This window comes from Microbacterium sp. 2FI (assembly GCF_005502885.1).
GTDB lineage: Bacteria > Actinomycetota > Actinomycetes > Actinomycetales > Microbacteriaceae > Microbacterium.
Genome location: NZ_SCMR01000017.1, coordinates 1 through 56,664, shown reverse-complemented (window position 1 = coordinate 56,664; position 56,664 = coordinate 1). Strand labels below are relative to the sequence as shown.

Below are 56,664 nucleotides of genomic sequence, written 5' to 3'. Positions count from 1 at the left end.
CAGGAACACGGGCGTGAGGAAAAGCGTGAATGCCAGAGAGATCGCTGCCGCCGTCAGAAGTGATCTCACGAGAAGGATTCTCCCAGACGATCGCCCAGGAACCGCAGACCCGCCGAGTTCGAGGACTTGACGAGCACGCGGTCGCCGTCGCGCAGCTCGCCGAGAAGGTAGTCGTAGGCCTCGTCGGCGGTCGCGAAGAACACCGCCTCGGCATCCCACGATCCCTGCGCGACGGCTTCGAGGAACATGCGCCGCGCTTCGGGCCCCACGACCACGATGCGCTGGATGCCGAGCCGCACGGCCAGCAGGCCCACGCGGTCGTGCTCCTCCTCGGCGTACTCGCCGAGCTCGCTCATCGCGCCGAGGACTGCGACGGTGCGCTCGCCCGGCCCGGTGATCTGCGCGAGCGTTCGGAGGGCCGCGGCCATCGAATCGGGGCTGGCGTTGTAGGCGTCGTTGATGATGCGCACACGCTCCGAGCCCAGCGGCTGCATGCGCCAGCGCTCCGCGATCTCCACCGTCTCGAGTCGGGCGACCGCGGCGGCCAGGCTCACGCCGAGGGCAGTGGCCGCGGCGATCGCGGCGAGGGCGTTCATGACGTGGTGCTCGCCGAGCACCTGGAGGCGGAGCGGCAGCGACTCGCCGTCGGCGGTGACGACGAAGGAGGTTCCGGATGCCGTCACGACGACGTCGTCGGCACGCACGTCGATCGCCGCTGAGCCGCGGCCGAACCAGCGCACGCGCGCGCCCCGCTCGGCGGCGATGGGCGCCATGGCGGCAACGCGGGCGTCGTCGGCGTTGAGCACCGCGAGCCCGCCGGCGCCGAGCGCGCGGACGAGCTCGGACTTCGCCTGAAAGGTCGACTCGATCCCGCCGAAGCCGCCGGCGTGGGCCATGCCCACCATGAGCACGATGCCGACGTCGGGGTCGACGAGACCGGCGAGTCGTGCGATCTCGCCCGGCGCGCTCGCGCCGAACTCACTCACGAGGAACCGTGTCGAAGGCGTCACCCGCAGCATCGTGAGGGGCGCACCGACCTCGTTGTTGAACGACGCCTTCGGCGACACCGTCTCGCCCTCGCCCTCGAGGACGCGGGCGAGCAGATTCTTCGTCGTCGTCTTGCCGTTGGATCCCGTGATGCCGACGACCCGCAGATCGCCCTCCGCGCGCACCTGCGCGACGACATGGCGTGCGAGGTCGGCGAGGGCTGCGATCGCGTCGCCGACGACGATCTGGGTGACCTCGGCGCCGGCATCGCTCTTTACGAGGTGTTCGACGATCGCGACCGCGGCGCCGTTCGCGACTGCGGCGCCGACGAAGTTGTGCCCGTCGGTGACCTCGCCAGGCTTCGCGACGAAGATGCCGCCGGAGACGATGAGCCGCGAATCGGTGTCGACGGCGCCCGAGACGACCGTCTCGGGCGTGTCGCCGGCGGCGAGGTGCGCCTCACCCCCGAGGGCGTGGGCGAGCTGGGCGATGGTGAGCGCGATCATGGGTTCTCCGGCCGGATCGAAGCGTCACCCGAACTTGGGCAGAAGCTCCGGCGCCGTCGTCGCGGGCATGACGCGGTAGGTCTTGAGCACCTGAGTCATGGCCCGCTGGAACGCGGTCGCGTTGGCCGCTGACGATGTTACCTTCGTCGGCTCGTCGAGGGTGACGACGACGGTGTACTCCGGGTCGTCGGCGGGAGCGAAGCCGATCATCGTCGTGTAGTAGGCGCCTGCCTTGTAGCCGCCGTTGACGAGGTCGGCCTTCTCACCGGTTCCGGTCTTGCCGCCGATGCGGTATCCGGGGATCGCGACCTGCTTGGCGAGTCCGCCCTGCACGAAGACGTTCTCGAGCATCTCGCTCACCTGCGCCGCGGTGCTCTCCTTGAGCACCCGCGTCGGCTCGGGCAGCTCGGGCTCGACGACGGTGCCGTCGGGCATGGTGCACGCTTCGATGAGCGAGAGCGGCATCCGCACGCCGTCGTTCGCGATCGCCCCATAGGCGCCCGCGAGCTCGGGCATGGTGGTCGTGAGGCCCTGGCCGAACGACGTGTTGTAGGTGGTCTGCGCTCCCCACTGGTCGACGGGCCAGATGACGCCGGTCTCTTCGCCGAGGAAGTCGACGGCGCTGCCCGAGCCGATGCCGAACTTCTCGAAGTACTCCGCGCGGATCGCCGCGGGCACCCGCTCGCTGAACTTCGCGATGCCGGCGTTCGACGAGTCGATGAGGACGCCCGTGAGCGTGTACTCGTAGGCCGGGTGCGCGAAGGCATCCTGCACGCGCGCGCCGTTCGCGAACGTCTCACGGCTCGAGGCGATCACGGTCGAGCGGGGCGTCTGGCCGCCGGCGTCGATGACGGTCGCCGCGGTGAGCGCCTTGAAGGTCGAGCCCGGCTCGAAGGTGTCCTCGAAGATGCGGCTGCCGCGCACGTCCTCGAGGGCGGTCGGATCGTTCGGGTCGATCGTCGGGGCCTCCGCGGCGGCGCGGATCTTTCCGGTCTTGGTCTCGACGACGAGGATCGAGCCGTGGTTGGCGCCCATGTTCTGCACCTGCTCGCCGATCAGCTGCTGCAGGTACCACTGCAGGTCGCGGTTGATCGTCAGCTGCAGCGTGCCGCCGTCCAGGGCGTCCTGCTGGCGCTCGGTGCCGGGGATCACCACGCCGTCCTTGCCCTTCTGGAAGGTGCGCCACCCGTCGGTCGCGTCGAGGCAGTCGCTCTGGGCCTTCTCGAGGCCCTCGAGCGGCGTGCCGTCCGAGCCGACGAAGCCCACGAGGTTGCCGGCGACGGCCCCGTCGGGGTAGGCACGGGCGGGATGCTGCAGGCACACGATGTAGGGGGCATCGAGGTCGGCGAGTTCGCGGTACTGCTCGGTCGTGACGCGCTTCTTGAGGTACGCGAAGCGGGATGACGGATCTTCCGCGAGCGCATCGGCGACGATCGCCTGCACCTCTTCGGTCGTCTGCCCGGTGATCTTCGCAGCGTCCTCAGAGACCTCCGACCACGGGTCGTCGTCGGACTCCCCGGCGAGGATGTCGGTGTCGATCTGCGTGATCAGCAGCGGATCGACCTGGCAGTCGTACAGCAGGATGCTGCCGGCCAGCGTCTGTCCGTTCTCGTCGACGATGCCACCCCGAGTGCCGTAGAGGATCTGCTCGGCCCCGAGCGCGCGATCCATCGAGTCGGAGATGTGCTCGCGGGCGTTGACGACCTGGATGTCAACGAGACGCACGATGAACCCCGCCAGAACGGCGAGGACGACGGCCAGCGCGACGACGGTTCTGCGGCGGGGGCTGCGGGTTGCTCGGGTCGTCATACCATCAGTGTGTGCTCGGGGTGGGCAGTCCGTCGGTGATCGGCTGCGGAGTGTTCGCGACTCCGTCGGGGCCGACGTCGGGTGTGGTCACCAGCGGCACACCTTCGATGGTCGCCCCGGGGGCGGTCACCAGCGGGGTGTCGGTGATGAGCGCGTTCGGCACGCCGCCGCGGCCGATCGCGTCGATCGACGACGAGCCGAGCGCAACCTCCTGGGCGCCGAGGACGGCGCCGTCGCTCAGGCGCAGGTAGCTCGGCGACTCGTCGATGACCATGCCGAGCGCGGCCGCGTTGGCGGCGAGGTACTGGGGCGAGCCGAGGCCGGCGACCTCGTCGTAGAGGATCTGCTTGTCGTACGTGAGGTCTCGCTGCTCGCGCTGGAGCGACGACATCTCGTACGAGCCCTGGGTCGTCATGATCGACAGCGCCATCTGCGCGCCGCCGATGAGGAACACGCCGAGCACCGCGACGACGCCGTAGAGCACCCGCGGGCGACGACGGCGTGCCGGGGCCTCGACGGCGCGCAGACGCCGCTGCGGCGCATTCTGCCGCCGCGGCGCGGGGGCGGTGGACAGTGCGGTGACGCTCATCTCGCCTCCCTCAGTCGTTCGGCCGCACGCAGGCGCACGGGGGTGGCGCGCGGATTGGTCGCGCGCTCTTCGTCGGAAGCGAGTTCGGCGCCCTTCACCAGCAGGCGGAAGCGGGGCGCGTGCTCGGGAAGCTCGACCGGGAGACCCGCAGGCGCGGTCGACGCCGTCGCGTCGGCGAACTCCCGCTTGACGAGGCGGTCCTCCAGCGACTGGTAGGCGAGCACGACGATGCGGCCGCCCACGGGAAGGATGCCGAGGGCCGCAGGAACCGCTCGCTCGAGCACCGAAAGCTCGCGATTGACTTCGATGCGGAGTGCCTGGAACACCCGCTTGGCGGGGTGGCCGGTGCGCTGGGCGGCGTAGGGGGTCGCGGCGATCAGGATCTCGACGAGGCGGCCGGAGCGATCGATCGGCGCCTCGGCGCGGGCGGCGATGATCGCGCGGGCATAGCGCCCGGCGAGCTTCTCCTCGCCGTAGCGCTCGAAGATGCGTCGCAGGTCACCCTCGCCGTAGGTGGCGACGATGTCGGCGGCGGTCGTTCCCGACGACTGGTCCATGCGCATGTCGAGGGGCGCGTCCTGCGAGTACGCGAAGCCTCGATCGGCGACGTCGAGCTGCAGTGACGAGACGCCGAGATCGAAGAGGATCCCGTCGGCGGCGGCGAACCCCGCCGAGGTGACGGCCTCGGCGATGCCGTCGTAGACGGTGTGCACGAGGGTCACGCGGTCGCCGAAGCGGGCGAGCCGCTCCCCCGCGATCCGCAGCGCATCGCGGTCGCGATCGAGCCCGACCAGGTGGACGCCCGGAAAGCGCTCGAGGAACGCCTCGGAGTGACCGCCCATGCCGAGAGTCGCGTCGACGAAGACCGCCCCATCGCGCTGAAGCGCAGGGGCGAGCAGCTCGATGCAGCGCTCGAGCAGAACCGGGGTGTGGATGTCGCGGAGGCTCATGATGTGCGGGGCCCTGCCGTTTCCGTATCCCCAGACCCTGATCCCCATCCGCTCTGACCTGGCGCCGGGGAAGTGGCGTCAGGGCGGGAGCGGCTGGGAGTCAGAATCGGGGGCCGGTGGCTCAGAACAGGCCCGGGATCACCTCCTGCTCCAGTTCGGCGTATGTGTCTTCGTTGGCCTCGGCGTAGGCGTTCCACGCGTCGGCGTTCCAGATCTCGGCGTGCGCTCCGACGCCGGTGACGACGAGTTCGCGGTCGAGGCCGGCGTAGGCCCGCAGAGGTTGCGGGATCGTGATGCGGTTCTGGCTGTCGGGCTTCTCGGCACTCGCGCCCGACAGGAACATCCGCAGGAAGTCGCGGGCCTGCTTGTTGGCCAGCGGCGCCTCGCGGATGCGCTCATGGACGCGCTCGAACTCCTGCGCACTGAAGACGTACAGGCAGCGGTCCTGCCCACGCGTCACGACGACGCCGGCGCCGAGATCGTCCCGGAACTTCGAGGGGAGGATGACGCGGCCCTTGTCGTCGAGCTTGGGAGTGTGCGTGCCCAACAGCATCGGTACACCACCCCCTTCGTCCGGCCCCCCGGGTTGTCCGCCACTTTACTCCACTTCCCTCCACTTTGTCACCCATACGCCCCCCAGGGCATGAAAAAAGCACCGACCCGAAGGTCGGTGCTTGATTCGCGGATCAGGCGGCGGAGGCGCTCAGCGGTCCTCCTGCCTCCGGTCCCATCGATCGTTCATGCGGTCCATGAAAGAGGAAGAGGTCGCTCTCGGCTTCGCGGGGCGATCTGTCTCGATGGTGGGAGCGGCTGCGCCTTTCGCCGGGGTGACCGCCAGGATCACGCCGGCGAGCATCACGACGAACCCGATGACGCCGACGGCGATCGCCTGCAGGGACACACCCACGATGAGACCGCCGAGGCCGAGCAGCACCAGGATCGTCCCGTAGACGATGTTGCGATAGCTCAGCCCGCGTCCGTCGCGGGGCGCGGTGACGACGTCTGCGTCGTTGCGCATGAGATGGCGTTCCATCTCGTCGAGCAGGCGCTGCTCCTGTTCGGAGAGTGGCATGCGTCCCCCTCTGGTGGCTCGGTTGGATCGATTCTACGCGTGCCGTAGATCACTAGGCTAGGCCCGTGACAGCCTCCCTCGCCCCGGTCGAAGCGATTTCCCAGCGACTGGACACCTTCGTCACGGCCCAGCGCGATGCGACACGCGATTTCGGCGCCGAGGCGCGCCTGCTGGTCGACGCCGCCGAGACCGCCGTCTCGGGGGGCAAGCGCCTGCGCGGGCGCTTCTGCATCGCCGGCTGGCGCGCCGTGGCAGAGGCTTCGAGCACATCGGCATCCGCCCCTCAAGACGTCGTCGCCGCAGCCGCGGCGCTCGAGGCCTTCCACGCCGCCGCGCTCGTGCACGATGATCTGATCGACAACTCCGACACCCGTCGCGGCCGGCCCGCCGCCCACCGTGCGCTCGAGGCGGAGCATCGCGCTGCGGGATGGGTCGGGGATGCCGCGGCCTTCGGCCGTTCGAGCGCGATCCTGCTCGGCGACCTGCTCGTGGCCTGGAGCGACGACCTGTTCGAGGAGGGACTCCAGGGCGCAACCGCCGAGCGCGCCGCGGCCGCCCGCCTCGAGTACGCCATGATGCGCCGCGAGGTCACGATCGGGCAGTTCCTCGACATCGCCGAGGAATCGGCGTTTCGCACCGAGCCCGACGAGCGCCACGCCGAGCGCGCGCTGCGTGTGGCGTCGCTGAAGTCGGCCCGCTACAGCGTGCAGCAGCCGCTCGCGGTCGGCGCGGCCCTGGCGGGAGCGGATGCCGCGCAGGCGTCCGCTCTGCGCGCGTTCGGGCACCCGCTCGGTATGGCGTTCCAGCTGCGCGACGACGTGCTCGGCGTCTTCGGCGATCAGCGCGAGACGGGCAAGCCCTCGGGCGACGACCTGCGTGAAGGCAAGCGCACGGTACTTGTCGCCTACACGCGCGAGGCGCTGCCGGCGCCGGCGCGCCGCACCGTCGACGAGCTGATCGGCGACCCGGAGCTCGATGAGGGCCAGATCGCGTCGCTGCAGCAGACGATCGTCGACACCGGCGCGCTCGACCGCGTCGAGGCGCTCATCGCGGGTTACGCGCGTGAAGCCGAGCGCGCCCTGTCGGGCGTGCGACTCGGCAACACCGCCGTCGGCGACCTGCGCGATCTCGCGCGCGCCGCGACGGTGCGCGTCACCTGATCGCTACGCGAGCGCCTGCGCCACGCGGCGCACTTCGCTCTTGCGTCCGGCACGCAGCGCCTCGATCGGGGGGATGCCGATCGACTCCTCGTCCGACAGCAGCCAGTCGATGGCCTCATCGTCGGTGAAGCCGGCATCGTGCAGCACGAAGATCGTGCCGCGCAGCGACCCGATCGGCTCGCCGTCCTTGAGGAAGAGAGCAGGCACTTTGAACACGCCGTCGCGGCGCGATCCGATGAGCTGCTTCTCGTCGAGCAGATTGCGGACGCGATTGAGCGGTTCGCCGGTCAGCTCCACGATGTCGGGAAGGGTGAGCCATTCGGTCTCGGTGCGCGAGGTTTCGTCAGCGGTCACCCAGCAACTATCGCACTCCGACGCGGGGCGTCGCACTCCCCGCGTTCGTCCCATCAGCAACATCAGTCACACAGTCCCCTCCTATAACAGCTGTTGACACCTGTTCACTTCCGTGACACGGTTTTCGAAGTCACAGAGGGGGGATCTCTTGCGACCTGATCACCGCACCCATTCCGCGCACGCCGGGCGGTCCATCGCCGTGGGAGTTCCCATGGCCGTCGTCGGCTCGATCGCCCTCGCGCTGTCAGCCGCGCCGGCGCACGCCGAGCCGCGCGTCGCCGAAGAGCGACCGCAGCGTGCGATGCCGTTGCGTGCCCTGCCCGCGCACGTGCTCGGCACGAGCACACCGGCGGCCGCGCAGTTGATCGCGGCCCCGCGCACGGCCGCGGCGACGCCGGCGACCTACGCCGTGCGCCGCGGCGACACCGTGAGCGGCATCGCATCGAAGTTCGGGCTCCGCACCGCCGACGTGCTGGCGCTCAACGGCCTGTCGTGGCGGTCGATCATCCACCCCGGCCAGGTGCTCAAGCTCTCCGGCGGCACCGCTGCCGCGGCACCCAGCACCCCGGCCGCGACGCCGGTCGCGGCATCCGTCACCTACGCCGTGAAGGCCGGCGACACCGTGAGTGCCATCGCCAAGCGCCACGGCACATCGACGCAGGCGGTGCTGGCGGCCAACAAGCTCGGCTGGTCCTCGATCATCTACCCCGGCCAGAAGCTCGCGATCCCGGGCAAGATGGTGCCCGCTTCGGCCACGACGCCCGCGGCATCCGCTCCCGCCCCGGCTCCCGCTCCGACGCCGGCGCCGACTGCCGGGGCGTACACCGTGAAGGCCGGCGACACCGTGAGCGCCATCGCCAAGCGCCACGGCGTCAGCGCGCAGGCGATGCTGGCGGCCAACAGACTCGGCTGGAACTCGATCATCTACCCCGGCCAGAAGCTCACGATCCCCGCGAAGGGCGCGCTCGCCGGGCTCGACGCCGAGCAGATCGCCAACGCGAAGCTCATCGTCTCGGTCGGGCGCGAACTCGGGGTCCCCGACCGCGGCATCGCGATCGCCCTCGGCACGGCGATGCAGGAGTCGTGGATCCGCAACCTCGACTGGGGCGACCGCGATTCGCTGGGGCTCTTCCAACAGCGCCCGAGCACCGGGTGGGGCACCGAGGCCGAAGTGCGAGACGCCGTGCGCTCGATCAAGGCGTTCTACGGCGGCGCATCCGACCCCAACGGCTCACGCACGCGCGGACTCCTCGACATCGCCGGGTGGCAGTCGATGACCTTCGCCCAGGCAGCCCAAGCGGTGCAGATATCGGCCTACCCCGACCGGTATGCCCAGTGGGAGAAGCCGGCACATGCCTGGCTCGCCGCCCTCGGGTGAGCCCGCGGCGTCCCATTCCGATCGCGTCACGGTCACCGGTGCGGGTGAGGCGCTCCCCCGGGTCACAGGCAACCGTCCCTAGACTTTCAGCGTGAGCACGAGTCAGCAGACGGATCCGCTGATCGGCCGTCTGGTCGACGGTCGATACCGCGTCCGTGCTCGCATCGCCCGTGGCGGTATGGCGACCGTCTACGTCGCCACCGATCTGCGTCTCGAGCGCCGCGTCGCGCTGAAGATCATGCACGGGCATCTGAGCGACGACACCGTGTTCCAGAGCCGATTCGTGCAAGAGGCCCGAGCGGCGGCGCGCCTAGCCGATCCGCATGTCGTGAACGTGTTCGACCAGGGCCAGGACGGCGACATGGCCTACCTCGTCATGGAGTACCTGCCCGGCATCACGCTGCGCGAGCTCCTGCGCGAGCAGCGGCGCCTGACCGTACCGCAGGCGGTGTCGATCATGGACGCGATCCTCTCGGGTCTGGCCGCCGCGCACCGCGCGGGCATCGTGCACCGCGACGTCAAGCCCGAGAACGTGCTGCTGGCCGAAGACGGCCGCATCAAGATCGGCGACTTCGGGCTGGCTCGGGCCACGACCGCGAACACCGCCACCGGCTCGCAGCTGCTCGGCACGATCGCCTACCTCGCACCCGAGCTCGTCACGCGCGGCACCGCCGACGCCCGCAGCGACATCTACTCGCTCGGCATCCTCCTCTATGAGATGCTCACCGGCGAGCAGCCCTACAAGGGCGAACAGCCGATGCAGATCGCCTTCCAGCACGCGACCGATTCGGTGCCGCGCCCGAGCGTGAAGAACCCGGGCGTTCCCGAGCCGCTCGACGAGCTCGTGCTGTGGTCGACCGAGCGCTCCCCCGACGACCGCCCGTCCGACGCGCGCGAGATGCTCGAGCGCCTGCGCGAGATCGAGCGCGACCTGGGCATCACGCCCGTCGTGACCCGCACCGCGCCGAGCGGGGCCGTGCCCGACGACGGCATCCCCTCGGGCGAGCTCACCGCGGTGCTTCCCACCACCGGCGCGGTGGCTACGGCATCCGTCGACGAGGTCGACAACGCGACCCGCCTGCGTACCGCCACCAAGCGCCGCCGCGCAAAGGGCGGCTGGCTCATCGCGCTCGTGCTGCTGCTCGCGGCGCTTGCGGCCGGCGTCGGCTGGTGGTTCGGGTCGGGGCCGGGGTCGATGGTCTTGGTGGCCGATGTCACCGGCGGCACGTTCGCCGCGGCGAAGGACCGCCTCGCCGTCGACGCGCTGGTGGCCGTCGAGAAGAGCGAGACGAGTCTCGAGGTGCCGGCGGGCGAGGTGATCCGCACGGATCCGGGGTCGGGAACACCGGTCGAGCAGGACTCCACCGTTGACGTGTACGTGTCGCTCGGGCCGGCGGAGGTGCAGCTCGAATCGATGCTCGGCGGCACGCGCGACGACGTGGCGTCGTACCTCGACTCGGTGCTGATCGACGTGGGCGACGAGGACCGGGAGTTCTACACCGAGCGCCCCGACGGCGCGATCGTCGGCGTCATGGTGTTCCCCGCCGACGGCAGCGCCGAGATCCCCTGCGGGGAGGGCTGCGCCGCGCACGAGGGCGATGCCGCGACGCTGTGGGTGTCGCTCGGGGCCCTTCCCGACGTCACCGGCCAGCCCGCCGACCAGGCACGTGCGACCCTGACGGATGCCGGGCTCGTCGTGGCCGAAGGTGTGGATGAGCAGGCGAGCGAAGACGTCGCCGCGGGCTCGGTCATCGCGATCACACCGCGCGCCGACGGCGGGTGGTGGCGCGCCGGCGACGCCACGACGCTCGTCGTCTCGACAGGGCCGCCGACCTATCCGGTGCCGAATGTCGTCGGCTTCACGCGCGACTCTGCGGCACAGACCCTCCGCGACGCGGGCTTCGAGGTCAACTACTCGGTGCTGTGGAACGTATGGCCCGACGGCCTCACCGAGGTCACCGACCAGGACCCGGACGCCGACAGCTACCACACCCGCGGCACGGTGGTCACGCTGCAGATCACCGCGACCGGCTGAGCCGCGCGCAGTCCGCGCTGCCGAAACCGGCATCCGCGGTCGATGTTCTCGGGCGCGAATGGCGGTTTCGACAGCGCGAGCCAGCGCAGGGCAGAAGCTCAGCGCTTCTCGAGCTCCTCGGCCACCAGGAACGCGAGCTCGAGGCTCTGCATGTGGTTCAGGCGCGGGTCGCACAGGCTCTCGTAGCGGGTCGCGAGGGCGGCCTCGTCGATCTCCTCCGAGCCGCCGAGGCACTCGGTGACGTCGTCGCCGGTGAGTTCGACGTGGATGCCGCCCGGGAACGTTCCGACGGCGCGGTGCGCCTCGAAGAAGCCACGCACCTCGTCGACGACGTCGTCGAAGCGACGCGTCTTGTAGCCGGTCGGCGTCGTGATGCCGTTGCCGTGCATCGGGTCGGTGATCCACAGCGGGGTGGCCCCCGAGTCGCGCACCGCCTCGAGCAGCGGCGGCAGCGCGTCGCGGATCTTGCCCGCGCCCATGCGCGTGATGAACGTCAGGCGCCCGGGCTCGCGCTCGGGATCGAGCTTGTCGATGAGCTGCAGCGCCATCTCGGGCGAGGTCGTCGGCCCGAGCTTCACGCCGATCGGGTTCCGGATCTTCGAGAAGTAGTCGATGTGCGCGCCGTCGAGGTCGCGCGTGCGCTCGCCGATCCAGACGAAGTGAGCCGAGGTGTTGTACGGCGTGCCGGTGCGCGAGTCGATGCGCGTCATGGGCCGCTCGTAGTCCATCAGCAGGCCCTCGTGGCTGGTGTAGAACTCCACGCGGCGGAGCTCGTCGAAGTCTGCGCCGGCGGCCTCCATGAACTTGATCGCACGGTCGATCTCGGTCGCCAGGCGCTCGTACTTCTGGTTCGCGGGGTTCTCGGCGAAGCCCTTGTTCCACGAGTGGACCTCGCGCAGGTCGGCGAAGCCACCCTGCGTGAACGCGCGGATGAGGTTGATGGTGGACGCGGCCGTGTGGTACCCCTTCAGCAGCCGCTGCGGGTCGGCCTGGCGCGAACCCTCCGTGAAGTCGTACCCGTTGACGATGTCGCCGCGGTAGGCCGGCAGCGTCACATCGCCCCGTGTCTCGGTGTCGCTCGAGCGAGGCTTGGCGAACTGGCCCGCCATGCGCCCCATCTTCACGATCGGCATCGACGCGCCGTAGGTGAGCACGACCGCCATCTGCAGGACCGTCTTGATGCGGTTGCGGATCTGCTCGGCGGTGGCGCCGGCGAACGTCTCGGCGCAATCGCCGCCCTGAAGGAGGAAGGCACGACCGGATGCCGCGCGAGCGAGCCGATCGCGGAGGTTGTCGACCTCGCCGGCGAACACGAGCGGAGGCAGCGTCGCGATCTCGGCGGACACGGCGGCGACCGCGTCGGCATCGGGCCACGCGGGTTGCTGCTTGATCGGCAGAGTCCGCCAGTGATCGAGGGAATCGGGCTGCTGAGGCATCCGCTCATTCTAGCCGGGGGCGCAGCCCGCCCGGACGCGCATGACGGCACCGCGACGGCGCCGCGGACCAGGCTCAAGCCTTCGTCGGCAGCCGGTCCTTCACCGTCGACGCGTAGACGTCGTCGTACTCCTGCTCGCCCAGCCGCTGCAGCGCGACCATGATCTCGTCGGTGATCGAGCGCAGGATGTAGCGGTCGCCCTCCATGCCCTCGAATCGCGAGAAGTCCAGCGGCTCGCCGATGACGACCCCGACCCGCACCACGTTCGGCAGCCGCTGACCGATCGGCATCATCGTGTCGGTGTCGACCATCACGACCGGCACGACCGGCACGCGGGCCTCGAGCGCCATGCGGGCGATGCCGGTGCGGCCGCGGTACAGCTTGCCGTCGGGGCTGCGGGTGCCCTCCGGGTAGATGCCGAGCAGCTCGCCGCCGCCGAGCACCTGCAGACCGGTGTTGAGCGACGCCTCGGACGCCTTGCCGCCGGTGCGGTCGATCGGCAGCTGGCCGGTCGCCTTCATGAACATTCCGGTCGCCCAGCCCTTGAGGCCTTTGCCGGTGAAGTAGTCGCTCTTGGCGAGGAACGCCACCGGCCGGTCGATCATGAGCGGCAGGATGACGGAGTCGACGAACGAGAGGTGGTTGCTCGCGAGGATCGCACCGCCCTCTGCGGGGACGTTGCGGCGGCCGACGATCCACGGACGGAAGATCGCCTTGACGATCGGTCCGATGACCACGTATTTCATCAGCCAGTAGAACATCGGCTACGCCTCGCGTCCTGCCAGGTCGGCGACGCCGATGAGGCCGGCGTCGTTGCCGAGCCGGGCTATCGCGAAGGCGGCGACGGGGCGGTCGCCGTAGCCGGGGAGCGAGGTCTCATAGGCGATGCGGACGGGCTCGAGCAGATCGTCGCCCAGTTGCGCCACTCCCCCGCCGATCACGAACAGCTCGGGGTCGAGCACGGCCTGGAAGCCGCCGCATGCCTCGCCGAGCGCCGTCGCGACGCGGCGGAGGGCCTCGATCGCGCCGGGGTCGCCGGCGAGCACGAGCCGCGACACTGCCGGCCCGCTGATGGTGCCCTTCTCGGCGCGGAGCGACGCGAGAACGTCGCCGATGCCGCCGGCGTCGGCGATGGCGTTCGCCTCGCGCTGGAGGGCTCGGCCCGATGAATACTGCTCGAGACAGCCGTTCTGCCCGCACCCGCACGGCAGCCCGTCACGTGTGAAGCGGATGTGGCCGAGCTCGGCTCCGATGCCGTGGCCGCCGCGGAAGAGCTCGCCGTCGAGCACGACCGCACCGCCGACGCCGGTGCCCATCGTGAGCATGACCATGTGATCGACGTCCCGGCCGGCGCCGAAGCGGAACTCCGCCCATCCGGCGGCGTTCGCGTCGTTCTCGATCGTGACGGGGAGGCCGATGCCGGCCTCGAGCGTCGCCTTGAGGGGCTCGTTGCGCCACGCGATGTTCGGCGCGTGGATGACGGTCGCGCGGTCGCGGTCGATGAAGCCCGCCGCAGCGACCCCGACGGCGCCGACGTCGTGGGCGGCGCGGAGGTGCCGCACCATGTCGATGACCGCCTGAGCGAGCTCGCGGGTGTCTTCGGGAGTGTCGACGCGCAGCTTCTCGACGATGGTTCCGTTCTCGTCGACCACACCGCCTGCGATCTTCGTCCCGCCGATGTCGATCCCGACCTTGAGCACCGCACTCCCTCTCCTGCCGTCGCGCGCGCGACGGCGTCTTGAAGTCTAGTGGGGCGCCTTCGTCCACAGCCGGGGTGGTCGCGGCATCCCACCCGATTAGACTCCAATGAGATCTACCCCGAAACATCATTCGGTACCGAAGGAGCTGCCGTGGTTCAATTCGAAGTCCCCGCGATCGTCCCCGCCGATCCCCAGGCGAACGTCGGCGATCTGCTCGCCGACCGCGTCGCCAAGACCCCGCAGCTCGCGCTGTTCGCCGTCCCCGACGGCGACGGCTGGCGCGATGTCACGGCCGCCGATTTCCAGAAGCAGGTGATCGCCCTCGCGAAGGGCTTCGTCGCCGCCGGCATCGAACCCGGCGAGAAGGTCGGCTTCATCGCCCGCACGACCTACGACTGGACGCTGGTCGACTTCGCCCTGTTCTATGCCGGTGCGGTCATGGTCCCGATCTACGAGACGAGCTCCGCGGCACAGGTGTCGTGGATCCTCTCGGACTCGGGTGCCATCGCGTGCATCGCCGAGTCGGCCGACCACTCCGCCCGCATCGCCGAGGTGCGCTCAGAGGTTCCGCTCGTGCGCTCGGTCTGGGAGATGCAGGGCGGCGATCTCGACAAGCTGATCGCCGACGGCGCATCCGTCGCCGACGACGAGATCGAGCGCCGTCGCAAGATCGCCAACGGCGCCGACATCGCGACCCTCATCTACACGTCGGGTTCGACGGGCCGCCCCAAGGGCTGCGTCCTGACCCACAGCAACTTCGTCGAGCTGGTGCGCAACTCCTCCAAGGCGCTGCGGGACGTCGTCGAGACGCCCGGCGCGTCGACGCTGCTGTTCATCACGACGGCGCACATCTTCGCGCGCTTCATCTCGGTGCTCGACATCCACGCGGGTGTGAAGACGGGCCACCAGCCCGACACGAAGCAGCTGCTGCCGGCGCTCGGCTCGTTCAAGCCGACGTTCCTGCTCGCGGTGCCGCGCGTGTTCGAGAAGGTGTACAACTCGGCAGAGCAGAAGGCGGAAGCCGGTGGCAGGGGCAAGATCTTCCGCGCCGCCGCCCACACCGCCGTCGAGCACTCCACCCTCCAGCAGGAGGGCAAGAAGGTGCCGCTGATGACGAAGATCAAGTTCAAGCTCTTCGACCGGCTCGTCTACAGCAAGTTGCGCACGGCCATGGGCGGCAACGTCGTCTACGCCGTATCCGGCTCCGCTCCGCTCGGCCCGCGTCTCGGTCACTTCTTCCACAGCCTCGGCGTGACGATCCTCGAGGGCTACGGCCTCACCGAGACGACGGCGCCCGCGACGGTGAACCTCGCTACGAAGTCCAAGATCGGCACGGTCGGTCCGGTGCTTCCGGGCGTCGGCGTGCGTCTCGCCGACGACGGCGAGATCGAGGTGCGCGGCATCAACGTCTTCAAGGAGTACTGGCGCAACCCCGAGGCGACCGCCGCGGCGTTCGACGGCGACTGGTTCAAGACCGGCGACATCGGCACGTTCGACGACGAGGGCTTCCTCAAGATCACCGGCCGCAAGAAGGAGATCATCGTCACGGCCGGCGGCAAGAACGTCGCCCCCGCCGCGCTCGAAGACCCGATCCGCTCCAACCCGATCGTCGGCCAGGTCGTCGTCGTCGGCGACCAGAAGCCGTTCATCTCGGCGCTGATCACCCTCGACACCGAGATGCTGCCGACGTGGCTCGCGAACAACGGCCTGGCCGCCGACATGCCGATCGCAGAGGCCGCGAAGAACGACGCCGTGCGCGCCGAGGTTCAGCGCGCGATCGACGCCGCGAACACCACCGTGTCGCGGGCCGAGTCCATCCGCAAGTTCACGATCCTCGAGAACGAGTGGACCGAGGCCAGCGGTCACCTGACGCCCAAGATGAGCATCAAGCGCAACGTCATCATGGACGACTTCGCGACCGAGATCGAGGAGATCTACTCGGTCCCCGTCAACACGACGAACGTCTCGCTCTCGTAAGGCGACGGATGCCGAAAGCCCCGACTCCTTCTCGAAGGAGTCGGGGCTTTCGCGTGTCTTGCGGCGGGACGGGCGCCCTTCGTCTCGATCGCTCCGCGGCCTCGCTCAGGGACCCGGTCGCTGAGCGACACTTCGTCTCGCTGCGCTCGCTCAGTGCGGGTCGAAGCGAGACGAAGCGCGTCAGAACCAGTCCGACTCGCGGATCTCCTTCATCGCGATGCGGCGCTCTTCCGGAGTCAGCCGCTGCAGGTACAGCATCCCGTCAAGATGATCGGTCTCGTGCTGCAGCGCCTGGGCCATGAGCCCTTCGCCCTCGAGCACAACCTCTTTGCCGTCGAGATCGGTGCCGACGACTCGGGCCCACGGATGCCGCACGGCATCGTGCCAGAGACCGGGGACCGACAGGCACCCCTCGCCGATCGGCTCGGGATCGCCCGAGACCTCGAGCACCGGGTTGAGCACGTAGCCGATCTCGCCGTCGACGTTGTAGCTGAAGGCGCGCAGGCCGACACCGATCTGCGTGGCTGCGACGCCGGCCCGGCCGGGCAGTGCGACGGTGTCGAGCAGGTCGCGCACGAGCGCCCGCACGCCGTCGTCGATCTCGTCGATGGGCGCGGTGACGGCCCGCAGCACGGGGTCGCCGAAGACGCGGATGGGCCTGACTGCCATGACCTGGCCTACGCGGCGGACGCGAAGGTGCGAAGACCTTCGACGACGGATGCCGCGAGCTCACGAGCTGCGAGGCGCGTGGCAGGCAGCAGGTCGCGGAAGGCGATCGCGCTGCCGGCGGCGATGTGCGGATCGTAGGGCACGCGCACGACAGCGCGCACACGGCTGCGGAAGTGCGATTCGAGCTCGTCGAGCTGCACGAGCGGCGCCCCGGGACGCGCGTTGTTGAGCACGACGACGGCCGAGCGCACCTGCTCGGCGTACCCGTTGGTCTCGAGCCACGTGAGGGTCTCGGACGCCAAGCGGGCCTCGTCGACGCTGAGGCCGGCGACGATGACGAGCTGATCGGCTCGCTCGAGGGTCGCGCTCATGACCGAGTGGACGATGCCCGTGCCGGTGTCGGTGAGCACGATCGAGTAGTAGTGCGCGGCGAGGGAGGCGACGTCGTGATAGTCGACGTCGCTGAACGCCTCGGACACTCGCGGGTCGGTGTCGGACGCGAGCACGTCGAGTCGCGTCTCGTCGCGCGCGACGATCGAGGACAGGTCGTTGTAGCCGGCCACCTCGGCGCGGATGCGCACGAGATCGCGAACCGTCTTGCCGCTCGAGCGCGCGATGCGCTCGGCGAGCGTGCCGCGGTCGGGGTTGGCGTCGATCGCGATGATGCGGTCGTCACGGGCGTCGGCCAGCGCCATGCCGAGCAGCGTCGTGACGGTGGTCTTTCCGACGCCGCCCTTGCGCGAGAGCACGGGCACGAAGCGGGCGCCGCCGTTGAGCGGAGCCGAGATGCGGCGGTCGAGCTCTTTGCGCGCGCGGGCGCGCTTTCCGTCGCCGAGGTTGATGCGGTGCCCCGAGATCGAGTAGACGAAGTGCTGCCACGCACCCTCGGGCTCGGAGCGCACGACCTGGTGCGGGTCGAGCAGGCGGTCGGCGGTGAGGAGATCTGCCGTCTCTCGGTCGGCTTCGAACTCGCCGAGGCGCTTCGAGGTGAGCGTCACCTGCGGGAGCGGCTGCACGTGCTCGACGGCGCGCCCCTCGAGCACGGCGTCTTCGGAGTGGAAGACCTCGCGGCGGGTGGCCGGCACCGATCCGGTGTCGGTGAGGGGCGCCACGGGCGCGGCGACCGGGGCGTCGATGCGCTCAGGAGTCAGTGCGGCGGGCGCGGCATCCGTCCACTCGTCATCCTCGGCGGCGACCGCCGAGACGAACGAGGCGTCGTCGACCACGGGGTGCTCGCCGGTCTCGCCGACCACTTCGGCGTCGGCGATGTCTTCCGCGGGCTCGACCGGCGTGTAGACGTCGTCCACGACCGGGGCCTCGACGATCTCGGCCTCGGTGGCGTCTGCGGCGATGGCCTCGGCGGGGATCTCGACGACGAAGGGCACCTCGTCGTCGATCACGTCGTCGTCACGGTCGTCGTCGGAGTCCGACGGAAGCTCGACGCTCACCTGCGCGGTCGGCCCACCGAGGAAGCCCAGGCGTGCGGTGTCGATGCTTCCGGTATCGGAGAGCACGCCGTGCTCGGTCTCGTCGGGCGTCTGGTCGGGGCGATCGGGCGTCACTGCGGATTTCTCCAAAGAATGTGGCGGTTTCGGGCGGGTGCCGCCCTCCAGGCTACTGCGCGGGACGGACGACGAGCAAAAGGTCCCCTGCGTCGACCTGCTGCGTCTCGCCGATCGCGAGGCGCTCGACGACGCCGTCGACCGGTGCGGTGATGGCCGCCTCCATCTTCATCGCCTCGATCGAGGCGACCGGCTGGCCCGCCGTGACGGTGTCGCCGACGTTCGCCTTGAGGGTGACGACGCCCGAGAACGGGGCCGCGATCTGGCCGGGCTTGGAGGTGTCCGCCTTCTCGGCCTGGCGCGTATCGACCTGGATGCTGCGATCGCGCACGAACACCGGACGCAGCTGGCCGTTCAGGGTCGTCATGACCGTGCGCATGCCCTTGTCGTCGGCCTCGCCGATGGCCTCCAGCCCGACGAACAGCTGCACGCCGCGCTCGATCTCGACGACGTGCTCGGTGCCTGGTGCAAGGCCGTACAGGTAGTCGGCGGTGTCGAGCACGCTGAGGTCGCCGAAGACGTCGCGCACCTGCTGGAACGCGCGGGTCGGCGCCGGGAAGAGGAGCTTGTTGAGCATGTCGCGACGGGATGCCGCATCCGCCGCCAGAGCGTCGGACTCGGCATCCGTCAACGGAGTCACCTCGATGTTCACCGTGCGGCCCTGCAGCACCTTGGTGCGGAAGGGCTCGGGCCACCCACCAGGAAGATCGCCCAGCTCGCCCGCCATGAACCCCACGACCGAGTCGGGAATGTCGTAGTTCTGCGGGTTCTCGGCGAAGTCGGCGGGGTCGGCCTTGACCGCGGCAAGGTGCAGCGCGAGGTCGCCGACGACCTTCGACGACGGCGTCACCTTCGGCACGCGGCCGAGGATGTCGTTCGCGGCGGCGTACATGTCCTCGATGAGCTCGAAGTCCTCCGAAAGGCCCAGCGCGATCGCCTGCTGGCGCAGGTTCGACAGCTGGCCGCCCGGGATCTCGTGGTGGTACACACGCCCGGTGGGGCCCGGCAGCCCCGACTCGAACGGGCTGTAGAGGTGACGCACGGCCTCCCAGTACGGCTCGAGATCCGACACGGCGTCGAGCGAGATGCCGGTGTCACGCTCGGTGTGCGCGAGGGCGGCGACCAGCGCCGACAGCGACGGCTGGCTGGTCGTGCCCGACATCGGAGCCGCCGCGGCGTCGACGGCGTCGGCTCCGGCCGCGCTCGCGGCGAGGAGAGTCGCCAGCTGTCCGCCCGCGGTGTCGTGCGTGTGCACGTGGACGGGGACGTCGAACCGCTCGCGGAGCGCAGAGACGAGGCGGGATGCCGCGGTGGGTCGGAGGAGCCCGGCCATGTCCTTGATCGCGAGGACGTGGGCGCCGGCATCCACGATCTGCTCCGCCAGCCGCAGGTAGTAGTCGAGCGTGTAGAGGTCTTCGGCCGGGTTGAGCAGATCGCCGGTGTAGCAGACGGCGACCTCGGCGACTGCGGTGCCCGAGGCGAGCACGGCGTCGATCGCGGGGCGCATCTGGTTCACGTCGTTGAGGGCGTCGAAGATGCGGAAGATGTCGATGCCGCTCGCGGCGGCCTCGCGCACGAACGCGTCGGTGACCGCGGTCGGGTACGGCGTGTAGCCGACGGTGTTGCGGCCGCGCAGCAGCATCTGGATCGCGACGTTCGGCAGCGCCGTGCGGAGGCGGTCGAGGCGCTCCCACGGGTCTTCGCCGAGGAAGCGCAGCGCGACGTCGTAGGTCGCCCCGCCCCACGCCTCGACCGAGAGCAGCTCGGGCGTCAGGCGCGCGACGTAGGGCGCGACCGTGACGAGGTCCTTCGTGCGCACGCGGGTCGCCAGCAGCGACTGGTGTGCGTCGCGGAACGTCGTCTCGGTGACGGCGAGGGCGGTCTGCTCGCGCAGCGCCTTCGCGAAGCCCGCGGGACCGAGTTCGAGCAGGCGCTGGCGGGAGCCGGCGGGAGCCTCGGCGGTGAGGTCGAGCACCGGCAGCTTCTTGCGCGGGTCGATCGTGACGGGGTTCTCGCCGTTCGGCTTGTTCACCGTCGTGTCGGTGAGCCAGTTGAGCATCTTGGTGCCGCGGTCCTTCGACTCGCGGCCCTTCAGCAGCTCGGGCCGCTCGTCGATGAAGGACGTCGAGACATCGCCGGCGACGAACGCCGGGTCGTCGAGGACGGCCTGCAGGAACGGGATGTTGGTGGACACGCCGCGGATGCGGAATTCCGCCAGTGCCCGCCGCGCACGCACGACCGCGGCGCCGAAGTCGCGGCCGCGGCACGTGAGCTTCGAGAGCATCGAGTCGAAGTGCGGGCTGATCTGGGATCCGGCCGCCGTGGTGCCGCCGTCGAGGCGGATGCCGGCGCCGCCGGGCGAGCGGTACGTCGTGATCTTGCCGGTGTCGGGGCGGAACCCCTGCGTCGGGTCCTCGGTCGTGATGCGGCACTGGAGGGCCGCGCCGCGCAGATGGATGCGGTCCTGCGTGAGGCCGAGGTCTGCCAGGGTCTCCCCCGCCGCGATCCGCATCTGCGACTGCACGAGGTCGACATCGGTGACCTCTTCGGTCACGGTGTGCTCGACCTGGATGCGGGGGTTCATCTCGATGAAGACGACCTCGCCGATGCGGGGTCCGGCGGTCTCGAGAAGGAACTCGACGGTGCCGGCATTCTGGTAGTCGATCGAGCGCGCGAACGCGACGGCATAGGCGTGCAGCGAGTCACGGACGGCCGGGTCGAGGTTCGGCGCGGGCGCGATCTCGATGACCTTCTGGTGGCGGCGCTGCACCGAGCAGTCGCGCTCGAACAGGTGCACGGTCTCGCCCGTCTGATCGGCGAGGATCTGCACCTCGACGTGGCGCGGTCGCTGCACGGCCTGCTCGAGGAACACGCGGGCATCGCCGAAGGCGCTGCCCGCTTCGCGCATCGCCTCGGCGAGGGCGGGCGCGAGCTCCTCGGGAACTTCGACCCGCCGCATCCCGCGTCCGCCGCCGCCGGCGACGGCCTTGACGAAGATCGGGAATCCGATGTCGGCCGCCTGCGCGAGAAGTTCATCCACGTCGTCCGAGGCCTCGGTCGATCGCAGCACCGGCACGCCGGCCGCAATCGCGTGATGCTTCGCGGTGACCTTGTTACCGGCCATCTCGAGCACGCGGGCGGGCGGGCCGATGAAGGCGATGCCGTTGGCGGCCGCCTGCTCGGCGAGGTCGGGGTTCTCCGAAAGGAAGCCGTAGCCCGGGTAGATCGCGTCGGCGCCCGATTCCTTCGCGACGCGGATGATCTCGGCGACGTCGAGATACGCGCGGACGGGATGCCCCTTCTCGCCGATCTGATAGGCCTCATCGGCCTTCAGCCGGTGCAGCGAATTGCGGTCTTCGTAGGGGAATACCGCGACGGTGCGCGCCCCCAGTTCGACGGCGGCGCGGAAGGCGCGGATGGCGATTTCACCGCGGTTCGCGACGAGGATCTTGCGGAACATTCGACCTCCGGATGCGGCGGTGCGGGCGGGCCTGAGTGTGCTCTCAGCCTAGGGGACGGTAACGTGGTGGATTGTGCACGTACTCTCCGTCAGCTCGCTCAAAGGCGGGGTCGGCAAGACGACCGTGACGCTAGGGCTCGCATCCGCGGCTTTCGCGCGGGGCGTCCGTACCCTCGTGGTAGACCTCGACCCCCAGTCCGATGTGTCGACCGGCATGGATATCCAAGTCGCCGGTCGCCTCAACGTCGCCGATGTCCTCGCCAACCCCAAAGAGAAGACCGTCAAGCAGGCGATCACCTCCAGCGGGTGGGCGAAGGTGCATCCCGGCACCATCGACGTCATGATCGGCAGTCCCTCCGCCATCAACTTCGACGGTCCGCACCCGAGCGTGCGCGACGTCTGGAAGCTCGAAGAGGCGCTCGCGACCATCGAGGCCGACTACGACCTCGTGCTGATCGACTGCGCGCCGTCGCTCAACGCCCTCACGCGCACCGCGTGGGCGGCATCCGATCGCGTCATCGTCGTGACCGAGCCCGGGCTCTTCTCCGTCGCCGCCGCCGACCGCGCGCTGCGCGCGATCGAAGAGATCCGCCGCGGCCTCTCACCGCGCCTGCAGCCGCTGGGCATCGTCGTCAACCGCGTGCGGCCCCAGTCGATCGAGCACCAGTTCCGCATCAAAGAGCTGCGCGACATGTTCGGCCCGCTCGTCCTCACGCCGCAGCTGCCCGAGCGCACGTCGCTGCAGCAGGCGCAGGGTGCGGCGAAGCCGCTGCACATCTGGCCCGGCGATTCGGCCCAAGAGCTCGCGGCCGACTTCGACGCGCTGCTCGACCGCGTGATGCGCACCGGTCGCATCCCGGTCGCCGGAGACACCGTCCCCGGGCGCTGACCCCTTCGTCTCGGGCGCTTCGCGGCCTCGCTCAGGGACCACCCTTCGTCTCGGGCGCTTCGCGGCATCGCTCAGGGACCACCCTTCGTCTCGGGCGCTTCGCGGCCTCGCTCAGGGACCACCCTTCGTCTCGGGCGCTCCGCGGCCTCGCTCAGGGACCGGGTCGCTGAGCGAGCGAAGCGAGACGAAGCGCACCTACAGCGGCCCGAGCACTCCGGCACCCGCGCGCACCTCGAACACGAGCTGCGTCTCGGTCTTCGTGACCGCCGGATGCGTCGTGATGTGCTCGAGGATGAGATCGCGGAGGCGCTCCGGGCTTGCGACCGCGACGTGCAGATGGAAGTCGTTGTCGCCCGCGACGTGAGCGACCGACAGCGACCCCGGCATGCGGACGAGCCGGTCGAGCAGCTCATCGATGTGCACGCGGCTGTGGCTCGAGAGGTGCACACGCACGAGCGCCTGGATCGGCCGCCCCACCGCCGCCAGATCGAGCTGCGCGCTGATGCTCGAGATGACGCCCGACTCCCGCAGCGCTTTGACGCGGTACGCACACGTCGACTCCGCGACGCCCACCCGCGCAGCGAGCGCCGCGTTCGTCATGCGGCCGTCTTCCATGAGCGCCGCGAGGATCGCCCGGTCGGTGCCGTCGAGCCCCGCCGACGGCAGTTGCGGATTCTTCGACGTCGGCGTCATCGGCGCACTCCCTGTTGTGGATTCCACTCACGATTGTGACGGAGTCCGATCAATCACTCAAGACTTCTTGCCATTCTCTGCGCAATCATCGACGATTCCTCCATGACGCCGATGACGCTGCACCCTGACAGCCTTGCCGTCCACGCCGGCCGCGACGATCTCGCGAGCCTCGGTGTGCACGCCCTCCCCCTCGACCTCTCGTCGACGAATCCGCTTCCCGACGTCGAGGTCGGCGGGCTCTCGTACGAGGTGCTCGCGACCGGCGGACTCCCGCTCGAGGGCGGCTCCCACGTCTATGCGCGCCTGTGGAACCCCACCGTCGCGCGGTTCGAAGAGGCCCTCGCGCGCCTCGAGCACGCCGAAGAGGCCGTCGCGTTCTCGTCGGGCATGGCCGCGGTCACCGCGGTGCTGCTGTCGCTCTCGCACGACCGGGGCCTGCGCCACGTCGTCGCGGTGCGCCCGCTCTACGGCGGCACCGACCATCTGCTCGCCTCGGGCCTCCTCGGCATCGAGACGACGTTCTGCACCGAGGCCGAGGTCTCGGCATCCATCCGCCCCGACACCGCGCTGGTCGTGCTCGAGACGCCGGCGAACCCCACGCTCGACCTCGTCGACATCCGCGCCGTCGTCGCGGCCGCAGGCGATGTGCCTGTGCTCGTCGACAACACGTTCGCGACACCGGTGCTGCAGCGCCCGCTGGATCTCGGCGCCGCGATCTCGCTGCACAGCGCCACGAAGTACCTCGGCGGCCACGGCGACGTCGTCGGCGGAGTCGTGGCGTGCGATGCCGCCACGGCCGCGTCGCTGCGCCGCACCCGTGCGATCACCGGCGCGATCCTGCACCCGCTCGCCGCGTACCTGCTGCACCGGGGCCTTGCGACCCTGCCGCTACGCGTGCGCGCGCAGCAGGAGGGCGCGCGCGTCGTCGCCGAGTGGCTCGCGACGCGCGACGAGGTGCGCGCGGTGCACTTCCCCGGCTTCGCCGAGTGCGATCCGCGCGGACTCGTCGGCACCCAGCAGTCCGGGCCGGGCGCGATGATCGCGATCCAACTCGCAGGCGGCTACGAGGCCGCGAGCGCGCTGACCTCGGCCGTGCGGCTGTTCACGCACGCGGTGTCGCTCGGCAGCGTCGACTCGCTCATCCAGCATCCGGCAGCCCTCACGCATCGTCCGGTGGATGCCGCCGCCAAGCCCTCCGCAGCGCTCGTGCGCCTGTCGATCGGCCTCGAGAACCCCGGCGACCTGATCGCCGACCTCGCGCAGGCGTTCGCTGCGGTGACGGCGGCTGCAGCATCCGTCGATGTGGCGATGGATGCCGAGGAGCGCGTGCTTCAGGCGTAGCGCGCCGGCGGCGGCGAGCTTCTGCGGGTCAGGCGCTGCGCGCAGCGCGACGGGCCGAGAGCTCGTCCATCGCGTCGGGCGCCTGAGCGTCGAAGTCGACGAGCGTCGACTCGACCTCGTGCAGCACCTTGCCCACGGCGATGCCGAAGACGCCCTGCCCGCGGCTCACGAGGTCGATGACCTCGTCGTTCGAGGTGCAGAGGTAGACCGAGGCGCCGTCGCTCATGAGCGTGGTGCCGGCGAGATCGCGGATGCCGGACGCACGCAGCTGCTCGACCGCGGTGCGGATCTGCTGCAGCGAGATGCCGGTGTCGAGCAGGCGCTTGACGAGCTTGAGCACCAGGATGTCGCGGAAGCCGTACAGCCGCTGGGAACCCGACCCCGACGCCCCGCGAACCGTGGGCTCGACGAGCTCGGTGCGGGCCCAGTAGTCCAGCTGACGGTAGGTGATGCCGGCGGCGCGGGCTGCGACAGCGCCGCGGTAGCCGACCTCGTCGTCCATCTGCGGCAGACCGTCGGTGAAGAGGAGGTCGTCGGCGTAAGGCTGTTCGCCCGCCGTTTCTCGAGCAGTCATGCTCGTCCCCCCTCCGGAATGGCTAAGTCCACGCTAGATGAGCCCCGGCCGTCCGGCAACGACATCGGTCGCAGCGCCTCGGCGTGTCGCCGGATCGTGACGGATCCGGCACCCGACCTCACGACAGCAGACGGTCGAGAGCCGCCTTGACGAAGATCGCCCGCACATCGTCGAGCCTGTTCAACAGCTCGGGGGCGAGTTCGCCGGCGCGGCCTCGGGATGCCGCATCCGTCCGTCGCAGGAGCGGCGCGAGCGCCTGGTCGATGAGTGCCACGTCACGCTCGGCGTTCTGGCGGAGCGCACGCACGTGGCGCGGCTCGATGCCGTGCCGGTCGAGCGCCACGAGCGCGCGCAGCAGCGCCACCGACTGGTCGGTGTAGGCGTCCGCGGGAACGAGCACGCCCGTGCTGATCGCGTCGTTGAGCAGCTGCGGCGCGGCGCCGGACGCCGCCAGCAGCTCCTCCCGGCGGTAACGGCGCGGGGCCGGGACGATCGAGGTCGGCGGCACGGCCGCGGGCGTCGCCGGGTTGCGGCCGGCGTCGACGTCTTCGAGGTACTCGCGGATCACGACGAGCGGCAGGTAGTGGTCGCGCTGCAGCGTGAGCGCGAGACGCAGTCGCTCGAGGTCGTTCTGCGAGAACTTGCGGTACCCCGACTCGGTGCGCGTGGGTGTGACGATGCCCTGCACTTCGAGGAATCGGAGCTTGCTCGAGGTGAGCGTCGGGAACTCCGGCGAGAGCCTGGCAAGCACCTGGCCAATGCTCAGAAGACCCGGTGACGCAGCGCGTCCTCGGGCGGAAACGGCCGGCATCAGCCGTCCGCCGCCTGCGCGAGGTCGGCGGGCGAGACGAAGAAGTTGAGGCGGAACTTGCCGATGCGCACCTCGGAGCCGTTGACGAGCACCGCGCGGTCGGCGCGTTCGCCGTTGACGTAGGTGCCGTTGAGAGAGCGCTGGTCGACGAGTTCGAACGACGTGCCGGTGCGGGTGATCTCGGCGTGACGACGCGACACGGTCACGTCGTCGAAGAAGATGTCGGCCTCGGGATGCCGACCCACCGTCGTGACGTCGGTATCGAGCAGATAGCGGGCTCCGGCCGTGGGTCCTGACCGCACGAGCAGCAACGCCGCCCCCGAGGGAAGCGACTCGATCGCATCGAGTTCGGCCTCGCCCAGTTCACTCCCGAAGGGGATGAACGACAGATCGGAATCGTGCCCGAAAGTCTGGGTGGTATCAGTGCCGCGGTCGGACTCCTGCAGGTCGTCCCCCGCGCCGGGACCTCGCCGGATCTCGTCCGGTTCGGGTCGGCGGTTGTCCTCCACGTTGCCTCCTCTGCGTGGCAAGCCTAGCCGATGGACTGCGGCGCGAAAGGGCCGGTTTCGCCCGATTCATCGGGTTCTCCAATGTTTCGCACCGTTTCGATCGGGATGCCGCGCGGGCTCATCCCCCCTAGCCTGGCCAGAGTTCCGCTACGAGAAGGAGACCGTCGTGACCAGCCCGCACACCCACATTCCGCCCCTCCCGGTGCGTGAGCGTGCGGCGTGCATGTGCGACCACGGCGACCGCTGCTCGTCCTACGCACCGGGCCACGCCCTGCACCTCATCCAGTCTCGGCTGGCGTCGGCGACGCCCTCGGATTGGGCGGACGCGATCGTCGAGACAGCGGATGCCGAGACCGGCGTCATCGCGCTGCGCACGTTCCAGGACGACGACACGGTGACCGTGTGGAGCAGGGCGGGCGCGGCCATCGGCCTGGCGCCGGGCGCACCGGTGGCGCTCCACGGGCGCTACGACGTGCTGGCGATCGGAAACGTGCGCTACAACATCCAGCGCGGCTGACTGAGCTTGCGCTGAGCGAGCGCAGCGAGACGAAGCGTCAGCTCATCGCCATCATCATGTCCTTCATGGCCATGCAGGCGTCCATGCAGGCCTGGCACGACTGAGCGCACATCTTGCAGACCTCGCTGTGGTCGGCGTGCTCCATGCACTCGTCCATGCAGGTCTGGCACATCGCGATGCAGGCGTCGAGCATCGCCATCATCGAGGCCGGGGTCATCCCCTGCATGCGCATCATCGAGCGCATCATCGTGTTGCACATGTCGGCGCAGTTCATGCAGGCGGGGCCGCACGACATCATCTGCGTCGAGCACACGGTGCATGCCTGCTCGCAGGCCGAGCAGGCGTCCATACAGGCCTGCATCACCGACATGTCCATCATGTCCATACCGGGCATCGACATCATGTCCTTCGACATGGCGTTCATCATCATCGAGTCCATCGGACGCTCCTTCCGCTTCGGCGACGGCTCCGCGCCGCTGGTTCGAACGCTACTCCGCGAGGCGCCCGGCGTCACGGGGTTGATCGCACGCTCACGAGCAATTCACACGAGCGTCACATGGCCCGAAACGCCGAGACTCCCGCCTCTGCCCCGCACAGGAGCAGAGACGGGAGTCTCATGGAACGAGGTCAGTCGCCCGAGGCCGCCCAGAAGATGGCCTGCGCCGCCTGGCTCATGCCGCCCTTCGGGTGCGTCCGGAAGAACGGCGTGGTGCCGAACACGACGGCGCGGGATCCGGTCGCCGATTCGCCCGAGATGACCGCGGCCTGACCGGCCGCGATCGCCGGTCCGTTGGTCGCGTTCGTCGCACGCCAGTGGCCGGCAAGCAGCACATCGTCGGCGTACGTCACCTCGGCCGTCGTGCCCGCGCCGAGGCCCGTGAACCAGAACGCCGGGTAGATGAACGACGTGTCCTGCGGGTAATCCGCGAACAGCGAGCCCTCGGGCGTCGTCACATCGACGATGCCGTTGCCCGAGTTGTTGCCCGCGACGACCGTGCCCGAGACGAGTCCGTACGTCGAGGCCACCGTGAACGCCTGGTTGGTGCGTCCGACGATCGATCCGCCGGCGGTGACCCACGACTGGACGTACGCGCGGCCCGCCGAGCCGGCCGCGAGCGAGAACTGCGAGCCGACCCACAGCAGGTCGGCATTCTCGAGCCCGGTCGGCGTTCCGGCAGCGGCACCGGCCTGCACGCCTGCCGCGGTCACCCGCACGATGTCGGTGAAGCCCAGTTCGGCGAGCGCGAGCGCGTCGTCCTGGTTTCCCGCCACCGCGATCGTGAGCGGCTCGAGCACCTCCGCCTCGGCGAGGGATGCGACATCAGCGGCCGAGGCGGCCTCGAACGCGATGTCGTAGGTCACGACGGCGTTCGCCGCTGCCTTCAGACCCTCGGGTCCGACCACGGCGCGGCCGTCGTCGAGCAGCCACACGGGTGCGTCGGCGGCCAGCAGCGCGTTCAGCGCCCGGTAGTCCTCGACACCGGCGACGTCGAAGGCCACGTACGGCGCCTTCTTCGGCAGCACGCCGTTCTGCGGAACGCGGTGCAGCGGCACGAGCGTGCCGATCGCGGCATCCGTCGTCGATCCGACCTTGTCGACCGTGGCGCCCCAGAGGTAGGCGAGGCTCCAGGCCGAGATGTCGTACATCGAGGGCACCTTGTTCGAGATGTCGGTGCCGAGGTCGAGCAGCACGTTGGCGAGGCCACGGCGCGGCTGGTGCATGTCGACCACGAACGATCCGGCCGGGTACGTGACGCCCGCGACGGTCGCAGCCCGCGGCAGCGTGCCCACCTCGACGCCGTGGAACAGCAGGGCGTCGACGAGGGCTTCGGCGTCGGATGCCGAGCGCTGCGCGTCACCGACGGGGATGACGTACGCGCGCGGCAGCGAGACCGGATCCTGGTCGTCGGCGACGTCCCACAGCGGCTTCCACTGGTCGGGTCCGGGGACCGCAGCGATGTCGGCCGCCGTGAGCGAGTCCTTCGGCGCGCCGGCGAGGCCGCGACGGAACGACTCGATCTGGTCGGCGAGCATCGCGTCGGAGTTCTCCGCGACGTAGGCCACCATCGAGTCCATCGTCGCCTTGGCGACCGCAGTGTTGATGATCGCGTTCTCCGGCGTCGTGGTCGATCCCGAGCGGCTCTTGGGCAGCTCGACGGTCGCGGTCACCGCGCCGTGGAAAGCGGCGTACTGCGCCGTGAAGATCGGCGGGTAGTCGTCCCAGCCCGACGGGGTGTCGCGGTACGGGATCTTGATGTTGCCGGTGTTCGTGTTCCCGGTCACGCCGGTGGACGTGTTGTAGTACGTGTTGCCCGGGATGTCGGCGGCGACGACATCGGCCTCGACCTGGAGGGCGGCGGCGTAGCCGTGCGGGATGAACAGGTCGTACTCGTAGTTCTCGCCGTGCGGGGGTCCGCAGGGCTCGACCTGCAGCACGCCGGTGTAGCCGTGGAAGTCGGCGGCGTACAGCGGCTGCAGCGCCTGCGCCGTCGCGACGAACGACCGCGCCTCGGGCGTGGTGAGGGTCACCATGTCGCGGTTCGCGTCGAGCGACAACGCGGTCGCGCGCGTGGCGAGCGTGCGCCCGTCGGGGTTGAGCGTCAGCGAGAAGTAGAGACGGTGGTCTTCGAGCGTCGCTGCGGTGGCAGGGTCGTCCGAGAGGGCGAGCTCTTCGATGAGCTGCATCGCAGCATCCGTGCCCTCCCACTCGTTGCCGTGGATGTTCGAGCTGATCCAGATCGGCGTCTTGTAGTCGGCGGCGAGCTGGGTGTTGCTCGCGGCCTTCTCGGGCGTCGTGCGGATCTCATCGCGCCACTTCGTCTGCCGCGCGGTCTCGCCGCGGCTCTCGGGTGCGGTGACCGTCACGAGGTACAGGTCGCGTCCGCCGGTCGACTGACCGACGATCTGGGTCGAGACCCGGTCGCTCTCGGCCATGAGCTCGTTCAGTCGCGGCGCGAGCTGCGAGAACGCGATCGTCTGGTTGAGGGTGGTCGCGTCGGGGACGTCGGCGGGGTACACCGTCAGCGCGGGCTGAACCGGGTACGACGTCGGCATCGCGATCGCGCCGTCGGTGGCTTTGGCGGCCACCCCGGTCTTGGCGAGCTTGACGAGCTCGGCGAACGAGGTCGCGCTCGCCGAATCGGGATCGCGGTCGGGTCCGCGACCGCCGGAGTCGGGCGCCGCGAACGCGGCACCCGTCGTGAACGACGCCGCGGCGATGGCGACGCCGCTGACGATCGCGATGGAACGCAAGAGTCTCATGACTTCCTTTCGTCGGTGCGCTCGCAGCCGCGAGCGCGGGCGCAGGGGCCCGGCGCCAGCGTGACAGTCGTCTGTTTCGCCGGCGGGACCCCGCTCGTGAACACCGTGTTTCCGGTCACAACGTCGCGACCGGGGATGGTTGAAACGTAACGGCTAGGCTCGATCGGGTGCCAGCCCCCCGCGTGTTCAGACTCCGTTCGTCCCTCGCGCTTGTCGCGGTTCTTCTCCTCGCTGCGGTTGCGCTTCTCGTACCCGTTTCGCCGGCCGCCGCGCACGACGAGCTCATCGGCTCGAGTCCCGCCGCCGACTCCACCGTCGATGCGCTGCCGGCCGAGCTGACCCTGACGTTCAGCTCGGTGATCGCCCCCGACGAGGGCGCGTCCGAAGTGCAGGTGACGGATGCCGCGGGCACGATCCTCACGGATGGAGCACCGTCGGCATCCGAGACCGTGCTCACGCAGCCGCTCACGGGCTCGGCATCCGGCGTCGTGACCGTGCTGTGGAAGGTGGTCTCGAGCGACGGACACCCCATCTCGGGCGAGTTCGACTTCACCGTGACCGGTGCGCCGACCGAGACGGCGACGCCGACGCCTTCGACTGAGCCCACGGCCACGACCGAGCCCGTGCCGACCGAAGAGCCGACTGCCACCGCGACGCCGGCACCCCCGGCCGACGAGGACTCGACGTTCGGCGACGTGTGGCCGTGGATCCTCGGCGGCATCGTCGTCGCCGGCCTCGGCGGCGCCGTGCTGTACCTGCTGGTCTCGCGGGCGCGCCAGCAGAAGGAGCTGGCCGAGAACCGCGAACGGGCGCTCGGGGGCGGGGCTGCTCCGGACTCCCCCGCCGACTCCGCGCCGCCCACCGAGCGATAGGCTGGGAACCATGCCTCATTACGACGTCGTCATCCTCGGCGCCGGCCCCGGCGGGTACGTCGCGGCCGTCCGCAGCGCTCAGCTGGGCCTCTCGGTCGCCATCATCGAAGAGAAGTACTGGGGCGGTGTCTGCCTCAACGTGGGGTGCATCCCCTCCAAGGCGCTTCTGAAGAACGCCGACCTCGCGCACACCTTCAATCACAAGGCCGAGCTGTTCGGCATCCGAGGGGACGTGACCTTCGACTTCGGAACCGCGTGGGATCGCAGCCGCACGGTGGCCGACACCCACGTCAAGGGCATCCACTACCTGATGAAGAAGAACAAGGTCACCGAGTACGAGGGCCGGGGTTCGTTCACGGGCCCGAACGGCATCACGGTGGCCAAGGCCGACGGCTCGACCGAAGACCTCACCTTCGACAACGCGATCATCGCGACCGGCTCGAAGGTGCGCCTGCTCCCCGGTGTCGAACTCGGCGGCAACGTCGTGACGTACGAGGAGCAGATCCTCGCGCGCGACCTGCCGAAGTCGATCGTGGTCGTCGGCGCCGGCGCCATCGGCATGGAGTTCGCCTTCGTGCTGGTCAACTACGGCGTGAAGGTCACGATCATCGAGTTCCTCGACCGCGCGCTTCCCAACGAAGACGCCGACGTGTCGAAGGAGATCGCGCGCCAGTACAAGAAGTACGGCGTCGACATCCTCACCTCGACCAAGGTCGAGACCGTCGTCGACCACGGCGACCGCGTCACCGTGACCTATACGCCCAAGGACGGCGCGCAGACCTCGATCGACGCCGACAAGGTCATGATGTCGATCGGGTTCGCCCCGAACATCGAGGGCTTCGGGCTCGAGACCACCGGCGTGAAGCTCACCGACCGCGGCGCGATCGAGATCGACGAGTTCATGCACACCTCGGTGCCGCACATCTACGCGATCGGCGATGTGACCGCGAAGCTGCAGCTCGCCCACGTGGCCGAGGCGCAGGGCGTCGTCGCCGCCGAGACGATCGGCAAGGCCGAGACCATGCCGCTCGGCGACTACCGCATGATGCCGCGCGCGACGTTCTGCTCGCCGCAGGTGGCCTCGTTCGGCCTCACCGAGCAGCAGGCGCGCGACGAGGGCTACGACGTGAAGGTCGCGAAGTTCCCGTTCTCGGCCAACGGCAAGGCGAACGGCCTCGGCGAGCCGATCGGCTTCGTCAAGCTCATCGCCGACGGCGAGCACCTCGAGCTGCTCGGCGGGCACCTGATCGGCCCCGACGTGTCGGAGCTGCTCCCCGAGCTGACGCTCGCGCAGAAGTGGGACCTCACGGCGCTCGAGGCGGCCCGCAACGTGCACACGCACCCGACGCTGTCGGAAGCGGTGCAGGAGGCCTTCCACGGTCTCGCAGGCCACATGATCAACCTCTGACGCGGCTCGGCGCGCGTGCGCCGAGACTTCACGAATGCCCGGAATCGGATGCCGAAACCGGGCATTCGTGCCGTCTGGAGCGTTTCAGCGCTGAGGGGCATTGTGTCTCGGAGCCGAGACGACGCAGAATGTCGCCGCGGCCGGGACGAAGCGCCCCTTCGTCTCGGTCGCTCCGCTCCCTCGCTCAGTGACCAGAGGGTGACACGTCGCGCATACCGGGTCGCTGAGCGACACTTCGACTCGCTTCGCTCGCTCAGTGCGGGACGAAGCGAGACGAAGCGCACCCTCGCTTCGGGTCGCTGAGCGAGCGAAGCGAGACGAAGCGCACCCTCGCTCAGAAGCCTGATTTCCGCTTCTCACGCCGCTGCCGCGCACTCCACCCCGGCAGCTCGTCGTACCGCTCCTCGATGAGCAAGAGCTTCTTCGCCCTGCTCCACCCCTGTATGCGCTTCTCCCAACCGAACGCGTCATCGATCCGGGCGAACTCGGCGTGCCAGACGAGCTCGACGGGCAGTCGCTTGCGGGTGTGCACAGCGCCGAGTCCAGCCTGATGCGCGTCGAGGCGCAGAGCGAGGTCGAGGGTGCTGCCGGTGTAGAACGAGCCGTCGGAACACTTGAGGATGTAGACGAACGCCATAGCGGGAACGTAGCGAGGCGCACCGACATCGGCTGAGGGATGCCGAGGCCCAGGACGCCCCTTCGTCTCGCTTCGCTCGCTCAGGGACCAGAAGAGGAAACCGGTCGCTGCGCTCCCTCGCTCAGGGACCTGAAGACGACCGGTCGCTGAGCGAGCGAAGCGAGACGAAGCGCCCCTTCGTCTCAGTCGCTTCGCTCCCTCGCTCAGGGACCAGAGCGGTCAGTAGCCGAGCGCCCGAGCCAGTTTCGACGCGGATGCCGCAGCACGACCGCCGACCGCGTGCACGGCAGCCTCGGCGGCGGTGAACAGCGCCGCGCGCGCGTCTGTGTCGGCGGGTGCCGCTGGCCCCAGCTCGACCTCCCACTCGCGCCACGAACGCTCGGCACCGGAGCGCTCGTCGAGAGCGGAGACCAGGTCGTCGGCGAACTCGGCGACCACGCCGCCATCCGCGTCGCACAGGTCGTACGCGGTCCGCGTGTTGCGGATGCGCGCGAGCGGCGTGAGCTCTTCCGTCGTCACCTCGGCCAGCACCGCCAGCGCGCCCTCGGGGACGACATCTGCCTCGCCGAGCGGCCAGTGCAGCTCGACCCGGGCATCGCCCACGCGCGGACCCTTGACGTGCCAGCCGGCATCCGGCCCGCCGGTGCGACGCCGCAGCGCGAAGCTCGCCGACGCCAGCGCGAACTCGGCGGTGTCGAGGTACCGCGCATCGAGCTCGCGCACCTCACCCTCGCCGACGGTGACGACCCCCGGCAGCCCCGACCAGTCGGGCAGGGGCGTGTCGGCATCCGCATCGAACTTCAGCTCGACCTCGACCGAGCGCGAACCCTCATCCGAGGCGCCCGGCGCCTGCTCAGTCGTCGGAGGGTCCGATGTCATCGGCCGCCTCGACGAACCAGAACTCGGTCTCGGTCGGCCCGTCGCCCTCGCCGGTGTTCTGAGCCGCTCCGCCGCGCTCGTAGACCACCTGGGTCTCGCTGTACGGGACGATCATGCGGTCGAGTTCGGGGTCATCCAGGGGAAGGAGCTGCCCGTCGAGAGGGCCTCCGTGCAGACGTGCGATAGCCATGCGCCCCAGCGTAGCCCCGCAGTCTGCAGGAGATGTGCGGCTCCACAGGAGGAATCCGCCCTGAATCTCCTGCGGAGGGCCCCATCTCCTGCCGAGGCCCCAACACCGAAACCTCTACCCTCCCGAGGCCAGCACCAGCAGCGACGACGTGGCGGCCGCGACGACGCGGCCTTCGGCATCCGTCAATTCGCCCTCGGTGAAGATCACCCGGCGCCCGGGCTTGACCACGCGCCCCGTCGCCCGCAGCAGCCCCGACGCGTGCGTGATGGGGCGCAGGTACCGCACGTTCAGGTCGACCGAGGTGTAGCCCACCCCCGCGCCGAGTGTCGTGTGCCCGGCGCAGCCGAGGGCCGAGTCGAGCAGTGTGCACGCGAGGCCGCCGTGCACCGCGCCGATCGGGTTGTAGTGGAACTCGGCCGGCGTGCATTCGAACACGGCGAGGCCCTCCGACACCTCGACGAGGGCGAAGCCCATCAGCTGCGCGATCGGCGGGGGCGGGATGCTGCCCGCGATCATCGCGCGAAGCGCCTCGAGTCCGGTGCCGGCACTGCGGGTCTGTTGCAGGGCGGCTGCCGGGTCGGTCCAGTCGAAGGTGCGGGAGCGGGAGTCGGTCATGGACCGATCCTCGCGCACGGTGGCGCGCCTGTCACCGACCGGTTCCGCACGAAGTTGCCGCCCTCCCGGCATCCATTCGAGTGCAAGCGTTTTCACCCGGTACCCCTAGAATCGCTCGCGTGAAGGCCATCCGAACGTTCACCGTCCGCCCTGTCCTCGCCGACAGCCTCGCCCCGCTGGATCGGCTCGCGTCGAACTGGCGCTGGTCGTGGAGCCGTGCGACGCACGCGCTGTTCGCGGCGATGGATCCGCAGCTGTGGGAGCAGATCGGCGCCAACCCCGCCCGCATGCTCGGCGCGCTCGGCCAGGACCGCCTCGACGAGCTCGCCCGCGACGACGAGTTCGTGCAGCGCGTTCGCGAAGAGGACGAGCGCCTGACGGCCTATCTCGACGGCGACCGCTGGTTCCAGCGGCTCGAGGGCGACAAGCCCGCGCACATCGCGTACTTCTCGCCCGAGTTCGGCGTCGACGGCTCGCTCCCCCAGTATTCGGGCGGTCTCGGCATCCTCGCCGGCGATCACCTCAAGAGCGCGTCCGACCTGGGCGTGCCGCTCACCGGTGTGGGCCTGTTCTACCGGGCCGGCTACTTCCGTCAGTCGATCGGCGACGACGGCTGGCAGCGCGAGGCCTACCCGCTGCTCGACCCCTATGGCCTGGGGCTCACCCTGCTGCGGGATGCCGAGGGCTCGCCCGTCGAGATCACCCTCGACCTGCCGCACGACCGTCACCTGCACGCGCGCGTCTGGATCGCCGACATCGGTCGCATCCCGCTGCTGCTGCTCGACTCCGAGACCCCGTCGAACTCGGAAGAGCTGCGCCGCGTCACCGACCGCCTGTACGGCGGCGGCGGCGAGCACCGCCTGCTGCAGGAGCTGCTGCTCGGCGTCGGCGGCGTCCGCGCCGTGCGCGCGTACTCGCAGATCACCGGCCGCCCCCAGCCGACGGTCTACCACACCAACGAGGGGCACGCCGGGTTCCAGGGCCTCGAGCGTATGTCGGAGCTCATCACGCAAGAGGCGCTGAGCTTCGACGAGGCCCTCGCCCAGGTGCGCGCCTCGACGGTGTTCACGACGCACACGCCCGTGCCCGCCGGCATCGACCGGTTCCCGCGCGACATGATCGCCGACCACCTCTCGAGCGGGCTCTTCCAGAACCTCGACGCCGGCCGCGCGATCGCGCTCGGCCTCGAGACCTGGAACGGCGGCGACCAGGGCGTCTTCAACATGGCGGTGCTGGGCCTGCACCTCGGCCAGCACGCCAACGGCGTCTCGGTGCTCCACGGCGAGGTGAGCCGAGGGATGTTCGGGATGCTGTGGCCCGGCGTCGACGCGGACGAAGTGCCGATCACGTCCATCACGAACGGCGTGCACGCGCCCACGTGGGTGCACCCCGCGCTCAAGGCCGTCAGCGAGCGCGCGTGGGGCGACGCCCACACCGACACGCACGACTGGAACGACCGGGGCGCCGTCTCCGATGCGGAATTGTGGGGCGTGCGCCAGCAGATGAAGGGCGAGCTCGTCGCCGAGGCGCGGCGGAGGGTCGCGGCATCCGCTCAGGCGAACGGCGCGAGCATCGCACCCGGCTGGATCGACGACATGCTCGACCCCGAGGTGCTCACGATCGGGTTCGCCCGCCGCGTGCCGACGTACAAGCGCCTGACGCTCATGCTCCGCGACCCCGAGCGCCTCACGAAGCTGCTCACCGACCCCGAGCGCCCCGTGCAGATCGTGATCGGCGGCAAGTCGCACCCGGCCGATGACTCGGGCAAGATCCTCATCCAGCAGCTCGTGCGCTTCAGCCGCGACCCGAAGGTGCGCGGGCGGATCGTGTTCCTGCCCGACTACGACATCACGCTCGCGAAGGACCTGTACCCGGGCTGCGACGTGTGGCTGAACAACCCGTTGCGCCCGCTCGAGGCGTGCGGCACGTCGGGCATGAAGGCCGCGCTCAACGGCGTGCTGAACCTGTCGATCCTCGACGGCTGGTGGGACGAGTGGTTCGACGGCGAGAACGGCTGGGCGATCCCCACGGCCGACACCGCCGCGAGCGACGAGGAGCGTGACGACGTCGAGGCGTCGGCGCTGTACGACCTCATCGAGCACCAGCTGGTTCCGAAGTTCTACGAGCGCGAGGGCGGCATCCCGCTCGCGTGGCTTTCGATGGTGCGCCACACCATGACCGAGCTCGGCAAGAAGGCCACGAGCGACCGCATGGTGCAGGACTACGTGACGCGTCTGTATGTGCCGGCCGCCGAGCACGAGGTGGCGCTGCGCGCCGACGGATTCGCCGAGGCGAAGGCGCTGGCCGCATTCGTCACGCGGGTGAAGGATGCCTGGATCAACGTGCGCGTCGACAACGTCGATTCGTCGGGGATTCCGCAGCAGGCGCAGGCCGGCGATCGGCTCGAGGTGCGTGCCGGTGTGCGGCTCGACGGGCTGTCGCCGGAGGACGTCGCCGTCGAGCTGGCCTACGGCCGCACGAACGAGGACGACGCGCTCGCGGCCGACCACTCGGTCTACCGGCTCTCGCCCGTGGGTGACGCGGTCGACGGCGTGACGACCTTCACGGGCACGCTGCCGCTGACGGTGACCGGCACGTTCGGCTACACCGTGCGTGTGGTGCCGTCGCACCCGCAGCTGGTGTCGCCGGTGGAGCTCGGGCTGGTGACGTACGCGTCCTGAGGCGGGTGCTGTACCCGCGGGTCGCTGAGCGAGGAGCGCAGCGACGAGACGAAGCGCGCCCGCCCTGCCAGAAGGTGTGCCAACTGGTCGCTGAACGAGGAGCACACCGACCAGACGAAGCGCCCCGCGCCCGTAGGCTTGCGGGGTGAAGCCGTTCGTCCTGCTCGCCACGCGCGCCGAGGATCTCCCCGCCGACGAGGAGTACGCCCTCTTCCTGCGCTACACCGGCCTCGAGCCCGACGAGCTCATCCGCATCCGTCTCGAGTCGGGCCCCATGCCGCACCTCGACCTCAACGAGCTGTCGGGAATCTTCGTGGGCGGTGGCCCCTTCAACGCGAGCGACCCCGACGAGAAGAAGTCGGCCGTGCAGCACCGCGTCGAATCCGAGTTCGCCGCGCTCCTGGATGAGGTGGTCGCGCGCGACTTCCCGTTCCTCGGCGCCTGCTACGGCATCGGCACGCTCGGCGCGCATCAGGGCGCGGCGATCGACCGCATGTATCCCGAGCCGATCAGCGTGGTGCCGGTGACTCTCACCGACGAAGGCGCGGCCGACCCTCTGCTCGCCGGACTCCCCCGCCGGTTCGAGGCGTTCGTCGGGCACAAAGAGGCCATCTCGGCGCTGCCGCCCGCGGCGACGCTGCTGGCGTCGTCGCCGACATGCCCGGTGCAGATGTTCCGCGTTCTACATAATGTATATGCGACACAATTCCACCCCGAGCTCGACGTCGACGGCATCACAACGCGCATCCACGCCTACGCCGATCACGGCTACTTCGCCCCGCACGAGCTCGAAGTCACTCTCGCCGCCGTGCACCGCACGCCGGTGTCGCACCCGAGCCGCATGCTGCGCACCTTCGTCGAGCGCTACGCCCGGCCCTGATCCCCGTCTGAGTGTCGCGGATTCTCGCCGAGACTTCAGAGATGCCAGGGATGGATGCCGAACCCCTGCATTTGCGAAGTGTGGACCGTTTCAGCGGCAGCCGCTTCGTCTCGCTTCGCTCGCTCAGCGACCGGGTCCCTGAGCGAGGGAGCGAAGCGACCGAGACGAAGGTGGTCCCTGAGCGAGGGAGCGAATCGACCGAGACGAAGGTGGTCCCTGAGCGAGGGAGCGAAGCGACCGAGACGAAGGGCCGCCCCGGGTGTACGCTCCGAGCAACGGCGACCCGTCGCCGGCAAGATCCTGGGGAGGGTCTCATGGGAGCGAAGAAGCTGTGGATCGCAGGCGCCGCCGTCGCGGTGGTCGCCTCTGCCGCGCTGCTGGTGCCGAGCATCGCCCTGGGCGCGCCGATGGGTCCGCTCGCGCCGTTGTTCCCGGGACAGAGCGTCAGCGACAAGCACGAAGACGGCCCCGGCACCAACGGTCAGGGCAAGGCCTGGGGTCACAACAAGGATTCCGACGACTTCCCCGGCAAGAACGGCAAGGGCAAGGGCAACCCCCACAACAACCCGGATGCCGAAGACGGCGCCGACGGCACCCCCGGCAACGGTCAGGGCAAGGCCTGGGGTCACGACAAGGACTCCGAGAACTTTCCCGGCAAGAACGGCAAGGGCAAGGGCAACCCGCACAACGACGAGGATGCCGACGAGTAGGCGTCCGCCGCTTCGTCTCGTCGCTGGCGCTCCTCGCTCAGCGACCCGCGTATGGGCGAACCGCACCCCTGGTCGCTGAGCGGCACTTCGTCTCGAAGCGCACCAGCACCCCGGCCCTACTCCCCCTCCGGCAGCCCCCATACTGCGTACGCGACCTCCGCCGCCCCCGGCGGCGGAAACGCGAACGGAAACCCGAACTCCACCCACACCACCGCGCCGCACAGTGCCGGGCCCTGCTCCTTCGTGAGCCCGAGCTTCACTCCCCCGAACGTCACGGTGACCGCGGCCGGCAGCACGAGCCCGTCAGCCGTCGTCCCGTCGTCGGGGTGCAATCCGCTCGGCACATCCACGGCGACAACCCGCACGGCCCCACCGAGCACCAACGGCAGCAGCCCCGTCACCACCTCGCGCGCCACCCCGCGCAGCACCGGCGCCCCGACCGTCCCGATCCCCAGGATCCCGTCGATCACCAGGTCATAGCGCGACGACAACGCCTCCGACACCGACACCTCCCGCGCCCCACCCGCAAGAGCGGTCGCCCACGCCTGCTCGTGCACGCGCTCCGACGTGCGCAACACATCGATCTCGAGCGCATCATCCGCCCGCGCCCGCAGCGGCAGCCACTGCAGCAGCGCGGCCGCGGCGTACAGCGCATCGCCGCCGTTGTCTCCCCCACCCGCGAGCACGAGCACGCGCCCCACCAGCGGCCCGTCAACCAGATCCTCGGGCTGCCCGTACGCCGCCCGCGCCGTCGTGCCCGGTGACACCAGCTCTGCGGCCACCACCTCGGCCAGCATCCGGGCCGCGTAGAGCATGAGCGGCACGCCGCGCGCGAGCACCGGCTCCTCTTCGCCGCGCACCTGCGCCGCGGTGAACGCCGGCACCCACACACCGGTCACGTCGACCCCACCTGCGCCGCCGTGAACGCCGGCACCCAGACGCCGGTCACGTCGCGCGGGCCTTCGCGGCAGCATCCTGAGCGAGCTCGAGCTCTTCCTTCGCGACACGGAGGGCGTCTTCGGCGCGCTTGACGCGCCGCGCTTCGAACGTGGGGGTGCCGTAGCGCTCGCGCACGCGGTCGTGCTGCTCGGCGACGCCAACGATGATCCAGGTCGAGGCGATGAGGACCACCTGCGCCGACAGGTTGAACCAGATGAGCAACGCGATGAGCGCCGCGAACGTCGCGAACAGCGGGTTGACGCTGGCGCCGCGCACGAACAGCCCCGACAGCTGCTGCAGCACCGTGAGGCCCACCGCTCCGAGCAGCGCACCGGCCCACAGGGTGCGCGGGCGGGCCTTGACACCCGAGAGCGACACGAACGCGAGCGCGATGACTCCGGCGTCGAGGGCGAAGATGGCCAGGATGCCGACGGCCTGCGTCGCGATGTCGCCGACGACTCCGGATCCGCCGACCCAGTCGCCCAAGCCGCTGATGACCTCGGCGCCGACGAACGAGGCCGCCGCAGACAGCACGAAGCCGCCGCCGATCGCGAGGGCGAGCAGCAGGTTGCGCGCGATCACCCAGATCCAGAAGACGTCGTCGTGGATCTCGTCGGCGAGGGTGCGCAGCGCGGCGCGCAGCGACCCGATCGCGCCGATCGACGCGCCGATGAGACCGCCGAGGGCCAGGATGCCGGTGATCGTGAGGCCTGCGGGCGCCTGGATGGCCGATAGCTCGATCACGCCGCCTTCGCCGATGAGTCCGGGGATCGCGGCGTCGACCGTGGAGACGAGCGCCTCCCACGCGGCCGGGTTGTCGGCGAGCCAGAGGGCCGCGAACGAGAACCCGAGCAGCACCGCCGCGAACGCCGAGAAGAGGGTGCGGTAGGTGATGCTGTCGGCGAGCATGAACCCGCGCCGCTCGAGGTAGTGGAACCAGACGCGCACCGGCTTGAGGGAGAGCGCCCAGGCGGTGACGCGTGCGATCAGGTCAGCCATGGTGACGACCCTATCGAGGGCCGGCGGCGGCGCGTCCGGGCTCGACAAGGGCGGCGCGCTATGCCATGTGTGAACGCGATCTCGCGGCAACGCTCTGCGCCTGCCCCGCGTGGATGTCGCTCACCCATTCCCAGCCCGGCTCGGCCGACGAGCCGATGCGCGGGTCGCCCGGCTCGCGGCCGTCACGCAGGGCGCGAAGGTAGGCGCGATCCAACGCGATCCGTGCGAGGCCCTGACCTGCGATGGCGACTGACCCGTGGCCCGGGATGACGACGTCGACGTCACCCATCACCGTTTCGAGCACCCGCAGCCCGACGAGGTACTCCTCGATGGGGTCGTTGGTGTCGGTGAAGTCGTCGAGCATCGGCACGAAGACGTCCGAGAGCATGTCGCCGGCCACGAGAACTCTGCTCTCCTCGATCAGCAGGGCCGCATGGCCGGGTGAGTGCGCCGGATGCTCGACGATGCGCGCGAGAGGACCGTCCCACGGGATCTGCGTGGCTCCCGCAGGCAGTGCGGTGATGAGTCCGAACGGTTCGAGCGGGACGTCGTCAGTGATCTCGGGAGGCAGCCCTTCGGTCACGCGGCGCTGCCAGTCGGCTGTCGACCGCAGCTCACGCATCTGAGCCGCACAGGGCGCTGTGCCGTAGCGGGGTGCGTCGCCGAGGTCGGGATGCCACAGCACGTGGTCCCAGTCGGGATGCGTCGAGAATCCTGCCACCACAGACAGGCCCCGCTCGCGCAGGTCGTTCGCGAGACAGGCCATCTCGGCGCCGGTGATTCCGGCATCGACGACCAGCACGCCGGCAGCGCCCTGCACGACGACGGTGTTGTTGCGGAGGAGTTCGCTCTGATGGACCAGCACGCCCTCCGCGATCTGCGTCAGCATGTGGTTCCTCTCGCTCGGGTGGCCACTCACAGCACCGAACCTAGAGACATCACGGCCCGCTGTGAAGGTCGAGCGGATTGCCGCCGTGCAGACAGGGGCGCCGTAGGATGGCACCTGGGGATAAGGGGAATCATCGTGAGAGGACTCGCGCAGACGCTCGTGCTCACTGGAGCCGTGCGTGCCGCAGACATGTCAGCCGCCATGGCGCAGGTCGGTGAGGGGCCCGAGCTGCAGCAGCTGCTCGTGAGCACCAGCCTGGTGACCGAGGCGCAGGTCGCCGAGGCCGTTGCCTTGCATACCGGTCACCGTTTCTACGACATGAGCGAAATCGAGATCTCTCCCGATGTGCTCTCGCTTGTACCGGGAGCGCTCTGCCGCAAGTACCAGATGCTCCCGCTGAGTCGCACTCGATCCAAGGTGACCGTCGGCATGCTCGACCCCACCGACATCATCGCGATCGACGACATCACGAGCGTCACCGACCTCCAGGTCGAGGCCGTCGTGGTCGCCGGCGATGCGCTGCGCAACGCCTTCGAACGCTATCTGCGCTCTGACGAAGAGCTGAGCGACCTGTCGGAGCAGATTGGCGAGTCCGCAGGGACGACGACGTCCGGCGTCACCTTCACGGAGACATTGGAGGAGGGCGATGCCGATGCGCCCGTCGTCCGATTCGTCAACCTGCTGATTACGCAGGCCATTAACGACCGAGCCAGTGACATCCACGTCGAGCCCGGTGAAAAGCAGCTGACCGTACGGTTCCGCATCGACGGTGTGCTACACGAGATGCAGCGAGCAGATCGTTCGATCCAGGACGGCGTTATCTCGCGCCTCAAGATCATGTCGTCCATCGACATCGCCGAGAAGCGCAAGCCCCAGGATGGCCGCCTCTCTGTTGAACACGAGGGTCGCGCGATCGACCTTCGTGTCGCGACTCTGCCGACCGTGTGGGGCGAGAAGATCGTCATGCGAATCCTCGACAACTCCGGCCAGGCGATGGCGATGAGCGACCTGCGTTTCTCGTCGATCAACGATCAGCGCTTCCGCGATGCGATCTCACGTCCGCACGGCATGATCCTCGCCACCGGTCCGACCGGGTCGGGAAAGTCGACGACGCTGTATACGGCGCTCCGAACCGTCGCCAACCCGCGCATCAACGTGATCACGGTCGAAGACCCGGTTGAGTATCGCATCGCCGGCGTGAATCAGGTGCAGGTGAACAACCGCGCCGGATTGACCTTCGCATCGGCACTGCGATCAATCCTTCGCAGCGACCCCGACGTTGTGCTCGTCGGTGAGATTCGCGACAAAGAGACGGCAGTGATCTCGATCGAAGCTGCTCTCACGGGCCACCTCGTGTTGTCGACCCTGCACACGAACGACGCCCCCTCGGCACTCACCCGCCTCACGGAGATCGGCTCCGAGCCTTTCCTTGTGGCAACGGCCCTCTCCGCTGTCGTCGCTCAGCGCCTCGCCCGCAGGTTGTGCCTGCGCTGTCGTTCGCCCTACACCGAGACAAGCGAGGTTCTGACAGCACTCGGGTTCCCGCACGATCCATATGATGCGCCGCAGCTGTACCGAGCCGCTGGGTGCCAGGCGTGTTCAGGGACGGGCTACCGCGGTCGGATCGGTCTGCACGAAGTGATGACCATGACGGACGAACTCGAACAGTTGGTGGTTACACGAGCGACAGGATCCGAGATGCGCCTGGTCGCGATCGAGCAGGGAATGGTCACGCTTCGCGACGATGGCTGGAGCAAGGTCGCTCAGGGTCTGACGACCATCGAGGAAGTACTTCGCGTCTCCCTTTGATGCTTGGCCGACTCTCAAGTCGCTGAGCGAGCGAAACACGGACTCAGGAAGTGCCACCGCCCCGGGGGCCGTGGCCTCACCCGGGGCGGTGCCTCGGTACCGCGCACCCGATGGGCGGGGATGCAGCACGAGCCTGAGACCTGCTATTGGTTGCTGATCTCCCCGTAGAGAGAGAAGATCGGCAGGTACAGCGAGATCACCATTCCACCGATAACGATGCCGAGCCCGACGATGAGTACGGGTTCGATTGTGGCGGAGAGCTGCGACGTTGCCGTCTCGACTTCGTCTTCGTAGAAGTCGGCAATGCTCGCGAGCATCTCGACCAGCGTGCCTGACTCTTCACCGACAGACACCATCTGGGGCACCATGAGCGGGAAGACCTGGGCCTTCTCGAGCGGCACCGCGAACGACTTTCCCTGACGGATCGACTCCTGGACGTCAAGCACAGCCTGCTCGACCTTCCAGTTGTTCGACGCCTGACCGACGATGCCAAGAGCTTGGATGATGGGCACGCCGGCGCCCAGCATCATCGACAGATTGCGGCTGAAGCGCGCAACCGCCAACTTTGTGTTGAGCGGCCCGAAGATGGGCATCTTCAGCTTGATCGGGTCGACGACCTTGCGAACACGCTCGGTATGCCGATTGCGGGTCCACCAGATCCAGCCAATGAGAATCGCCAGCCCGAGCGTCGGGAGGAACCACCACATGTTGTTCGACAACACGACGAGGATCTGAGTCGGTATCGGGAGCTCCGACCCGAGGCTCGAGAACATGTCCTCGAATACGGGCACGATGAACGTCACCATTGCGAGAACACCGAGCAGCGCAATGATCAGGACGATCGTGGGATACGTCGTCGCGGCGCGGATCTTGTTCTGCAGTTCCGCTTCCTTGCGATAGTTCGTCGCCAGAGAATCGAGCGCTGGCCCGAGGAATCCACCCGTCTCACCGACCCGAACGATGCTGAGCATGAGCGGCGGGAAGATGTCGGGGTGCCTCGAGAGCGCGGCCGAGAAGGACGACCCGGATTCGACATCGGCCTGCACGGAGATAAGCGCGGGTTGCAGCTTCTTGTCCTCGGTCTGCTCGATGAGGATCGAGAGCGTACGCATCAACGGCAGTCCCGCATTGATGAGCCCCGACATCTGCTTTGCAAAGACGGCCAGCGTCCTGGCGGACACATGCTTTGTGAGGCCGGGGATCTTGATCTCCGCATTGAGACCGGTCTTCGACACCGGGGTGACAGCGAGGGGCGTGAGCCCCTGCGCACGGAGCTTTCCGGTGACAGCGGCCTCGCTCGACGCCTCGAGCGTCCCCTTCACGACTGCTCCCCCGCGCGGGTCGACAGCGCGATACGTGAACTCCTGGATCACGGCCATTTCAGACCCCCGCTTCCTGATGCCATTCGCCGGAATGGTGGGCCCAGGATTCCGCATCAAGGTCGCGCGGCCGGACGTAGACGTCGTCGAGGGTCGCGGGGTCGACGGCGTACGTCTTGGCCACATTCATGGAGATCGTTCCTTCGGCGACGAGGCGCTTGAGGTCCTGATCGAGGGTGTGCATGCCTACTCCAGCGCCGGCCTGCATCGCAGAGTAAAGCTGAGCGACCTGACCCTCACGGATGAGGTTCGCGACGGCTGGGGTGCTGATGAGCACCTCGGTTGCGATTGTTCGTCCGTCGGTCTGGGATAGCGGCATCAGCGTCTGACTGATGACACCCTGCAGCGTGTCGCCGAGTTGGGAGCGGATCTGGTGCTGCTGGTCGTGGGGGAACACATCGATGATGCGGTTGATGCTCTTCGCGGCACCCTGCGTGTGCAGGGTCGAAAGCACCAGGTGACCTGTCTCGGCCGCAGACAGCGCAGTTTGAATCGACTCTGGATCTCGGAGCTCGCCAACGAGAATGACATCGGGATCCTGGCGGAGCACTCGCCGCAGGGCTTCACGGAACGAGGCAGTGTCCGAGCCGACCTCGCGCTGATGAATGAGAGCCCGCTTGCTGGTGTGGTGGAACTCGATCGGGTCTTCAATGGTGATTACGTGCGCCGGCACAGTGTTGTTGATGATGTCGACCATCGCCGTGAGTGTCGTGGACTTGCCAGACCCTGTGGGCCCGGTGAGCAGAACCAGACCTCGGGGCTTGAGGGCGAGGTCGCGCGCAATCGGTGGGGCCCCGAGCTCTTCAAGTGTGTACACACGATCTGGGATGAAGCGCAGCGCGACCGCGATCGTGCCGAGCTGCCGATAAACGTTGACCCGGAATCGCCCGATCCCGTCCGCGGCGAGGGCCAGGTCGACCTCTTGTCGCTCCTCGAACTCGGTGCGGTGGCCAGGTGACATGAGCTCATAGGAGGCTGCCTCGATCCACGACGCAGCAATGGGCGTGTCGTAGCCAGGCACGGGCACCAAGTCACCGTCGACACGCATGAGCGGCACCGCGTCGCCCGTGAGGTGGAGGTCAGAAGCACGGCTGCTGGCAGCCGTGGAAAGCATGGCATCTAGTGCGGTAGACATCTCTCAGCTCTCCGGGAGGACGAAAGTCAGGGCCGATACCGAGACGGCGAAGCCAGTACCAGTCGGCGTGACCTCCGACTCGACGTTGCCGAGGAGCCGGGGGCCCGTGCGCAGCTGGTCGAGGAAGGCGACGACCTCCGATAGCTCCTCGGCGTTCACCGCAATCGTGAAATCAACCTGCTCGCGACCGTCGCGAGGTGTTGTTGTTTCGGCGCTGGAACCCGCGTCGTTCGTGTCGGCGCCGTCTGCGGCTGCCTCCTCGGCGGGCGGTGCCGGGGCCTCCCCCACGGGCGACGCGGCAACGCGCTCGACGAAGGCAGCCGTCGCCCCTGCCGTGATGGACTGGACGTCGACGCTTGCCGCGGTGGCCGCCTTTGCGACCAATTCGAATACGTCATCGAGCTTGTTCGTTGCGGGAATCTCGGCTCGCAACGCGGCTACCGATGCCTCGATCTCGTCCATACGCTCCGCCTCGGCCCGCAGATCGTCGACCCGCGCCTGGTAGATGGCGTTCGTCTGGTCTACCTGCTGCGCCGCCTCGGTCGTACTCAACGACTGGAAGAAGGTAGGCAACGCGACGAGGCTGACGGCAAGCGCGATAACCCCCACGCACACGACGATGCCGATGATGTTGATCAACTGCTTGGGCATCACTCGTCCCCTTCTTCCGCTTCGGCGTACTCGCCGGAGTAGATCGACTGATCAAAAGTCACGGACAGCTCGTACGTGAACTGTCCCACAGTCCGTTGACTCGAGGTGACGAGTCGACCGTCCGCATCGGCCACACTCTCCAGGGAACGGATGCTGCGAATCGTCGCGGCGATGTCGATTGCATTGGGACTGGTGAGAGTCAATGTGCCATCGAGTCCGACTTCGGTCGTCACGTCGGCCGTCTGTGGTGTGCCACCGGTCACGAACGCGAACCCAGAGATGGCCACTTCTTCAGGGAGGGCTCCTGCCAATTGGGCGATCACAGGTGCCCACGCAAGATCGTTGCCGAGCGCATCTGCCCGGAAGTCGGTGAGGGCGCTCTCCGTCGCGAGAGCGGCGCTCACATCCGAGAGGCTGGCGAGTTCGGTGAGGAGTGCATTCGTGCGAGCCTGTGACTCAGCGAGCCGTTGGTCGGCGAGCCAATTGAGAACGAAAGCGGCGGCGATCACGAGAAATGCCACGACGATGGTTGCGAGAACTCCCCACATCCAGCCGCGAGTGAGCGCTGCGCGCTCGCGCTTCTCGATCTCCGACCGTGGAATGAGATTGACACGCGGAATACCCGGGCGTGCGATTAGCGCTGGTGCGTTGGTCATCGACCTGCCTCCCCAAGAAGAACGCCGACCGTGGCGACACAGTTGAGTGCGAGCTCCTCCGGTAGTTCACGTCGACCAACGGACGCGATCTGGTCGAGTCGAAGCGGTCTCACAGGCACATCGAACGCTCGAGCAAGCGCATCTGCGACTCCAGGCGCCGCGTAGCCTGCGCCACTCACGATGACTTCACTGATTGGCGAGGAGCCCTCGCGCCCGCTGAAGAAGGCAACCGTGCTGCGCAAGCGCGCGACGAGGTCATTGACCGCCGATACCGCAGATGCGCCGGACGAACGAATGGACGCGCGGGTGCTGGTCGTGCGCGGAGTGATGCCGCCGATTCCCGCCGGCTCGAGAACTGCCTCGAACTCGGATTCGGGTCCCGCCGGATAGGCGTTCTCCTCACGCCGAGCGGCAGTCGTGGCGATGTCGACCGGGATGATGCGCACGAACCGTGGGACGCCGTCCGTCACGACAACGACATGCGAAGTGTGGTCACCCAGATGCATCATCGCGACAGTTTCACCCGGCTGGGCGATCCTGTGCGCGATGCGAGCCATGCCGAACGGAACGAGATCGACCGTGTCGACCTCGAGCTTGGCCTTTCCGAGCGTGGCAATGATCTGCTCGACGGTCTCCGACACAGCGGCAACCAGCAGACCCGAAACCTGATCGCCCTGCTGCGCTATCGGATAGAAGTCGAGCACTGCCTGGCTGGCTGGCACGGGCAGAAGGTCCTGCACCTGGAAGGGCAAGGCCTGGCGCAGGAGTTCGGGTGCCATCGCCTGCGTCGTGAACTCGCGCACGAGAATTCGCCGAGACCCGACGCCGAGTGTCACCTTCCTGCCCTTGATGCCGGCGGATGTCCAGAGTTGCCGCAATGCCAGGGCAACGGAACCTACATCGATCACCTCGGAGTCCCTTGCTGCATCGCGCGGCAACGGCACTTCTCCGGCGGCGAGAAGCGCAGGCGTGCGTCCTGTCGACACTTCGACCGCGCGCACGCTCTCCTCCGTAATCTCGAGTCCCACTAGCGATCTCGCCATGGTCTCACCTCTTCCCTTCCCCAATGTCCACCACCGTGGCGGCTTGCGCCGCTCCCATCACACGGTGACGAAGAGTCCTAAGTACCAGCGGGCGATTGCCTCACCGGTGAAGATGCCAGTCCACGCACCCGCGATCATCCACGGCCCGAACGGGATCGCCGTCTTTCGACCCGCTCGCCTGGCGAGTATCAGCGCGATCCCGAAAACGCCACCCCATACGAAGGCGGCGAAGGCTCCGACTGCCAGTGCGCCCCAGCCGACGTATCCCAGATAGAGGCCGATAACACCGGCGAGTTTCACGTCGCCGCCACCCATCCCGTCAGGACGGACCAACCGCAACAAGAAGTAGAACGCGTAGAGCCCAGCGGCACCGACGCCTGCGCGGGCGAGCGCGCCCCAGTCGCCGCTCAGAACCGAAGCGAGTGTGAGCAGGAGAGCACCCACGATGTAGCTCGGCAGAACGATTGCGTTCGGCAGTCTTCGCGTGTCCAAGTCGATGAGGGTCAGCACGATGCTGATCGCCGCGAGGTACAGATACGCGGTGACGAGCGTTGCGAGCGCCCAGCCCGCCGCTACGCCGGCGCCCCCGCCGAGAACCCACCACGTGACCAGGGCGAACACGACTCCGCTGATCGCCTCGACGATCGGATATCTCACTGCGATGGGCGTTGCGCAACTCGCACAGCGACCGCGCAGCGCGAGCCACGAGATGACCGGGACGTTGTGCCACGGCTTCACGGGTGCATCGCAGTTCGGGCAGCGGCTCTCGCGGAGCAGCGAGACGCCTGCGGGCACGCGATACGCAACGACGTTCAGAAATGAACCGATGACGAGGCCGAAGATTCCGGCAACGACGACGACGTATGTTTCAAGCGGAGTCACTGGCTACCGCTCGGTCTGGTACACGAGTTCGCCGAGCCGCAGAGTCTGCACAGCACCCCCACCGCCCGCGCCGCCTGAGCTCTTGATCTTGCAACCCAGCTGCTCGAAAGATGGTGGCCAAGACATCGGGACGCAGGTGAAGTCCGCACTGATCGTGTGGTTGCCATCATTCGCTGTGTAGAACTGTCCCGAGAAGCTCGCCTTGACGTTGCCGGTGAGCCCGCACGGCGTGTATATCATGATCCGTGGGGCGAGCGTGAGGCCCGAAGCAACGTCAAAGCTATCCTTTTGAGGATTGTTGCCGCATGTGGGTTCTTTCTCGCCGTCGACGGGACTGAGATCGGCGTCGGCGTGGACGAAGGCGATCTGCGGGCTTTCACCCGACGGGGCCGTGAGGTTGCCGGTGATGTTCACGAGCATCTTCCCGCCGGCGGGCACAGTGAGCACGACGTCCCTTGTGACCGATCCTGCGCCGAGCTTGAGGTCGACGTCGCCCGTACCGCACCCCGTGAAGTCGATCTGGAGACTGGTCGTCGCGTCGTTGAACAGACCGACGGGGTTGTAATTCTTTCCGCAGGATCCGTTGACCTTGGTGACCGCGTCCCAGTTCTGGGTCGTCATGTCCAGCCAGGTCGTCATACCGTAAACCGTCGGCATCGTCGGAGAGAATACAGGCGCCGCGCTCCCGGGTTGCTCTGTGCCGGTAATCTTCCATTTGGGATCTACGTCCACATCGCCGACTGCGATCACGTCGCCAGTCGTTGCATCCCCAGTCGTACCGACAGTGCCGTCGGTAGACCCGGTGCCTGTGAGCGACGCGATGCCGCCGGAGTGAACGTTGCCCCCGATCGAGTTGCCATCGGAGGCGAGCGAGACGTTCCCTGACGCGATGATGTCACCGCCGATGCTGGTACCGGAGCTGTCGATCTCGACGGTGCCGTTCACGTAGACGCTGCCCGTGACCTCACAGCCACCGCTGAATTTAGCGTTCCCATCTACCACGTAGAGGTCGCCGTCGATCGTGCCGGAATTGTTGCACCAGTAGAGGGCATCCGGGTCGCGAACGACGAGGTCGCCCTTGTACCCCGACTTGGTCGTTGTGAAGGTGCCGTCGAAGAACGCTACGGTTCCTCCGGGCTGGTCTTCGTACGTCACGGTCCAGGGATAGATCGCGTCGATCTCGGCAGTCGCCCCGTCAGCCCCCGTCCCGATTGAGTTGATGACCACGAAGGTCGTGGTAGCCGTCGGGCAGGCGTTGGCCGTGAGCCCCGCCGCATCGCTGTCGGCCGGCTGTGCTCCTGTGGTCGTGTACACAGTCGCCGTGAAGTCAGGACCGGTGCCAGTCAGGGGTGCGGTGACTGTGCAGCTGTTGGCCACGGCCGCGACTGCGACGTCTCGGCCAGATTCGGCCGCGATGAACGCATCGAGGCGATCCCCGTTGGTTGCGTTGGCCCGGATCGTGAACATGACTGACGCAGCGATGACACTCGCGATAATGAACCCAACGATCATCACGACGACGACCGAAACCAGCACGGCGCCTTCATCATCACGGCTCGCCCGCGGCCGCAACCAGTTCAAGTCCAACATGAGTCACTATCTCCTTCGGGTGTGGAGCGCATCGCCGCCTCGCCGGCAAACGTCACCGGGGCGGACTCAGTCAGTACGTCAAAGGTGAATGTGACGACGCCATCCGTCAAGGGGTCGTCGAAGAAGAAAGGCGTACTCACCTGCTGCGCGAGACCGGTCTTCCACACCGGCCAGCTCGCTGGCGTGCTGCCGAGGCTCACGGCGGACGTCGTCATCTGCGCCGATCCCTCCGTGAGGCGGAATCCTTGGCATTTGAGCGCGCCCTGCAGTGAGGTGCTCACGCGCAGAATCGTGCCACCGTCGGACACCTCAAAGAAGAGCGCATTTCGCATCGCCCTCTCGATCGTCGAGCTGACGACCTGACCCCGATTCGTTGCCTCGTTCACGCTGAGGACGTCTTCCTGGGTGCGGAGCGAGTTGATGAACACGCTCACGATCGCGATGGTGATGATGCCGCCGATGATCATTGTGACGATCAACTCGATGAGACCGATACCTTCGTCCGATCGACGTTCCACCTGAACGTTCATGGCACGTAGACGAGCGCGGTCGTTGCAGCCACGACCGAGTTCCCCGGTTTCGCGACCGCAAGTGTGAGCGTCAGCACTTCCGCCTCCGGCGGCGTCGCTCCGTCACAGATGCTCTGGGTGATGGCGGCACCACCGGCGTTCGTGAGGCTCGCCGTGACGCTCAACTCGATGCCTTTGCCATCTTCGACGGTCGGAGGGCTTGTCGCGAGGTCCACGAGATCGTCGCACGTGGGATTCGCTCGAGCCTGCTCGACGAGAGCATTTAGGTGCCGCGTCGCGGTCGCCGTGGTGGATTGTTGTGAGGAGAGGACGACGCCGTGCCACAGGAGCGGAAGCAGGGCGGCTGCGATGATTGCAAGGAGCACCATCGCGATGATCACTTCGATGACACCGAAGCCCCCATCGCCGGCCTGCTTGCTCATCATGGGGTTGTCTCCAGCTATATCAAAGATTGTCCCGCTTGCTCGGCCGGGTCCGTTGGGACCCGGCCGAGCAATGTCATCAGGAGGAGCAGCCCGGTCCCGAGTATGCGGGATCGAGGCCCGTTGCCGTTCCGGTGACACAGAACGAGTCGAGTTCCTCCCCGGCGTCTGCTACGAGCGTGAGGTTAAGCCCATCAGGGGCGTTCGACTCACCGAGGAAGTTATCGAAGTCCGCCTGGATATCGGCCACCACAATCGGACCGTCCTGCGCCATGGCGGCAGCCGCCTGAGAAGCTGCGTTGGCGGTGATGGTCTCGAGAGCCCGCTGGTTGGCCTGGCCCTGCAGTCCCAGGAACACGGGAATGGCGATCGCGAGCAGGATGCCCAGGATCACGATGACGACGATGAGTTCGATGAGGGAGAAGCCGCCCTCGCCGTTCTCTTCGCGGCGGGCCTTGACCGCCTCGATGTGGTTCTTGATGAAAGCACGCATAAGCGCTGTCTCCCCAGTTTGTGAATGGTTAGGACAGCCCGGACTGTTGCTCGAAGCGCGCGCAGGTTATAGCAAGTCGCACGATCCCAGACTCGTCAGAGCTGGGTAACGAGACACACGCAACGGGTGTGCGTGGATCCCCTCCCACCATCGATCATGAGATTACTCTCATCCCGCTGTCAACGCAGTTTAGCTCAGGAATCGGCAAGGAACCGGGTCGTATTTCCCAAGCCCCTCTCGATGCCCTGGAGACCACAAGATTTCCACCCACGGCTGACGTAACATCCGATGTCGGTCAAACAACAGTGAGCGGAGGAGACGTGGGGTGGGCTGAGACTGCGGTGGCCGCTCTGGTCTGCGTACTCATCCTCGTCCTCGCAGGTGCTCCCGTAGCGATCGCGCTTCGACTGCGCGGACTATGGCTTGCAGCATCCTCATCGTTGTTCGGCATGTCCGCGATCACTACCGCAGCCTTCGTCGCACCCCTGGTCCTCGTCCCGTGGTCCGTATTGCCCGTCTTGGTCGTGTCGCTAACCGTAAGTGCTGCCGTGGCAGGCCTACTACATTTCTTCCCGCGTACCCGCCCGCTAGTCCATGTCACCTCCAGGTGGCATGGACTTGAGCCATTTACCACCGCGATCGGCCTCGCAGCGATCCTCATTGGCTTACGACTCGTCGCTGCGATAGGGAGCCCCGACCTCTTTGCGCAGGAGCACGACAACGTGTTCCACCTCAACGCCGTACGGTACGTGCTCGACACGCTAGACGCATCGCCGAACGGCGTGGTTCAACTCTCTGCGCCGGGGTCGTCGAGCAACTATCCGTCAACGTGGCACGCACTCAACGCGTTGGTGATTCAGATCACGGGCGTGACGGTGCCGGTTGCATCGAATGCGGTCCTTCTGACAGTCGCTTGCCTCATATGGCCCGCAGGTGCACTCCTGCTGACTCGCGAACTGTTCGGATACTCGAGACCGCTCATGCTCGCCGCTGGCGTCGTCTCGGCGGGGCTGCCGGTCTTCCCGCTCTTGCTCGTGGCCGACATCGGCGCGTACCCGTTGGTCATGAGCATCGCGCTACTCCCGGCAGTCCTTGCTGCAGCACTGAGTCTGGCCAAGCTGTCCCACGGTGAGCCGCTCGGCAGGTGGAGAAGCGTCATCATCCTCGTCGGCGCCGCACCCGCATTGCTTGGCACCCACCCCTCAAGCATCGCAACGCTGGTCGCCCTCTCGGTTCCGCTCGTGGTCGTAGTCGGCATTCGTGCGTTCAAGTCCCAAGCTTCGAGCGGCGCGCGGCTGATCGTGCTGCTCGCGATGGTCACGTACGCCACCGGGGTTCTGCTGTTTCTTCTGGTGTTCCGACCCACGTTTCAGGGAAATAGTGGCCTAGAGACGCTTGCTGGAGCTGTTGGCTCCGCGCTGGTGTTCTCGCTCGCGGACCTGCCACCAGCGCTCGCAGTAGCAGCCTTGAGCCTGGTCGGCGCGGTGAGCGCAATCCGGAGTCGGCGGACCGGCTCAATCGCCGCGGTCGCACTGTGGCTCGCGGGGTTGAGCCTTTACGTCATCTCGGCTGGGCCCGATACCTTCGTCCGAGGCGTCGTGACGGCCGCCTGGTACCGAGACCCGATGCGGCTCGCCGCTTTGACCGCGGTGACCGTAGTTCCCATCGCTGCATACGGCGCTTCTACGGTGTGGGCGTGGCTAGGGTCACGTCTACGACCTCACATCCCTGCTGGAGGTGGTCGAGTCATTCTCGGCGCCGCAGCAACCGTGCTCCTGATCGTGGCCACCCAAGGCGCGGCAATGGCCGCAGTGAGCACGATGACGCGAGCGTCGTTTGATCCGACCGAGAAGGCCCCCGGAGTTCGCGTGCCGCTGAGCGCCGACGCCAGGGAACTGATCGCCCGAATCCCCAGCCTGGTGCCAGAAGGCGACCTGATCGCGGGCAACCCGCGCGACGGCTCGAGCTTCGCGTACGCGCTCACGGGACGACGTGTTCTCCTCCCGCACCTTCTCAGCCCGCGGACTGCAGACGTCGAGGCCTTCAACCAGGGCTTTCGTACGGCCACGCCATCGGATCCCGCATGCGGGGCTGCGCGCACGTTGGGGATTCGGTGGGTGCTCCAAACACGCGCTCCTGTCGCGGCGGTAGACCCCGTATGGGGTGGACTATCGGGACTCGAGCGCTCGCCTAATGTCGAGGTCGCAGACCGCGTCGGCTCAGCTGTACTCTTCAGAGTCGTCGGCTGCGGGCTTTAGTGGCTGCACGGGATTGCGGAGGAAATCGGCGTTGCTGATCTTCTACGTGGACGAAACCGGCAACTCGTCGTTGGCGACGGTGCCAGCATCCAGTCCCCCCGAGCTGGCGCCGGGCAGCGGTAACTTCTTCACGCTCGCTGGCGTCGGGATTCGAGACAGTTCGCGTAAGCCGCTGGCCGAGTACCTGCTGCGGCTGAAGGCGAAGCACTTCGGCGTCGTCGATGACGACGTGTGGGCCGACACCGAGATCAAGGGCCGTTACCTCTTGCACGTCGCCCGCGCACTTCGAAACGGCAAGGCTCACGCAGCGCCCAAGGGTTGGAGGCGTCTTGAGAACCTCGAGGCGTTCGACGCGATGCTCAGGGATCTCGCGCTCGCGCTGTTGACCTTCCGTCCGCTGGTGCTTGCGAACGTCGTCGACAAGCGCAAGGTGGTCGCGCGCGGCATCGACCTCAATCCGATCGGCATCGCGTACAGCTACCTGCAGCGGAACATCACCCTGACGCTCGAGCACCACCACGCGGGCGAGTCGGCTGTCATCGTCGCCGATCAACAGACGCAGCACGAGGCGCTGTTCAAGAGCGGCGGCATCCATGAGATTCGTCAAGCGCTCGTGAAGGACTTGACTCAAGTGCCGAACTACAACCTCGTGCTCGACAAGCCGCTGTGGGTCGACACCGATCTGAGTATCTGGGACCGCGAGATCATCCAGATCGCCGATATCGCCGCGTTCCTCGTCACGAAACTCGTCGAAGACGGAGAACCGCCCGCAGAGCTGGCGGTGCTGTGGGACGCGCTGCTCCCCCAGTTCGCGCTGCACCACAAGTCGGGACGCGTGCTCGGGCGTGGAATCGCGATGTATCCGCCGCGGTCGAGCAAGCTCACGCTGTAGTCGCGGTCACATGGCGGCGCGGAGCTCGTCGATGATCGCGTTCAGCTCGGCGACGTGGGTGGCGAGGTCAGCCGGGTCGGTGGAGATCGAGGACTTGAGCGCGGTCAGGCGTGCCTCGAGATCTGCCTTCTTGGCTGCGGCGAGGTCGAGGCTGTCGAGGTTGGTGGTGATCTCGTCGATGCGGGCCGACAGTTCGGTTGATGTCGCCGTGCCGGCGACCGACTTCGCCCACGGGATCAGGTCAATGACCTTCTCCAGTTCGCTGACGGGGTTCGAATCGGCGGTGGGGATGGCGCAGCCGGTGAGGAGGGCAGCCGCGAGGAGCGGGGTGAGGAAGCGGAGCGGGGCGCGCATGGGTGGGAGTTTAGTGACCGGTGGGGGTGCGCTTCGTCTCGCTTCGCTCGCTCAGCGACCCTGGGTGGGGGCGGCGCTTCGCGGCGGCACTCGATCACCGGAGTTCAGGAGGGCGGCAGCATCCGTCGTCAGAAAGCGGGAATCAAGCCCGTCTCGATGACCTGCATCACGATGAAAGTGATCACGCCACCCAGCGCCAGCGACGACACCACGAGCGCGACCACCGCGCGACCCTTGTGCGTCGGGCGTTGCACCGCGATCACCATGGCGATGATCGCCAGCGCGAACGCGGCCACCAGCACTCCCCCGTTGGCGATGTTCACCAGTTGCGCGGCCTCGGGGTTCGCGTCGGCCAGCCACCAGATCACAGCGGCCGCGGCCATCACGTTGATCACGAGAAGGACGAGGGATGCCGTCGCCGCTCCGTTCTGCGACGACACCGGCAGGGTGCCGGTCGTCCGCTGCTGCGTGTACGAACCCGGCTGCGGGCGGTAGACGACCGGCGGCGGCATGCGGTCCTCGCGCAGCCAGGGGCTGTGCGTGAGGATCGGGTCGGGCTTGTCGATCTCGGGGGTGGGCTCGGGTTCTGGCTCAGGGGTCGGTTCGGGCTCAGGTTCTGGAGTTGGCTCGGGC

The 56,664-nt window shown here is 68.3% G+C and carries 53 protein-coding genes and 1 pseudogene (1 of these 54 only partly in view); 15 read left to right on the top strand and 39 right to left on the bottom strand.

Annotated elements, in window-relative coordinates:
- The 7 genes from mraY to FFS15_RS13580 all read right to left on the bottom strand — a co-directional run.
- A protein-coding gene (mraY, locus tag FFS15_RS13610; RefSeq protein ID WP_137845586.1) for a phospho-N-acetylmuramoyl-pentapeptide-transferase crosses the window boundary here: on the bottom strand, window positions 1–69 show its 5' end (the start). 1,041 nt of this gene lie to the left of the window's left edge; only the first 69 of its 1,110 coding nucleotides appear in the window; it begins with the start codon at window positions 67–69; the stop codon falls past the left edge of the window.
- Complete coding sequence (gene murF / locus FFS15_RS13605) at window positions 66–1,493, bottom strand: UDP-N-acetylmuramoyl-tripeptide--D-alanyl-D-alanine ligase (RefSeq protein ID WP_137845585.1); 1,428 nt, start codon at window positions 1,491–1,493, stop codon at window positions 66–68. Before murF ends, mraY begins: the two co-directional genes overlap by 4 nt.
- A gap of 24 nt (window positions 1,494–1,517) precedes the next feature.
- On the bottom strand, window positions 1,518–3,302 hold the full coding sequence (locus FFS15_RS13600; protein ID WP_137845584.1) for a penicillin-binding protein 2: 1,785 nt from the start codon (window positions 3,300–3,302) through the stop codon (window positions 1,518–1,520).
- Between the two features lie 4 nt (window positions 3,303–3,306).
- Window positions 3,307–3,891: a hypothetical protein gene (locus FFS15_RS13595; protein WP_137845583.1), complete on the bottom strand. Its 585-nt coding sequence runs from the start codon at window positions 3,889–3,891 to the stop codon at window positions 3,307–3,309.
- Window positions 3,888–4,841 carry a 16S rRNA (cytosine(1402)-N(4))-methyltransferase RsmH gene (gene rsmH / locus FFS15_RS13590; RefSeq protein ID WP_137845582.1) on the bottom strand — a complete coding sequence of 318 codons (954 nt, stop codon included), beginning with the start codon at window positions 4,839–4,841 and terminating at the stop codon, window positions 3,888–3,890. The genes FFS15_RS13595 and rsmH overlap by 4 nt, the downstream gene beginning before the upstream one ends.
- A 121-nt stretch (window positions 4,842–4,962) precedes the next feature.
- A complete protein-coding gene (mraZ, locus tag FFS15_RS13585; protein ID WP_137845581.1) occupies window positions 4,963–5,394 on the bottom strand; it encodes a division/cell wall cluster transcriptional repressor MraZ in 432 nt (143 codons plus the stop codon).
- A 150-nt stretch (window positions 5,395–5,544) separates the two neighbouring features.
- A complete protein-coding gene (locus FFS15_RS13580) occupies window positions 5,545–5,913 on the bottom strand; it encodes a DUF3040 domain-containing protein (protein ID WP_137845580.1) in 369 nt (122 codons plus the stop codon).
- Between the two features lie 65 nt (window positions 5,914–5,978).
- On the opposite strand from FFS15_RS13580, the gene FFS15_RS13575 reads away from it, so the two are divergent.
- Window positions 5,979–7,073: a polyprenyl synthetase family protein gene (locus FFS15_RS13575; RefSeq protein ID WP_137845579.1), complete on the top strand. Its 1,095-nt coding sequence runs from the start codon at window positions 5,979–5,981 to the stop codon at window positions 7,071–7,073.
- 3 nt (window positions 7,074–7,076) lie between these two features.
- Here FFS15_RS13575 and FFS15_RS13570 read toward each other — a convergent pair whose 3' ends face one another.
- On the bottom strand, window positions 7,077–7,427 hold the full coding sequence (locus FFS15_RS13570) for an Rv2175c family DNA-binding protein (protein WP_137845578.1): 351 nt from the start codon (window positions 7,425–7,427) through the stop codon (window positions 7,077–7,079).
- 211 nt (window positions 7,428–7,638) lie between these two features.
- On the opposite strand from FFS15_RS13570, the gene FFS15_RS13565 reads away from it, so the two are divergent.
- Window positions 7,639–8,805: a LysM domain-containing protein gene (locus FFS15_RS13565; RefSeq protein ID WP_137845577.1), complete on the top strand. Its 1,167-nt coding sequence runs from the start codon at window positions 7,639–7,641 to the stop codon at window positions 8,803–8,805.
- A 91-nt stretch (window positions 8,806–8,896) separates the two neighbouring features.
- Window positions 8,897–10,840, top strand: a complete 1,944-nt coding sequence (gene pknB, locus FFS15_RS13560; RefSeq protein WP_137845576.1) for a Stk1 family PASTA domain-containing Ser/Thr kinase — start codon at window positions 8,897–8,899, stop codon at window positions 10,838–10,840.
- A 98-nt stretch (window positions 10,841–10,938) separates the two neighbouring features.
- On the opposite strand, the gene FFS15_RS13555 is transcribed toward pknB, so the two are convergent.
- From FFS15_RS13555 to FFS15_RS13545, 3 genes are all read right to left on the bottom strand, one after another.
- On the bottom strand, window positions 10,939–12,276 hold the full coding sequence (locus tag FFS15_RS13555; protein WP_137845575.1) for a class II 3-deoxy-7-phosphoheptulonate synthase: 1,338 nt from the start codon (window positions 12,274–12,276) through the stop codon (window positions 10,939–10,941).
- A gap of 73 nt (window positions 12,277–12,349) precedes the next feature.
- Window positions 12,350–13,036 carry a lysophospholipid acyltransferase family protein gene (locus FFS15_RS13550; RefSeq protein WP_137845574.1) on the bottom strand — a complete coding sequence of 229 codons (687 nt, stop codon included), beginning with the start codon at window positions 13,034–13,036 and terminating at the stop codon, window positions 12,350–12,352.
- 3 nt (window positions 13,037–13,039) lie between these two features.
- The gene (locus FFS15_RS13545) at window positions 13,040–13,975 is read right to left on the bottom strand and encodes an ROK family glucokinase (RefSeq protein WP_137845573.1); all 936 of its coding nucleotides are present in this window, start codon (window positions 13,973–13,975) and stop codon (window positions 13,040–13,042) included.
- Window positions 13,976–14,125: 150 nt separating this feature from the next.
- Here FFS15_RS13545 and FFS15_RS13540 point away from each other — a divergent pair, with 150 nt between their 5' ends.
- Window positions 14,126–15,952: an AMP-dependent synthetase/ligase gene (locus FFS15_RS13540; RefSeq protein WP_137845572.1), complete on the top strand. Its 1,827-nt coding sequence runs from the start codon at window positions 14,126–14,128 to the stop codon at window positions 15,950–15,952.
- A gap of 180 nt (window positions 15,953–16,132) precedes the next feature.
- On the opposite strand, the gene FFS15_RS13535 is transcribed toward FFS15_RS13540, so the two are convergent.
- From FFS15_RS13535 to FFS15_RS13525, 3 genes are read right to left on the bottom strand one after another with little or no spacing between them, the layout of a single operon-like run.
- Window positions 16,133–16,621: a peptide deformylase gene (locus tag FFS15_RS13535; RefSeq protein ID WP_137845571.1), complete on the bottom strand. Its 489-nt coding sequence runs from the start codon at window positions 16,619–16,621 to the stop codon at window positions 16,133–16,135.
- Between the two features lie 8 nt (window positions 16,622–16,629).
- Entirely contained in the window at window positions 16,630–18,183 is a 1,554-nt protein-coding gene (locus tag FFS15_RS13530) for a MinD/ParA family protein (protein WP_137845570.1), read from the bottom strand.
- A gap of 52 nt (window positions 18,184–18,235) precedes the next feature.
- Window positions 18,236–21,643: a pyruvate carboxylase gene (locus FFS15_RS13525; RefSeq protein ID WP_137845569.1), complete on the bottom strand. Its 3,408-nt coding sequence runs from the start codon at window positions 21,641–21,643 to the stop codon at window positions 18,236–18,238.
- Between the two features lie 73 nt (window positions 21,644–21,716).
- On the opposite strand from FFS15_RS13525, the gene FFS15_RS13520 reads away from it, so the two are divergent.
- The gene (locus FFS15_RS13520; RefSeq protein WP_137845568.1) at window positions 21,717–22,532 is read left to right on the top strand and encodes a ParA family protein; all 816 of its coding nucleotides are present in this window, start codon (window positions 21,717–21,719) and stop codon (window positions 22,530–22,532) included.
- Window positions 22,533–22,727: 195 nt separating this feature from the next.
- Here the strand turns inward: FFS15_RS13520 and FFS15_RS13515 are convergent, their stop codons facing one another.
- The gene (locus FFS15_RS13515) at window positions 22,728–23,225 is read right to left on the bottom strand and encodes an Lrp/AsnC family transcriptional regulator (protein WP_137845567.1); all 498 of its coding nucleotides are present in this window, start codon (window positions 23,223–23,225) and stop codon (window positions 22,728–22,730) included.
- A 102-nt stretch (window positions 23,226–23,327) separates the two neighbouring features.
- Here FFS15_RS13515 and FFS15_RS13510 point away from each other — a divergent pair, with 102 nt between their 5' ends.
- Window positions 23,328–24,566 (top strand): PLP-dependent transferase, encoded by a 1,239-nt coding sequence (locus FFS15_RS13510; RefSeq protein WP_137845566.1) that lies wholly within the window; start codon window positions 23,328–23,330, stop codon window positions 24,564–24,566.
- A gap of 28 nt (window positions 24,567–24,594) precedes the next feature.
- On the opposite strand, the gene FFS15_RS13505 is transcribed toward FFS15_RS13510, so the two are convergent.
- The 3 genes from FFS15_RS13505 to FFS15_RS13495 form a co-directional block, all read right to left on the bottom strand.
- The gene (locus FFS15_RS13505; protein WP_137845565.1) at window positions 24,595–25,140 is read right to left on the bottom strand and encodes a MerR family transcriptional regulator; all 546 of its coding nucleotides are present in this window, start codon (window positions 25,138–25,140) and stop codon (window positions 24,595–24,597) included.
- A 118-nt stretch (window positions 25,141–25,258) separates the two neighbouring features.
- Window positions 25,259–25,951 (bottom strand): MerR family transcriptional regulator, encoded by a 693-nt coding sequence (locus FFS15_RS13500; RefSeq protein ID WP_137845564.1) that lies wholly within the window; start codon window positions 25,949–25,951, stop codon window positions 25,259–25,261.
- Window positions 25,951–26,460 carry an FHA domain-containing protein gene (locus tag FFS15_RS13495; RefSeq protein WP_137845563.1) on the bottom strand — a complete coding sequence of 170 codons (510 nt, stop codon included), beginning with the start codon at window positions 26,458–26,460 and terminating at the stop codon, window positions 25,951–25,953. Before FFS15_RS13495 ends, FFS15_RS13500 begins: the two co-directional genes overlap by 1 nt.
- Window positions 26,461–26,626: 166 nt before the next feature.
- Between FFS15_RS13495 and FFS15_RS13490 the strand changes: the two genes are divergently transcribed.
- Window positions 26,627–26,977, top strand: a complete 351-nt coding sequence (locus tag FFS15_RS13490) for a hypothetical protein (RefSeq protein ID WP_171013200.1) — start codon at window positions 26,627–26,629, stop codon at window positions 26,975–26,977.
- A gap of 37 nt (window positions 26,978–27,014) precedes the next feature.
- Here FFS15_RS13490 and FFS15_RS13485 read toward each other — a convergent pair whose 3' ends face one another.
- Window positions 27,015–27,416, bottom strand: coding sequence for a hypothetical protein (locus FFS15_RS13485; RefSeq protein ID WP_137845562.1), 402 nt, complete (start codon window positions 27,414–27,416; stop codon window positions 27,015–27,017).
- A gap of 188 nt (window positions 27,417–27,604) precedes the next feature.
- On the bottom strand, window positions 27,605–30,238 hold the full coding sequence (locus FFS15_RS13480) for a M14 family zinc carboxypeptidase (RefSeq protein WP_137845561.1): 2,634 nt from the start codon (window positions 30,236–30,238) through the stop codon (window positions 27,605–27,607).
- A 167-nt stretch (window positions 30,239–30,405) separates the two neighbouring features.
- On the opposite strand from FFS15_RS13480, the gene FFS15_RS13475 reads away from it, so the two are divergent.
- Window positions 30,406–31,110 carry a copper resistance CopC family protein gene (locus FFS15_RS13475; protein WP_249354065.1) on the top strand — a complete coding sequence of 235 codons (705 nt, stop codon included), beginning with the start codon at window positions 30,406–30,408 and terminating at the stop codon, window positions 31,108–31,110.
- Window positions 31,111–31,120: 10 nt separating this feature from the next.
- Window positions 31,121–32,518 carry a dihydrolipoyl dehydrogenase gene (gene lpdA / locus FFS15_RS13470; protein ID WP_137845560.1) on the top strand — a complete coding sequence of 466 codons (1,398 nt, stop codon included), beginning with the start codon at window positions 31,121–31,123 and terminating at the stop codon, window positions 32,516–32,518.
- 334 nt (window positions 32,519–32,852) lie between these two features.
- Here the strand turns inward: lpdA and FFS15_RS13465 are convergent, their stop codons facing one another.
- From FFS15_RS13465 to FFS15_RS13450, 4 genes are all read right to left on the bottom strand, one after another.
- Window positions 32,853–33,155, bottom strand: a complete 303-nt coding sequence (locus FFS15_RS13465) for a GIY-YIG nuclease family protein (protein WP_137845559.1) — start codon at window positions 33,153–33,155, stop codon at window positions 32,853–32,855.
- Between the two features lie 219 nt (window positions 33,156–33,374).
- Window positions 33,375–34,034: a CYTH domain-containing protein gene (locus tag FFS15_RS13460; protein ID WP_137845558.1), complete on the bottom strand. Its 660-nt coding sequence runs from the start codon at window positions 34,032–34,034 to the stop codon at window positions 33,375–33,377.
- A complete protein-coding gene (locus FFS15_RS13455; protein WP_137845557.1) occupies window positions 34,009–34,224 on the bottom strand; it encodes a response regulator in 216 nt (71 codons plus the stop codon). Before FFS15_RS13455 ends, FFS15_RS13460 begins: the two co-directional genes overlap by 26 nt.
- Window positions 34,225–34,338: 114 nt before the next feature.
- Window positions 34,339–34,839, bottom strand: a complete 501-nt coding sequence (locus FFS15_RS13450; protein ID WP_137845556.1) for a PaaI family thioesterase — start codon at window positions 34,837–34,839, stop codon at window positions 34,339–34,341.
- Window positions 34,840–34,958: 119 nt separating this feature from the next.
- On the opposite strand from FFS15_RS13450, the gene glgP reads away from it, so the two are divergent.
- The 3 genes from glgP to FFS15_RS13435 all read left to right on the top strand — a co-directional run bounded on the left by glgP (window position 34,959) and on the right by FFS15_RS13435 (window position 39,110).
- The gene (gene glgP, locus FFS15_RS13445) at window positions 34,959–37,520 is read left to right on the top strand and encodes an alpha-glucan family phosphorylase (protein ID WP_171013199.1); all 2,562 of its coding nucleotides are present in this window, start codon (window positions 34,959–34,961) and stop codon (window positions 37,518–37,520) included.
- 145 nt (window positions 37,521–37,665) lie between these two features.
- On the top strand, window positions 37,666–38,400 hold the full coding sequence (locus FFS15_RS13440) for a glutamine amidotransferase (protein WP_137845555.1): 735 nt from the start codon (window positions 37,666–37,668) through the stop codon (window positions 38,398–38,400).
- Window positions 38,401–38,714: 314 nt separating this feature from the next.
- Window positions 38,715–39,110, top strand: coding sequence for a hypothetical protein (locus FFS15_RS13435; RefSeq protein ID WP_137845554.1), 396 nt, complete (start codon window positions 38,715–38,717; stop codon window positions 39,108–39,110).
- 116 nt (window positions 39,111–39,226) lie between these two features.
- Here the strand turns inward: FFS15_RS13435 and FFS15_RS13430 are convergent, their stop codons facing one another.
- From FFS15_RS13430 to FFS15_RS13420, 3 genes are read right to left on the bottom strand one after another with little or no spacing between them, the layout of a single operon-like run.
- A complete protein-coding gene (locus FFS15_RS13430; RefSeq protein WP_249354063.1) occupies window positions 39,227–40,009 on the bottom strand; it encodes an NAD(P)H-hydrate epimerase in 783 nt (260 codons plus the stop codon).
- Between the two features lie 46 nt (window positions 40,010–40,055).
- A complete protein-coding gene (locus FFS15_RS13425) occupies window positions 40,056–41,048 on the bottom strand; it encodes a YihY/virulence factor BrkB family protein (protein WP_137845552.1) in 993 nt (330 codons plus the stop codon).
- 58 nt (window positions 41,049–41,106) lie between these two features.
- On the bottom strand, window positions 41,107–41,937 hold the full coding sequence (locus FFS15_RS13420; protein ID WP_137845551.1) for an MBL fold metallo-hydrolase: 831 nt from the start codon (window positions 41,935–41,937) through the stop codon (window positions 41,107–41,109).
- A 243-nt stretch (window positions 41,938–42,180) separates the two neighbouring features.
- Between FFS15_RS13420 and FFS15_RS13415 the strand changes: the two genes are divergently transcribed.
- Window positions 42,181–43,746, top strand: coding sequence for a GspE/PulE family protein (locus tag FFS15_RS13415; RefSeq protein ID WP_249354060.1), 1,566 nt, complete (start codon window positions 42,181–42,183; stop codon window positions 43,744–43,746).
- Between the two features lie 143 nt (window positions 43,747–43,889).
- Here the strand turns inward: FFS15_RS13415 and FFS15_RS13410 are convergent, their stop codons facing one another.
- The 10 genes from FFS15_RS13410 to FFS15_RS18955 form a co-directional block, all read right to left on the bottom strand.
- Window positions 43,890–44,981: a type II secretion system F family protein gene (locus FFS15_RS13410; protein ID WP_249354058.1), complete on the bottom strand. Its 1,092-nt coding sequence runs from the start codon at window positions 44,979–44,981 to the stop codon at window positions 43,890–43,892.
- Window positions 44,982–45,126: 145 nt separating this feature from the next.
- Window positions 45,127–46,239, bottom strand: a complete 1,113-nt coding sequence (locus FFS15_RS13405) for a type IV pilus twitching motility protein PilT (RefSeq protein ID WP_137845549.1) — start codon at window positions 46,237–46,239, stop codon at window positions 45,127–45,129.
- Between the two features lie 24 nt (window positions 46,240–46,263).
- The gene (locus tag FFS15_RS13400; protein WP_137845548.1) at window positions 46,264–46,911 is read right to left on the bottom strand and encodes a hypothetical protein; all 648 of its coding nucleotides are present in this window, start codon (window positions 46,909–46,911) and stop codon (window positions 46,264–46,266) included.
- A complete protein-coding gene (locus tag FFS15_RS13395) occupies window positions 46,911–47,567 on the bottom strand; it encodes a hypothetical protein (RefSeq protein ID WP_137845547.1) in 657 nt (218 codons plus the stop codon). The genes FFS15_RS13400 and FFS15_RS13395 overlap by 1 nt, the downstream gene beginning before the upstream one ends.
- On the bottom strand, window positions 47,564–48,610 hold the full coding sequence (gene pilM, locus FFS15_RS13390) for a pilus assembly protein PilM (protein WP_137845546.1): 1,047 nt from the start codon (window positions 48,608–48,610) through the stop codon (window positions 47,564–47,566). The genes FFS15_RS13395 and pilM overlap by 4 nt, the downstream gene beginning before the upstream one ends.
- A 57-nt stretch (window positions 48,611–48,667) precedes the next feature.
- Window positions 48,668–49,492 carry an A24 family peptidase gene (locus tag FFS15_RS13385; protein WP_137845545.1) on the bottom strand — a complete coding sequence of 275 codons (825 nt, stop codon included), beginning with the start codon at window positions 49,490–49,492 and terminating at the stop codon, window positions 48,668–48,670.
- Between the two features lie 3 nt (window positions 49,493–49,495).
- Window positions 49,496–51,082, bottom strand: a complete 1,587-nt coding sequence (locus tag FFS15_RS13380; RefSeq protein ID WP_137845544.1) for a hypothetical protein — start codon at window positions 51,080–51,082, stop codon at window positions 49,496–49,498.
- Window positions 51,070–51,612 (bottom strand): hypothetical protein, encoded by a 543-nt coding sequence (locus FFS15_RS13375; RefSeq protein ID WP_137845543.1) that lies wholly within the window; start codon window positions 51,610–51,612, stop codon window positions 51,070–51,072. The genes FFS15_RS13380 and FFS15_RS13375 overlap by 13 nt, the downstream gene beginning before the upstream one ends.
- Window positions 51,609–52,034, bottom strand: coding sequence for a prepilin-type N-terminal cleavage/methylation domain-containing protein (locus FFS15_RS13370; protein ID WP_171013197.1), 426 nt, complete (start codon window positions 52,032–52,034; stop codon window positions 51,609–51,611). Before FFS15_RS13370 ends, FFS15_RS13375 begins: the two co-directional genes overlap by 4 nt.
- A gap of 79 nt (window positions 52,035–52,113) precedes the next feature.
- On the bottom strand, window positions 52,114–52,527 hold the full coding sequence (locus FFS15_RS18955; protein ID WP_137845541.1) for a type II secretion system protein: 414 nt from the start codon (window positions 52,525–52,527) through the stop codon (window positions 52,114–52,116).
- A gap of 128 nt (window positions 52,528–52,655) precedes the next feature.
- On the opposite strand from FFS15_RS18955, the gene FFS15_RS13360 reads away from it, so the two are divergent.
- Window positions 52,656–54,785, top strand: coding sequence for a DUF6541 family protein (locus FFS15_RS13360; RefSeq protein WP_349290464.1), 2,130 nt, complete (start codon window positions 52,656–52,658; stop codon window positions 54,783–54,785).
- Between the two features lie 31 nt (window positions 54,786–54,816).
- Window positions 54,817–55,677 carry a DUF3800 domain-containing protein gene (locus tag FFS15_RS13355; protein WP_171013196.1) on the top strand — a complete coding sequence of 287 codons (861 nt, stop codon included), beginning with the start codon at window positions 54,817–54,819 and terminating at the stop codon, window positions 55,675–55,677.
- Between the two features lie 6 nt (window positions 55,678–55,683).
- Here the strand turns inward: FFS15_RS13355 and FFS15_RS13350 are convergent, their stop codons facing one another.
- Complete coding sequence (locus FFS15_RS13350) at window positions 55,684–56,031, bottom strand: hypothetical protein (RefSeq protein WP_137845538.1); 348 nt, start codon at window positions 56,029–56,031, stop codon at window positions 55,684–55,686.
- A gap of 128 nt (window positions 56,032–56,159) precedes the next feature.
- Window positions 56,160–56,664 (bottom strand): annotated as a pseudogene (locus tag FFS15_RS18875) (hypothetical protein); the annotation flags it as partial.

Bases quoted from the DNA above. Each gene is read 5' to 3' on its own strand.
- murF (WP_137845585.1), bottom strand. From the start codon at position 1,493: ATGATCGCGCTCACCATCGCCCAGCTCGCCCACGCCCTCGGGGGTGAG.
- FFS15_RS13600 (WP_137845584.1), bottom strand. From the start codon at position 3,302: ATGACGACCCGAGCAACCCGCAGCCCCCGCCGCAGAACCGTCGTCGCG.
- FFS15_RS13595 (WP_137845583.1), bottom strand. From the start codon at position 3,891: ATGAGCGTCACCGCACTGTCCACCGCCCCCGCGCCGCGGCGGCAGAAT.
- rsmH (WP_137845582.1), bottom strand. From the start codon at position 4,841: ATGAGCCTCCGCGACATCCACACCCCGGTTCTGCTCGAGCGCTGCATC.
- mraZ (WP_137845581.1), bottom strand. From the start codon at position 5,394: ATGCTGTTGGGCACGCACACTCCCAAGCTCGACGACAAGGGCCGCGTC.
- FFS15_RS13580 (WP_137845580.1), bottom strand. From the start codon at position 5,913: ATGCCACTCTCCGAACAGGAGCAGCGCCTGCTCGACGAGATGGAACGC.
- FFS15_RS13565 (WP_137845577.1), top strand. From the start codon at position 7,639: ATGGCCGTCGTCGGCTCGATCGCCCTCGCGCTGTCAGCCGCGCCGGCG.
- FFS15_RS13555 (WP_137845575.1), bottom strand. From the start codon at position 12,276: ATGCCTCAGCAGCCCGATTCCCTCGATCACTGGCGGACTCTGCCGATC.
- FFS15_RS13550 (WP_137845574.1), bottom strand. From the start codon at position 13,036: ATGTTCTACTGGCTGATGAAATACGTGGTCATCGGACCGATCGTCAAG.
- FFS15_RS13535 (WP_137845571.1), bottom strand. From the start codon at position 16,621: ATGGCAGTCAGGCCCATCCGCGTCTTCGGCGACCCCGTGCTGCGGGCC.
- FFS15_RS13525 (WP_137845569.1), bottom strand. From the start codon at position 21,643: ATGTTCCGCAAGATCCTCGTCGCGAACCGCGGTGAAATCGCCATCCGC.
- FFS15_RS13515 (WP_137845567.1), bottom strand. From the start codon at position 23,225: ATGACGCCGACGTCGAAGAATCCGCAACTGCCGTCGGCGGGGCTCGAC.
- FFS15_RS13510 (WP_137845566.1), top strand. From the start codon at position 23,328: ATGACGCCGATGACGCTGCACCCTGACAGCCTTGCCGTCCACGCCGGC.
- FFS15_RS13505 (WP_137845565.1), bottom strand. From the start codon at position 25,140: ATGACTGCTCGAGAAACGGCGGGCGAACAGCCTTACGCCGACGACCTC.
- FFS15_RS13500 (WP_137845564.1), bottom strand. From the start codon at position 25,951: ATGCCGGCCGTTTCCGCCCGAGGACGCGCTGCGTCACCGGGTCTTCTG.
- FFS15_RS13485 (WP_137845562.1), bottom strand. From the start codon at position 27,416: ATGGACTCGATGATGATGAACGCCATGTCGAAGGACATGATGTCGATG.
- FFS15_RS13480 (WP_137845561.1), bottom strand. From the start codon at position 30,238: ATGAGACTCTTGCGTTCCATCGCGATCGTCAGCGGCGTCGCCATCGCC.
- lpdA (WP_137845560.1), top strand. From the start codon at position 31,121: ATGCCTCATTACGACGTCGTCATCCTCGGCGCCGGCCCCGGCGGGTAC.
- FFS15_RS13465 (WP_137845559.1), bottom strand. From the start codon at position 33,155: ATGGCGTTCGTCTACATCCTCAAGTGTTCCGACGGCTCGTTCTACACC.
- FFS15_RS13460 (WP_137845558.1), bottom strand. From the start codon at position 34,034: ATGACATCGGACCCTCCGACGACTGAGCAGGCGCCGGGCGCCTCGGAT.
- FFS15_RS13455 (WP_137845557.1), bottom strand. From the start codon at position 34,224: ATGGCTATCGCACGTCTGCACGGAGGCCCTCTCGACGGGCAGCTCCTT.
- FFS15_RS13450 (WP_137845556.1), bottom strand. From the start codon at position 34,839: ATGACCGACTCCCGCTCCCGCACCTTCGACTGGACCGACCCGGCAGCC.
- FFS15_RS13435 (WP_137845554.1), top strand. From the start codon at position 38,715: ATGGGAGCGAAGAAGCTGTGGATCGCAGGCGCCGCCGTCGCGGTGGTC.
- FFS15_RS13425 (WP_137845552.1), bottom strand. From the start codon at position 41,048: ATGGCTGACCTGATCGCACGCGTCACCGCCTGGGCGCTCTCCCTCAAG.
- FFS15_RS13420 (WP_137845551.1), bottom strand. From the start codon at position 41,937: ATGCTGACGCAGATCGCGGAGGGCGTGCTGGTCCATCAGAGCGAACTC.
- FFS15_RS13405 (WP_137845549.1), bottom strand. From the start codon at position 46,239: ATGCTTTCCACGGCTGCCAGCAGCCGTGCTTCTGACCTCCACCTCACG.
- FFS15_RS13400 (WP_137845548.1), bottom strand. From the start codon at position 46,911: ATGCCCAAGCAGTTGATCAACATCATCGGCATCGTCGTGTGCGTGGGG.
- FFS15_RS13395 (WP_137845547.1), bottom strand. From the start codon at position 47,567: ATGACCAACGCACCAGCGCTAATCGCACGCCCGGGTATTCCGCGTGTC.
- pilM (WP_137845546.1), bottom strand. From the start codon at position 48,610: ATGGCGAGATCGCTAGTGGGACTCGAGATTACGGAGGAGAGCGTGCGC.
- FFS15_RS13380 (WP_137845544.1), bottom strand. From the start codon at position 51,082: ATGTTGGACTTGAACTGGTTGCGGCCGCGGGCGAGCCGTGATGATGAA.
- FFS15_RS13375 (WP_137845543.1), bottom strand. From the start codon at position 51,612: ATGAACGTTCAGGTGGAACGTCGATCGGACGAAGGTATCGGTCTCATC.
- FFS15_RS13370 (WP_171013197.1), bottom strand. From the start codon at position 52,034: ATGAGCAAGCAGGCCGGCGATGGGGGCTTCGGTGTCATCGAAGTGATC.
- FFS15_RS18955 (WP_137845541.1), bottom strand. From the start codon at position 52,527: ATGCGTGCTTTCATCAAGAACCACATCGAGGCGGTCAAGGCCCGCCGC.
- FFS15_RS13350 (WP_137845538.1), bottom strand. From the start codon at position 56,031: ATGCGCGCCCCGCTCCGCTTCCTCACCCCGCTCCTCGCGGCTGCCCTC.